At 42.3% G+C, this 56,023-nt stretch carries 71 protein-coding genes and 1 pseudogene (1 of these 72 cut by a window edge); 9 read left to right on the top strand and 63 right to left on the bottom strand.

The window, feature by feature from the left end; translation table 11 throughout:
* From K2P83_RS02750 to K2P83_RS02740, 3 genes are all read right to left on the bottom strand, one after another.
* On the bottom strand, positions 1-1,606 hold the 5' portion of the coding sequence (locus K2P83_RS02750) for an acetolactate synthase 3 catalytic subunit (protein ID WP_292926345.1). 98 nt of this gene lie to the left of the window's left edge; the window shows 1,606 of its 1,704 coding nt (coding positions 1-1,606); the start codon lies at positions 1,604-1,606; its stop codon lies off the left edge, out of view.
* Positions 1,607-1,679: 73 nt separating this feature from the next.
* A complete protein-coding gene (gene tldD, locus K2P83_RS02745) occupies positions 1,680-3,152 on the bottom strand; it encodes a metalloprotease TldD (RefSeq protein WP_292926366.1) in 1,473 nt (490 codons plus the stop codon).
* Positions 3,153-3,383: 231 nt separating this feature from the next.
* Positions 3,384-4,244 carry a carbon-nitrogen hydrolase family protein gene (locus K2P83_RS02740; protein ID WP_292926344.1) on the bottom strand — a complete coding sequence of 287 codons (861 nt, stop codon included), beginning with the start codon at positions 4,242-4,244 and terminating at the stop codon, positions 3,384-3,386.
* 242 nt (positions 4,245-4,486) lie between these two features.
* On the opposite strand from K2P83_RS02740, the gene glnE reads away from it, so the two are divergent.
* Together glnE and K2P83_RS02730 are read left to right on the top strand one after the other, a co-directional pair.
* Positions 4,487-7,276, top strand: coding sequence for a bifunctional [glutamate--ammonia ligase]-adenylyl-L-tyrosine phosphorylase/[glutamate--ammonia-ligase] adenylyltransferase (gene glnE / locus K2P83_RS02735; RefSeq protein WP_292926343.1), 2,790 nt, complete (start codon positions 4,487-4,489; stop codon positions 7,274-7,276).
* A gap of 210 nt (positions 7,277-7,486) precedes the next feature.
* The gene (locus K2P83_RS02730; protein ID WP_292926342.1) at positions 7,487-7,972 is read left to right on the top strand and encodes a prepilin-type N-terminal cleavage/methylation domain-containing protein; all 486 of its coding nucleotides are present in this window, start codon (positions 7,487-7,489) and stop codon (positions 7,970-7,972) included.
* Between the two features lie 417 nt (positions 7,973-8,389).
* On the opposite strand, the gene K2P83_RS02725 is transcribed toward K2P83_RS02730, so the two are convergent.
* From K2P83_RS02725 to K2P83_RS02700, 6 genes are read right to left on the bottom strand one after another with little or no spacing between them, the layout of a single operon-like run.
* Positions 8,390-10,774, bottom strand: a complete 2,385-nt coding sequence (locus K2P83_RS02725; RefSeq protein ID WP_292926341.1) for an ATPase, T2SS/T4P/T4SS family — start codon at positions 10,772-10,774, stop codon at positions 8,390-8,392.
* 22 nt (positions 10,775-10,796) lie between these two features.
* Positions 10,797-11,561 (bottom strand): 3',5'-cyclic-nucleotide phosphodiesterase, encoded by a 765-nt coding sequence (locus tag K2P83_RS02720; protein WP_292926340.1) that lies wholly within the window; start codon positions 11,559-11,561, stop codon positions 10,797-10,799.
* Between the two features lie 20 nt (positions 11,562-11,581).
* Positions 11,582-12,007 carry a universal stress protein gene (locus K2P83_RS02715; RefSeq protein ID WP_292926339.1) on the bottom strand — a complete coding sequence of 142 codons (426 nt, stop codon included), beginning with the start codon at positions 12,005-12,007 and terminating at the stop codon, positions 11,582-11,584.
* A 29-nt stretch (positions 12,008-12,036) separates the two neighbouring features.
* The gene (locus K2P83_RS02710) at positions 12,037-12,759 is read right to left on the bottom strand and encodes a TerC family protein (protein WP_292926338.1); all 723 of its coding nucleotides are present in this window, start codon (positions 12,757-12,759) and stop codon (positions 12,037-12,039) included.
* 51 nt (positions 12,760-12,810) lie between these two features.
* On the bottom strand, positions 12,811-13,980 hold the full coding sequence (locus K2P83_RS02705; RefSeq protein ID WP_292926337.1) for a patatin-like phospholipase family protein: 1,170 nt from the start codon (positions 13,978-13,980) through the stop codon (positions 12,811-12,813).
* Entirely contained in the window at positions 13,973-14,230 is a 258-nt protein-coding gene (locus tag K2P83_RS02700; protein ID WP_292926336.1) for a hypothetical protein, read from the bottom strand. Before K2P83_RS02700 ends, K2P83_RS02705 begins: the two co-directional genes overlap by 8 nt.
* Before the next feature lie 150 nt (positions 14,231-14,380).
* On the opposite strand from K2P83_RS02700, the gene pip reads away from it, so the two are divergent.
* Positions 14,381-15,343 carry a prolyl aminopeptidase gene (pip, locus tag K2P83_RS02695; RefSeq protein WP_292926335.1) on the top strand — a complete coding sequence of 321 codons (963 nt, stop codon included), beginning with the start codon at positions 14,381-14,383 and terminating at the stop codon, positions 15,341-15,343.
* Positions 15,344-15,400: 57 nt separating this feature from the next.
* Here pip and K2P83_RS02690 read toward each other — a convergent pair whose 3' ends face one another.
* Together K2P83_RS02690 and K2P83_RS02685 are read right to left on the bottom strand one after the other, a co-directional pair.
* Positions 15,401-16,111 (bottom strand): phosphoadenylyl-sulfate reductase, encoded by a 711-nt coding sequence (locus tag K2P83_RS02690; RefSeq protein ID WP_292926334.1) that lies wholly within the window; start codon positions 16,109-16,111, stop codon positions 15,401-15,403.
* Between the two features lie 34 nt (positions 16,112-16,145).
* The gene (locus K2P83_RS02685) at positions 16,146-17,066 is read right to left on the bottom strand and encodes a CPBP family intramembrane glutamic endopeptidase (protein WP_292926333.1); all 921 of its coding nucleotides are present in this window, start codon (positions 17,064-17,066) and stop codon (positions 16,146-16,148) included.
* A gap of 348 nt (positions 17,067-17,414) precedes the next feature.
* Here K2P83_RS02685 and K2P83_RS02680 point away from each other — a divergent pair, with 348 nt between their 5' ends.
* A complete protein-coding gene (locus K2P83_RS02680) occupies positions 17,415-18,713 on the top strand; it encodes an HDOD domain-containing protein (protein ID WP_363279322.1) in 1,299 nt (432 codons plus the stop codon).
* Positions 18,714-18,995: 282 nt separating this feature from the next.
* Positions 18,996-19,946, top strand: a complete 951-nt coding sequence (locus tag K2P83_RS02675) for a chemotaxis protein (RefSeq protein WP_292926332.1) — start codon at positions 18,996-18,998, stop codon at positions 19,944-19,946.
* A 36-nt stretch (positions 19,947-19,982) separates the two neighbouring features.
* Here K2P83_RS02675 and K2P83_RS02670 read toward each other — a convergent pair whose 3' ends face one another.
* A complete protein-coding gene (locus K2P83_RS02670; RefSeq protein WP_292926331.1) occupies positions 19,983-20,228 on the bottom strand; it encodes a hypothetical protein in 246 nt (81 codons plus the stop codon).
* A 27-nt stretch (positions 20,229-20,255) separates the two neighbouring features.
* On the opposite strand from K2P83_RS02670, the gene K2P83_RS02665 reads away from it, so the two are divergent.
* The gene (locus tag K2P83_RS02665) at positions 20,256-20,897 is read left to right on the top strand and encodes a 2'-5' RNA ligase family protein (protein WP_292926330.1); all 642 of its coding nucleotides are present in this window, start codon (positions 20,256-20,258) and stop codon (positions 20,895-20,897) included.
* Here the strand turns inward: K2P83_RS02665 and K2P83_RS02660 are convergent.
* The 12 genes from K2P83_RS02660 to bioB form a co-directional block, all read right to left on the bottom strand.
* Positions 20,894-21,415: a hypothetical protein gene (locus K2P83_RS02660; protein WP_292926329.1), complete on the bottom strand. Its 522-nt coding sequence runs from the start codon at positions 21,413-21,415 to the stop codon at positions 20,894-20,896. The two genes, K2P83_RS02665 and K2P83_RS02660, sit on opposite strands and share 4 nt — an antisense overlap.
* Before the next feature lie 86 nt (positions 21,416-21,501).
* Entirely contained in the window at positions 21,502-21,885 is a 384-nt protein-coding gene (locus K2P83_RS02655; protein ID WP_292926328.1) for a TM2 domain-containing protein, read from the bottom strand.
* Positions 21,886-21,908: 23 nt separating this feature from the next.
* Positions 21,909-22,100: a DUF4177 domain-containing protein gene (locus K2P83_RS02650; RefSeq protein WP_292926327.1), complete on the bottom strand. Its 192-nt coding sequence runs from the start codon at positions 22,098-22,100 to the stop codon at positions 21,909-21,911.
* Positions 22,101-22,143: 43 nt separating this feature from the next.
* Positions 22,144-22,344, bottom strand: coding sequence for a hypothetical protein (locus tag K2P83_RS02645; protein ID WP_292926326.1), 201 nt, complete (start codon positions 22,342-22,344; stop codon positions 22,144-22,146).
* Positions 22,341-22,940 carry a hypothetical protein gene (locus K2P83_RS02640; RefSeq protein ID WP_292926325.1) on the bottom strand — a complete coding sequence of 200 codons (600 nt, stop codon included), beginning with the start codon at positions 22,938-22,940 and terminating at the stop codon, positions 22,341-22,343. The genes K2P83_RS02645 and K2P83_RS02640 overlap by 4 nt, the downstream gene beginning before the upstream one ends.
* Positions 22,941-23,205: 265 nt before the next feature.
* Positions 23,206-23,577: a DUF202 domain-containing protein gene (locus tag K2P83_RS02635; RefSeq protein ID WP_292926324.1), complete on the bottom strand. Its 372-nt coding sequence runs from the start codon at positions 23,575-23,577 to the stop codon at positions 23,206-23,208.
* 171 nt (positions 23,578-23,748) lie between these two features.
* Positions 23,749-24,387 carry a hypothetical protein gene (locus tag K2P83_RS02630; protein WP_292926323.1) on the bottom strand — a complete coding sequence of 213 codons (639 nt, stop codon included), beginning with the start codon at positions 24,385-24,387 and terminating at the stop codon, positions 23,749-23,751.
* 189 nt (positions 24,388-24,576) lie between these two features.
* Complete coding sequence (gene bioD / locus K2P83_RS02625; protein ID WP_292926322.1) at positions 24,577-25,278, bottom strand: dethiobiotin synthase; 702 nt, start codon at positions 25,276-25,278, stop codon at positions 24,577-24,579.
* 12 nt (positions 25,279-25,290) lie between these two features.
* A complete protein-coding gene (bioC, locus tag K2P83_RS02620) occupies positions 25,291-26,172 on the bottom strand; it encodes a malonyl-ACP O-methyltransferase BioC (protein WP_292926321.1) in 882 nt (293 codons plus the stop codon).
* A complete protein-coding gene (bioH, locus tag K2P83_RS02615; RefSeq protein ID WP_292926320.1) occupies positions 26,150-26,920 on the bottom strand; it encodes a pimeloyl-ACP methyl ester esterase BioH in 771 nt (256 codons plus the stop codon). Before bioH ends, bioC begins: the two co-directional genes overlap by 23 nt.
* Positions 26,917-28,083, bottom strand: a complete 1,167-nt coding sequence (gene bioF / locus K2P83_RS02610) for an 8-amino-7-oxononanoate synthase (protein ID WP_292926319.1) — start codon at positions 28,081-28,083, stop codon at positions 26,917-26,919. Before bioF ends, bioH begins: the two co-directional genes overlap by 4 nt.
* Positions 28,084-28,086: 3 nt before the next feature.
* Positions 28,087-29,091, bottom strand: a complete 1,005-nt coding sequence (gene bioB / locus K2P83_RS02605) for a biotin synthase BioB (protein WP_292926318.1) — start codon at positions 29,089-29,091, stop codon at positions 28,087-28,089.
* 131 nt (positions 29,092-29,222) lie between these two features.
* Between bioB and K2P83_RS02600 the strand changes: the two genes are divergently transcribed.
* Both K2P83_RS02600 and K2P83_RS02595 read left to right on the top strand, forming a co-directional pair.
* Positions 29,223-29,921: a phosphoribosyltransferase family protein gene (locus K2P83_RS02600; protein ID WP_292926317.1), complete on the top strand. Its 699-nt coding sequence runs from the start codon at positions 29,223-29,225 to the stop codon at positions 29,919-29,921.
* Between the two features lie 25 nt (positions 29,922-29,946).
* Positions 29,947-30,411: a tRNA (cytidine(34)-2'-O)-methyltransferase gene (locus K2P83_RS02595; protein ID WP_292926316.1), complete on the top strand. Its 465-nt coding sequence runs from the start codon at positions 29,947-29,949 to the stop codon at positions 30,409-30,411.
* A gap of 7 nt (positions 30,412-30,418) precedes the next feature.
* Here K2P83_RS02595 and pilQ read toward each other — a convergent pair whose 3' ends face one another.
* Genes pilQ through K2P83_RS02570 form a run of 5 tightly spaced genes read right to left on the bottom strand, consistent with a single transcriptional unit; the run spans position 30,419 to position 35,378 of the window.
* Positions 30,419-32,530, bottom strand: coding sequence for a type IV pilus secretin PilQ (gene pilQ, locus K2P83_RS02590; RefSeq protein WP_292926315.1), 2,112 nt, complete (start codon positions 32,528-32,530; stop codon positions 30,419-30,421).
* 10 nt (positions 32,531-32,540) lie between these two features.
* Positions 32,541-33,059: a pilus assembly protein PilP gene (locus K2P83_RS02585; RefSeq protein ID WP_292926314.1), complete on the bottom strand. Its 519-nt coding sequence runs from the start codon at positions 33,057-33,059 to the stop codon at positions 32,541-32,543.
* Positions 33,060-33,062: 3 nt separating this feature from the next.
* Positions 33,063-33,677, bottom strand: a complete 615-nt coding sequence (locus tag K2P83_RS02580; RefSeq protein WP_292926313.1) for a type 4a pilus biogenesis protein PilO — start codon at positions 33,675-33,677, stop codon at positions 33,063-33,065.
* A 13-nt stretch (positions 33,678-33,690) separates the two neighbouring features.
* Positions 33,691-34,278: a PilN domain-containing protein gene (locus K2P83_RS02575; protein WP_292926312.1), complete on the bottom strand. Its 588-nt coding sequence runs from the start codon at positions 34,276-34,278 to the stop codon at positions 33,691-33,693.
* Complete coding sequence (locus K2P83_RS02570; RefSeq protein ID WP_292926311.1) at positions 34,275-35,378, bottom strand: pilus assembly protein PilM; 1,104 nt, start codon at positions 35,376-35,378, stop codon at positions 34,275-34,277. The genes K2P83_RS02575 and K2P83_RS02570 overlap by 4 nt, the downstream gene beginning before the upstream one ends.
* Positions 35,379-35,601: 223 nt before the next feature.
* Here K2P83_RS02570 and K2P83_RS02565 point away from each other — a divergent pair, with 223 nt between their 5' ends.
* Positions 35,602-37,920 (top strand): penicillin-binding protein 1A, encoded by a 2,319-nt coding sequence (locus tag K2P83_RS02565; RefSeq protein WP_292926310.1) that lies wholly within the window; start codon positions 35,602-35,604, stop codon positions 37,918-37,920.
* Positions 37,921-37,943: 23 nt separating this feature from the next.
* Here K2P83_RS02565 and hemB read toward each other — a convergent pair whose 3' ends face one another.
* From hemB to K2P83_RS02395, 34 genes and pseudogenes are all read right to left on the bottom strand, one after another.
* Positions 37,944-38,951, bottom strand: coding sequence for a porphobilinogen synthase (gene hemB / locus K2P83_RS02560; RefSeq protein WP_292926309.1), 1,008 nt, complete (start codon positions 38,949-38,951; stop codon positions 37,944-37,946).
* A 226-nt stretch (positions 38,952-39,177) separates the two neighbouring features.
* The gene (gene yihA, locus K2P83_RS02555; RefSeq protein WP_292926308.1) at positions 39,178-39,783 is read right to left on the bottom strand and encodes a ribosome biogenesis GTP-binding protein YihA/YsxC; all 606 of its coding nucleotides are present in this window, start codon (positions 39,781-39,783) and stop codon (positions 39,178-39,180) included.
* 32 nt (positions 39,784-39,815) lie between these two features.
* Positions 39,816-40,553, bottom strand: coding sequence for a type III pantothenate kinase (locus K2P83_RS02550; protein WP_292926307.1), 738 nt, complete (start codon positions 40,551-40,553; stop codon positions 39,816-39,818).
* 7 nt (positions 40,554-40,560) lie between these two features.
* Positions 40,561-41,550: a biotin--[acetyl-CoA-carboxylase] ligase gene (locus K2P83_RS02545; RefSeq protein ID WP_292926306.1), complete on the bottom strand. Its 990-nt coding sequence runs from the start codon at positions 41,548-41,550 to the stop codon at positions 40,561-40,563.
* A gap of 84 nt (positions 41,551-41,634) precedes the next feature.
* Positions 41,635-42,036, bottom strand: a complete 402-nt coding sequence (gene rplQ / locus K2P83_RS02540; RefSeq protein WP_292926305.1) for a 50S ribosomal protein L17 — start codon at positions 42,034-42,036, stop codon at positions 41,635-41,637.
* A complete protein-coding gene (gene rpoA, locus K2P83_RS02535; protein ID WP_292926304.1) occupies positions 42,023-43,027 on the bottom strand; it encodes a DNA-directed RNA polymerase subunit alpha in 1,005 nt (334 codons plus the stop codon). Before rpoA ends, rplQ begins: the two co-directional genes overlap by 14 nt.
* 39 nt (positions 43,028-43,066) lie before the next feature.
* Positions 43,067-43,693, bottom strand: a complete 627-nt coding sequence (gene rpsD, locus K2P83_RS02530; RefSeq protein WP_292926303.1) for a 30S ribosomal protein S4 — start codon at positions 43,691-43,693, stop codon at positions 43,067-43,069.
* A 10-nt stretch (positions 43,694-43,703) separates the two neighbouring features.
* Entirely contained in the window at positions 43,704-44,093 is a 390-nt protein-coding gene (rpsK, locus tag K2P83_RS02525) for a 30S ribosomal protein S11 (protein WP_292926302.1), read from the bottom strand.
* Between the two features lie 49 nt (positions 44,094-44,142).
* Entirely contained in the window at positions 44,143-44,502 is a 360-nt protein-coding gene (gene rpsM, locus K2P83_RS02520) for a 30S ribosomal protein S13 (RefSeq protein WP_292926301.1), read from the bottom strand.
* A gap of 38 nt (positions 44,503-44,540) precedes the next feature.
* The gene (gene rpmJ, locus K2P83_RS02515; RefSeq protein WP_292926300.1) at positions 44,541-44,654 is read right to left on the bottom strand and encodes a 50S ribosomal protein L36; all 114 of its coding nucleotides are present in this window, start codon (positions 44,652-44,654) and stop codon (positions 44,541-44,543) included.
* A 61-nt stretch (positions 44,655-44,715) separates the two neighbouring features.
* A complete protein-coding gene (infA, locus tag K2P83_RS02510; protein WP_292926299.1) occupies positions 44,716-44,934 on the bottom strand; it encodes a translation initiation factor IF-1 in 219 nt (72 codons plus the stop codon).
* Between the two features lie 17 nt (positions 44,935-44,951).
* Positions 44,952-46,283 (bottom strand): preprotein translocase subunit SecY, encoded by a 1,332-nt coding sequence (secY, locus tag K2P83_RS02505; RefSeq protein WP_292926298.1) that lies wholly within the window; start codon positions 46,281-46,283, stop codon positions 44,952-44,954.
* A gap of 17 nt (positions 46,284-46,300) precedes the next feature.
* Positions 46,301-46,732: a 50S ribosomal protein L15 gene (gene rplO, locus K2P83_RS02500; RefSeq protein ID WP_292926297.1), complete on the bottom strand. Its 432-nt coding sequence runs from the start codon at positions 46,730-46,732 to the stop codon at positions 46,301-46,303.
* A gap of 6 nt (positions 46,733-46,738) precedes the next feature.
* The gene (gene rpmD, locus K2P83_RS02495; RefSeq protein ID WP_292926364.1) at positions 46,739-46,921 is read right to left on the bottom strand and encodes a 50S ribosomal protein L30; all 183 of its coding nucleotides are present in this window, start codon (positions 46,919-46,921) and stop codon (positions 46,739-46,741) included.
* A gap of 1 nt (position 46,922) precedes the next feature.
* The gene (gene rpsE / locus K2P83_RS02490; RefSeq protein ID WP_292926296.1) at positions 46,923-47,465 is read right to left on the bottom strand and encodes a 30S ribosomal protein S5; all 543 of its coding nucleotides are present in this window, start codon (positions 47,463-47,465) and stop codon (positions 46,923-46,925) included.
* Between the two features lie 14 nt (positions 47,466-47,479).
* Positions 47,480-47,836 (bottom strand): 50S ribosomal protein L18, encoded by a 357-nt coding sequence (rplR, locus tag K2P83_RS02485; RefSeq protein WP_292926295.1) that lies wholly within the window; start codon positions 47,834-47,836, stop codon positions 47,480-47,482.
* 11 nt (positions 47,837-47,847) lie between these two features.
* Positions 47,848-48,381, bottom strand: coding sequence for a 50S ribosomal protein L6 (gene rplF, locus K2P83_RS02480; RefSeq protein WP_292926294.1), 534 nt, complete (start codon positions 48,379-48,381; stop codon positions 47,848-47,850).
* A gap of 17 nt (positions 48,382-48,398) precedes the next feature.
* On the bottom strand, positions 48,399-48,794 hold the full coding sequence (rpsH, locus tag K2P83_RS02475; protein WP_292926293.1) for a 30S ribosomal protein S8: 396 nt from the start codon (positions 48,792-48,794) through the stop codon (positions 48,399-48,401).
* Positions 48,795-48,870: 76 nt separating this feature from the next.
* Positions 48,871-49,176 (bottom strand): 30S ribosomal protein S14, encoded by a 306-nt coding sequence (gene rpsN, locus K2P83_RS02470; protein WP_292926292.1) that lies wholly within the window; start codon positions 49,174-49,176, stop codon positions 48,871-48,873.
* Positions 49,177-49,183: 7 nt separating this feature from the next.
* Complete coding sequence (gene rplE, locus K2P83_RS02465; RefSeq protein ID WP_292926291.1) at positions 49,184-49,723, bottom strand: 50S ribosomal protein L5; 540 nt, start codon at positions 49,721-49,723, stop codon at positions 49,184-49,186.
* 16 nt (positions 49,724-49,739) lie between these two features.
* Positions 49,740-50,057, bottom strand: coding sequence for a 50S ribosomal protein L24 (gene rplX, locus K2P83_RS02460; protein WP_292926290.1), 318 nt, complete (start codon positions 50,055-50,057; stop codon positions 49,740-49,742).
* Between the two features lie 18 nt (positions 50,058-50,075).
* The gene (gene rplN, locus K2P83_RS02455) at positions 50,076-50,444 is read right to left on the bottom strand and encodes a 50S ribosomal protein L14 (protein WP_292926289.1); all 369 of its coding nucleotides are present in this window, start codon (positions 50,442-50,444) and stop codon (positions 50,076-50,078) included.
* 171 nt (positions 50,445-50,615) lie between these two features.
* Entirely contained in the window at positions 50,616-50,885 is a 270-nt protein-coding gene (rpsQ, locus tag K2P83_RS02450; protein WP_292926288.1) for a 30S ribosomal protein S17, read from the bottom strand.
* Positions 50,878-51,075: a 50S ribosomal protein L29 gene (rpmC, locus tag K2P83_RS02445; RefSeq protein ID WP_292926287.1), complete on the bottom strand. Its 198-nt coding sequence runs from the start codon at positions 51,073-51,075 to the stop codon at positions 50,878-50,880. The genes rpsQ and rpmC overlap by 8 nt, the downstream gene beginning before the upstream one ends.
* Positions 51,076-51,077: 2 nt before the next feature.
* Complete coding sequence (rplP, locus tag K2P83_RS02440; protein ID WP_292926286.1) at positions 51,078-51,494, bottom strand: 50S ribosomal protein L16; 417 nt, start codon at positions 51,492-51,494, stop codon at positions 51,078-51,080.
* Entirely contained in the window at positions 51,478-52,332 is an 855-nt protein-coding gene (gene rpsC, locus K2P83_RS02435) for a 30S ribosomal protein S3 (RefSeq protein ID WP_292926285.1), read from the bottom strand. The genes rplP and rpsC overlap by 17 nt, the downstream gene beginning before the upstream one ends.
* Before the next feature lie 14 nt (positions 52,333-52,346).
* On the bottom strand, positions 52,347-52,694 hold the full coding sequence (gene rplV / locus K2P83_RS02430) for a 50S ribosomal protein L22 (RefSeq protein WP_292926284.1): 348 nt from the start codon (positions 52,692-52,694) through the stop codon (positions 52,347-52,349).
* A gap of 8 nt (positions 52,695-52,702) precedes the next feature.
* Positions 52,703-52,984, bottom strand: a complete 282-nt coding sequence (gene rpsS, locus K2P83_RS02425; protein ID WP_292926283.1) for a 30S ribosomal protein S19 — start codon at positions 52,982-52,984, stop codon at positions 52,703-52,705.
* 7 nt (positions 52,985-52,991) lie between these two features.
* Positions 52,992-53,825 (bottom strand): 50S ribosomal protein L2, encoded by an 834-nt coding sequence (rplB, locus tag K2P83_RS02420; protein ID WP_292926282.1) that lies wholly within the window; start codon positions 53,823-53,825, stop codon positions 52,992-52,994.
* Positions 53,825-54,160 (bottom strand): 50S ribosomal protein L23, encoded by a 336-nt coding sequence (gene rplW, locus K2P83_RS02415; RefSeq protein WP_292926281.1) that lies wholly within the window; start codon positions 54,158-54,160, stop codon positions 53,825-53,827. Before rplW ends, rplB begins: the two co-directional genes overlap by 1 nt.
* Positions 54,157-54,777, bottom strand: coding sequence for a 50S ribosomal protein L4 (rplD, locus tag K2P83_RS02410; protein WP_292926280.1), 621 nt, complete (start codon positions 54,775-54,777; stop codon positions 54,157-54,159). The genes rplW and rplD overlap by 4 nt, the downstream gene beginning before the upstream one ends.
* A gap of 39 nt (positions 54,778-54,816) precedes the next feature.
* On the bottom strand, positions 54,817-55,464 hold the full coding sequence (gene rplC, locus K2P83_RS02405; protein WP_292926279.1) for a 50S ribosomal protein L3: 648 nt from the start codon (positions 55,462-55,464) through the stop codon (positions 54,817-54,819).
* Between the two features lie 97 nt (positions 55,465-55,561).
* The gene (gene rpsJ, locus K2P83_RS02400; protein WP_292926278.1) at positions 55,562-55,870 is read right to left on the bottom strand and encodes a 30S ribosomal protein S10; all 309 of its coding nucleotides are present in this window, start codon (positions 55,868-55,870) and stop codon (positions 55,562-55,564) included.
* Positions 55,871-55,950: 80 nt separating this feature from the next.
* A pseudogene (locus K2P83_RS02395) lies at positions 55,951-56,023 on the bottom strand (elongation factor Tu); the annotation flags it as partial.

Below are 56,023 nucleotides of genomic sequence, written 5' to 3'. Positions count from 1 at the left end.
CCTTCAGTTTAAATGCTTCCTTCAAGGCACCTTCCACATCTTCTGGCCGCTCAATTTTCATCCCGACATGTCCGTAGCTTTCAGCCAGCTTCACAAAATCCGGGAGTGCATTCATATAGGACTCCGCATAGCGATTACCGTGAAAAAACTCCTGCCATTGCCTTACCATACCCATGTACCGATTATTCAAGTTAATGATTTTTAGAGGAAGTTTATATTGCTTGCAGGTTGATAATTCCTGAATACACATCTGAATGCTCGCCTCACCCGTAATACAAGCCACTTTGCCTTTCGGGTTAGCCAGTTGGACACCCATTGCGGCAGGCATACCGAAACCCATCGTGCCCAATCCACCGGAATTAATCCAGCGGCGCGGTTTATCGAATTTATAAAATTGTGCGGCCCACATTTGATGTTGTCCGACATCCGAGGTGATAAATGCATCCCCTTTAGTGATATTGAACAATTTCTCAATCACCATTTGCGGTTTAATAATCTTACTTTCACGATCATATTTAAGACAATCGCGCTCACGCCATAACTCGATCTGTTTCCACCACTCTTTCAATGCAGCTTGATCGGGTTTTCCCTTTTCGGCTTTTAGTAGCTTGATGAGTTCTTTCAGCACATCCAGAACATCACCCACAATCGGCACATCTACCTTAACGCGTTTTGAAATGGAGGACGGATCTATATCAATATGAATGATCTTTCTATTTTCATTAGAAAAATGTTTAGGGTTACCGATCACACGATCATCAAAGCGCGCACCCACTGCCACCGAAACATCACAATACTGCATCGCCATGTTAGCTTCATACGTACCGTGCATGCCCAGCATACCCAAGGATTGCTTATCTGTCGCAGGATATCCGCCCAATCCCATCAGCGTATTAGTACAAGGAAAATTCAGCATTTGCACCAATTCAGTTAACTGTGGTGCAGCATCACTTAATATCACGCCACCACCTGCATAGATCACTGGGCGTTTGGCGCTAAGAATCAATTCTGCAGCTCTCTTAATTTGCCGGGAATGTCCCTTGGTCACCGGATTATAGGACCGCATGGTTATCTTGTCCGGGTAAGCAAATTTAGTTTTTTGTTGCGAAACATCTTTGGGTATATCCACCAGCACAGGACCGGGACGACCTGTCGAAGCAATATAGAAGGCTTTTTTAATAGTTTGTGCCAGCTCGGTTATATCCTTAACCAGAAAATTATGTTTAACACAAGGACGTGTAATACCCACCGTATCAACTTCCTGAAATGCATCCAGACCAATGGCACTTGTGGGCACTTGCCCGCTGATAATCACCATAGGGATTGAATCCATATAAGCTGTTGCAATACCTGTCACTGCATTTGTCACGCCTGGCCCCGAAGTAACCAGCGCTACACCCACATTATTGCTAGAGCGGGCATAACCATCTGCTGCATGTACCGCGGCCTGTTCATGACGCACCAATATATGCCGGACTTTATCCTGCTTGAATAATTCATCATAAATAAACAATACTGCCCCGCCAGGATAGCCGAAAATACAACGCACGCCCTCTTCCTGCAAACAACGTATTGTAATTTCAGCGCCGGTCAATTCCACACTCATGCTTTCTGCATCCCAATATCAATTTCAACAAGTTATAAAATATTCTAACAGTAATAGTTCCATCATAGTACCGTCAAATTCCTGTACCACCCACAGTCAATCCATCGATGCGTAATGTCGGCTGCCCAACGCCAACCGGCACACTTTGTCCTTCTTTACCACATGTTCCTACACCCGGGTCCAACAACATATCGTTCCCAATCATGGAAACCCGTGTCAATACATCGGGACCGTTACCAATCAGTGTAGCGCCTTTAACCGGATAGGTAATTTTTCCATCTTCAATCATGTAAGCTTCTGCTGCCGAGAAAACAAATTTCCCGCTGGTAATGTCGACCTGTCCGCCGCCAAAATTTGCTGCGTACAAACCATGTTTCACTGAAGCAATAATTTCCGCAGGATCCTTATCACCATTCAGCATATACGTATTGGTCATGCGTGGCATCGGTATATGCGCGAAAGATTCACGCCGGCCATTCCCGGTCACGGGTAAATCCATCAACCGGGCATTCAGGCTGTCCTGCAAGTAGCCTCTCAGTATGCCATCTTCTATCAATACAGTACATTGTGTCGGATTACCTTCGTCATCAATATTTAACGACCCGCGTCTCTGCGGAATTGTTCCATCGTCGACAACCGTAACGCCGGGAGCAGCAACGCGTTCGCCCACGCGTCCCGAAAAAGCCGAACTACCTTTCCGGTTGAAATCTCCTTCCAGTCCATGACCAATTGCTTCATGCAGCAATATCCCAGGCCAGCCACTCCCCAGAACAACCGTCATGGTGCCAGCCGGTGCAGGACGCGCATCCAGATTAACCACAGCCTGATGAACAGCTTTTTGTGCATAATCCCGCAAAATTTCATCGTTGAAATAAGCATAGCTGAAGCGCCCGCCACCGCCGGCCACACCTTGCTCACGACGGCCATTTTCTTCAGCAATCACTTGCAATGACAATCGAACCAGCGGCCGGACATCAGCCGCAAGCAACCCATCGCTGCGTGTTACCAATACCACTTCATATTCACCGGCGAGTGAGGCAATCACCTGGGTAACTCGCCGATCAAGCTGCCGGGTATAGCGTTCTAACCTTTCCAATAAGGCTACTTTATCTGCATCCTTAAGACTTGCTATTGGATCTTCCGGTAAATAAAGCTGCGTCTGCCGCCCCATTTGATTACGTTTCACCACTTGTACTGAGTGCGTCCCGCCTTGATTAGCAATCGCCCGTGTTGCTTGAGCAGCCGACACAAGCGCTGGCATACTGATGTCATCGGAATAAGCAAACCCGGTCTTTTCTCCGCTGATAGCGCGAACACCAACGCCCTGTTCGATATTGAAGCTGCCCGACTTAACAATGCCTTCTTCCAGCATCCAACCTTCCGAGCGACTGTATTGAAAGTAGAGATCAGCATAGTCAATATGATGCGTCAGTATTTGACCCAACACCTGTTGCAATCGAGCAGCATCGATATCATATGGCGACAACAAACAACGGTCGGCTATTGCATAAAAATCTTTTGTTTCTGTCATACACTCAGTCGTCATCATATGAAGATTTATTTTATTTATTTACTGCCTATCCAGAAAACTGTACCCGAATCAACGATCACTTCAGGCGCCACTCGCTCGAAAAACATTCTTCGATACAGCACAGTACTGCCAACGATGATTATACTCACCCATTTTAGTTATAAAATCCAATGAGTCGTTCAATAACTCCTGCAATAGATTACACAACAACTTAAAGAGTCTGTTAATTTCTAAATTCTTAGAAGCTTAACAGTACTGCAAGATTCGATGATCTAATGCGGGCAAGTTTGCCCGTAAACTGGTCTGATACTCTGGATCGATTGTCGCTACCACGGCTCCGGCACCACGTGGCAAACGCTCCATCACAACACCCCAGGGATCGACAATCATACTGTCCCCATTCGTTTCGCGTCCACTCACATGGTAACCGCCTTGCCCGGGTGCTATCACATAAGCCATATTCTCAACCGCACGTGCACGAACCAACACTTCCCAATGCGCTTTCCCAGTAATCGCAGTAAATGCCGCAGGTGCCAAGATGATATCAACTTTATTCATCATGCGGAACAACTCCGGAAACCGCAGATCGTAGCATATCGACAAACCAATACGGCCAAAGGGAGAGTCTACAGTCACTACTTGACTCCCTGCTTTGATGGTTTTTTCCTCGGCATAATACTCATTGCCCAATTGCAAGCCAAACAAATGAATTTTGTCGTAGCGTGCAACCTGTTCTCCATTATCTGCATAAACTAAGCAACTATTATAAACCTTATCCGTCTCAGGAGACGCTAATGGCACCGACCCACCCACCAACCATACACCCAAGCGTTTCGCCGTATCGCTGAGAAACCTCTGTATTTGCCCATCGCCAGGTTGTTCCCGGACAGTCAATTTATCCGTATCCTTCATTCCCATAATACAGAAATACTCAGGCAAAACAATCAGTTCTGCTTTTTTATATGCCGCATCTTCTATTAAGCGCGCCGCTTCTTCCAGATTTGCCGATACACTCGGACCAGAGGCCATTTGAATGGCAGCTACGCGAAAACCTTTACGTTTCTCGTTTTCAATTAATGGTTGTTGTTTAGTGATATTGTTTAACATTTTTAATTCGCTCTGATTTTCTGGATTTCATTTCAAGAAAAAACTGATCTTTGACTGAAACCTTTATGAATTCTCGTTATTATCAAGCGCTTTTTCTAATTATTCCATATAAAATCAAGGATTCGCGCTTTGCTAAACTGGATTCTAGCATTTACTCTGACAACGTTCTAATTTGATTTATGCTTTATCGGTTATAAGCAAACATAGGCTTTGTTATTCTATAAAATTTATCGCTTAATATTATGCACACTATCAAGCACTCACCGGATGCAACGCTCACCGCCGCATTGCCTTTTAGTCGTTATGCACAACGCATAATCGACAGCGAACCTGCACGAAAAATTGTATTGCTAACAACGCTTCAAACTTCTTTCAAAAGAGAGGAAATGCTGGCGTTCCTGAATTCTCATTCCGCACTGATTACCAACGAAGATATTTTACATCGCGTACTGCGCGATTTACGCAAGCAAGTTATGCTCCGATTGGCCATACGTGATATCAGCGGTCAAGCTGATTTATCCGAAGTTATGACCAGCATGACTGAGCTCGCTGAAGTCACCATCAATTTTGCGCTTAAGTACCATGAAAACTGGCTAACGCAAGCCGGTCGCTTTGGATTACCCATCGGAGAACAAAGCAATGCGCCTCAGCGTATGCTGGTCGTAGCCATGGGTAAGCTGGGCGGTGGTGAACTCAACGTATCATCCGATGTTGATTTGATCTTCGTTTACCCGGAAGATGGCGAAACCAATGGCGCCAAACCCATTTCAAACCATGAATTTTTTGCCCGCCTCGGCCGCAAACTGATTGCCAGTCTCAATGACTACACGGTAGATGGTTATGTATTCCGCGTCGACATGCGCTTGCGTCCGCATGGAGAAAACAGTCCTTTGGCAATCAGCTTTCCTATGCTGGAAGAATATTTCATCAAACAAGGACGGGAATGGGAACGGTATGCCTGGATCAAAGGCCGGGTAATTGCAGGTCACGCGGATACCGAAGCTGAATCGACCCTCACGGAGAAAATTGTAAGGCCGTTTGTATTTCGCAAGTATCTGGACTTTGGCGCTTACGAATCAATGCGTCGTTTACATGCGCAATTGCGGAAGGAGGTCGAGCGTCGTGAAATGCACGACAACATCAAACTGGGACCCGGGGGAATTCGTGAAATAGAATTTATTACGCAGGTTTTTCAATTGATCCGGGGGGGCCGCGATGTGGATTTGTGTATTCGACCCACATTAAGTGTTTTACATCGCTTGCAGAATAAACAACAGCTTCCGCAACAAGCTGTCGCGGAACTCACGAATGCTTATCACTTTCTGCGTAAACTGGAACATCGCCTCCAGTACCTGGATGATCAACAGACACAGACACTCCCACTGAATCCAACCGATGAGCATCTTATAGCAACCGCTATGGGATTCCCTGATTATGCTAGTTTTATGCAACAGTTGGATATCCACCGCAAGAATGTGACGCGTCATTTTGAGCTGATTTTTGCAACTCCGAGAAAATCATCCACTCATGACATGCTGGCTTATCTGTGGCAAGCTGAGACACAGGATATCTCGCAAACGGAAGCCGCCGCCACACAACTCAGCACCATGGGATTCACTGAGCCTGCAAAAATTTCGGAACGATTACGATTATTTTATCAAGGCACTTTCTATCATCAACTCTCCGAATCCAGTCAGCAACAAATCAACACGCTGGTTCCAATACTGATTGAGGCGGTTGCTGAGCATCCACCGGTTGAAGCCACACTGGAACGCATGCTGCAATTACTGGAAAAGATTAGCCCGCAAACATCCTATCTGGCGCTTTTACTGGAACATCCCCATACACTGCAGCGCGTAGCTGAACTTGTCAGCATCAGCCAATGGGCCAGCGATTATCTGGCACGACATCCTATTTTGCTGGATGAATTATTACGCCATGACGCGCCACACCCCGTCCCGGACTGGAATGCACTGCACAACGAACTCATTTATCAGTTGAATCATGTCAACAATCCAAAAAATGATGTTGTCGAATGGCAGATGGATGTGCTGCGGCACTTCCAGCACGCCCAGGTATTCCGGTTATTGGTTACCGATCTGGAAGGCACGTTAGTGCTCGAAACCCTGAGCGATCACTTGACCGCGTTGGCCGATCTGATTCTGGATACAGTGCTCGATCTGGCCTGGTCCGGTTTAAAAAAACGCCATCACGAAAAGCCTGTATTTGCCATTATTGGCTATGGCAAGCTGGGAGGGAAAGAACTCGGATATGCTTCTGATCTCGACTTGATTTTTCTTTATGAAGACGATCACCCCGATGCTGCGGAGATCTACACCAAGCTTGGACAAAGCATCAACGCCTGGCTCACCCGCCACACCTCAGCAGGCTTACTGTATGAGACCGATTTGCGCCTGCGTCCCAACGGCGCCACCGGCTTACTGGTCAGTTCGATGGAAGCTTTTGCGCAATACCAGCGAGAACAAGCTTGGGTCTGGGAACACCAGGCATTAACCCGGGCACGCTTTGTGGCAGGAGATTTGCAGGTGGCAGAAGCTTTCGAAAACACGCGCAAAGAAATTCTGTGCAAATTGCGCAATTTAATCGAATTGAAGCAAGATATTTTAAAAATGCGCGAAAAGATGCTGGACGTTCACCCCAATCCAACCCCATTATTTGACATCAAACACGACCGCGGCGGCATTATTGATGTCGAATTCATTGTGCAGTATCTGGTGCTGGGATATTCCTGCCAATACCCTCAATTAACCGGCAATATCGGCAATATCGCACTGTTAAAACTGGCTGGCGAACTGGGACTGATCCCCATCGACACGGCCGAGCAAGTACGCTCCGCTTACCGGGAATTCCGGCGCATCCAGCACCGCCAGCGATTAAATGGCGATGCGGATATGACAGGCGGTGTGCCCATCGATGGGCAAGCGCAGAAATTTACCCGCGTAGAAGGCAGCCATTTGAAAGACGATCGCATGGCCGTTCTGACGCTGTGGGAGAAAGTATTTGGGGATTGATGCGAATTGTACCGGGTCACTGTACAATAAAAATGAAACTTAAAATACGGATTGACACTCGAAGCACCATTAAAAAGCGCAATTCATTTGAAAAATAAGCACGTCATTACTTTACAACTTTCTTGTAATCAAAGAATCTGGCACGATTTATGCTTATTCTAAGCCGCGCACACGCGGTGTGTCCCGACTCAACCTAAAGGAGAATAACAAATGCAACAAGCACAAAAAGGTTTTACACTTATCGAATTAATGATCGTTGTGGCTATTATTGGTATTCTGGCTGCTGTAGCGGTGCCTGCTTATCAAAACTATACTCTAAAAGCTCGGTTTACTGAAGTTAGTTCAGCATCCGCACCTTATAAACTCGCAGTAGAAGTATGCGCACAGAGTGGGGATTGTGTGAATGCTGGTGCTTTTACAGCAATCGCAGTAGCTGCTGGCGTACCCAATGCTGCAGCAGTTACTGCTGGCATTCCTGGTATCGCAACTGCGGCAGCCACTTCCCCGTTTAATCCGGCCGGAGTCACACTTGCAGTCGCAGGTGCTGTAGCCACACTAACACTCGCGCCTAGAGCTGTTAATGGAATAGCAGTAGCAGACACCTTTCAGCTTGTTGGTACACTTGGAGCAGATGGCAAAGTGAATTGGGTTAGAGGTGGCGGTTGCTCAACTCGTGCTGCTGGTGCTATTTGCTAGTAAATTAAAGTTAGTTCTAAGGTTAGATAGTTAACTTGAAAGGCGCAATACCAAAATGGCATTGCGCCTTTTCCACACCCGGCTCAGAATACCGAGCGCTTCTCAATATCCAAGCAAGTCAAATATTCCTTACCGGCAATTTCTGGTTATTCATCATCGCAAGCACAACAAGCAATCGATACTGCTGATTAACAAAGATTGCTCATTCCTATTGGAATAACCAATGTACATTATTCCAAGCTTTCTTAACTGGAAATGACACCTGATTGGGAAAGGATACGGAATACATTAGGAAGATTTCGACGAAGACTTGATGGTCGTCTTCACATATGGCGTATTACGTCAGAAAGTGACAATTTTTGTCACTTTCCACACACCACAACAAAACCTATTTTAGTAACATACCAAGGAAAACAATTACTTGATACAAACCACCCGCACCTGATGCATATCGGTAACTCCCTGCAACACCTTCTCGATTCCATCTTGCTTCAGCGTTCGCATCCCATCATCCAATGCCGTCACTAGCATTTCCGCGACGCGGGCATGTTCCTGGATATTCTTTTTCAATGCGTCACTGGCAATCATCAGTTCATGCAACCCTACCCGGCCCGAATAACCAGTACCGGCACAGTCATCACAACCGGCTGGTTTACACAAGATAATCTGCCCCGCGTCATCACCGTATTGTTTGATCCATTGATCATGAACTTCTTGGTAGGCGGCTTCCGGATTCGCTTTAAACCGGTCAATATGATTCAATTCATCACAATATTCTGTTAATAAAGATTTGATTTCATGTTCGCTGGCCACATACGATTCTTTACATTGACACAGACGCTTCGCCAGCCGTTGCGCTAAAACTCCCAACAACGCATCGGCAAAATTAAACGGATCCATCCCCATATCCAACAAGCGGGTCACAGATTCCGGCGCGCTATTGGTATGCAATGTCGCCAAAACCAGATGTCCCGTTAATGAAGCCTCAATCCCGATACTGGTGGTTTCCTTGTCGCGCATCTCACCGACCATAATGATATCCGGATCGGCACGCAGAAAAGACCGCATGATGACCGGAAAGGTCAAGCCTGCCTTAACATTGATCTGCACCTGCCGCAATCCCTTTTGGGTGATCTCAACCGGATCTTCCGCTGTCCAAATTTTGGTTTCTGTACGATTGAGGTACTTCAACACCGAATGCAACGTGGTCGTTTTACCCGAGCCGGTTGGGCCACACACAAAAAATAGCCCATACGGTTTACTGATTATTTTTTTCAGCTCCTCCAAATTGTGCGCAGTAAACCCCATCTTATCCAGCGGAATCGGTTCACCGGTAGCGAGTATACGCATGACGACATCTTCCAGTCCGCCCGCTGAAGGAATAGTCGCAACGCGCAATTCAATGTCCAATGGCGCAAATTTCCTGAATTTAATCTTGCCATCCTGCGGCCTGCGCTTCTCGGAAATATCCATATCACACATAATCTTAATGCGTGTCACCAGCGGATTACGATAACTGGCCGGAACCTCGATATAAGACATTAATGAGCCATCCTTGCGAAAGCGGATTTTGGTTTTCTCTTTTCCTGTGTAAGGTTCGACATGAATATCCGACACTCCCATTTTATAGGCATCGATGATGATTTTATTGACGAGCTTGACCAGCTCATTGTCGGAAGCTTCTGCAGATTCTTCTATTTCGTTGAACCCTTCTTCAACATTCTCATCCGCAAGATTAAACAGCATCTCATTAATATCGCCTGTATCACTTTCACCCTGCTGACCACCATAGAACTGTTCAACCGTTGCATTAAACTCACGCTTGGTGGTAACCGCATAGATAATCTTATGCTTGGGGAAAATAGTGTTGGCGATGCGCTGTGACTTAACCCGCTCAGGATCCAATGTGAGAACCACCAGCCCTTCTTTAATTTCATCAATCGGCAACAAGGAATTACTCTCGACATAGTCCTTTTTTAAATTTTTAAGCAAATCCATCGGCCGAATCCGATCCTTTTTAAAAGGCTCGTACCGGACCGAAAAAAATGAAGAAAGCGCTTTGCCGATGAGCGACAAACCAATCTGGAATTCGTCGAGCAACACATCTTCCAGATCACACCCTTTTTTTCGCGCCGAACGCGTCGCCAACTCAAATTCGGCAGCAGAAATCACCGCATCGAAAATCAAATAATCGTATTTCGATTTAAGTAGCTGAACAGGCTTCTGACGCTGTTTAAATATAATTGCAAGGGTCTTACAGATCTCAATCATACCTGCAACAGCAGTTGCTACCGGGAATGGCTGGTTACTCCTGTTATTAATGGCCTGGACTACGCCCAACAATTCCTGATTATCTGCATTCAGGATCGGCACCACCACCATCTGTTTGGTTCGATACCCGGTACGCTTATCAACCTCATGCGAAAAGACAAGCGTTGGATTGATTTGTTTTAACTCGCTCTTATTGTAAACATCCTCAATATTGAGGACTTGCTTCTGCAAACCCGAAAAACCAACAATGCTGTTTTCTGCCACCGGCAATCTCAGGTCCTGGAAAGAATCAAAGCCTGTTTTAACCCGGGAAATAAAAGCAGATTTATCGTCGCTCAACGCATAAACAGTCAATCGATCCGCATTGAACAATGCACAGATATCCTTGCTAACTTCCAGCATGATTTCGTCGATATCATTGGCAGCGTTTATTTTGTTGACGACCATCTGCAAATTTTTAGCAAAATTCAATTCGTTATTGATATCAGTCGCATCCGTTTGCTTGAGTGGTGTCGTAACAGTTGTATTCATGGTATCGGTTCTCCAGAGCTTCCTAGAATTCGAATAATTGATCGTTCTCAAGCCGTTGCGGACTATATCTTCCTATGTATTGCTGTATTTCGCGCATAATCGCATCTGCTTCACTGGGCTTCAGGTGTGTAATAAATATTTCCGCAGTCTGTTCAAGTTTTTCCAATTCTTCCGCCAATAAACTGGGACACAGATGTTTAGACCTGATCGCAATATCCCTTTTCTGATTGCAGAATGCTGATTCAATGATTAAATACTTAAGGTTCTCAATTTTATTAACGGCTGTCCAGAGCGCATCATTAGTCGTTGTATCTCCGGTAAATACAAGACTCCCACGACCGGAATCCAATTGATAACCAACAGCCGGAACTACATGATTCGCAGGTAGCGGCGTGATTTTTCGTCCATTCAAATCACTGGCATGACCGAGGGATAAAGCTTCGTAACGCATGTAAGGCAAATTATGATCTGGAATTTTGGTAAAATCCGGCCAAATCTGCCAATTAAACAAATGCGCCTGCAATACATCCAATGTCGCTTGTATCGCGTGGATGATTAGAGGTTTGGTGCGCATAGAACCAACGGTATCTACTAAAAAAGGAATAAAAGCCACATGATCCAAATGCGCATGGGTGACAAAAATATGATCAATTTTGATCAGGTCTGAGAAACTCAGTCTTCCCACACCCGTTCCTGCATCAATCAAAACATCATCATCCAGCAGCATAGCGGTGGTCTGTGCGCCGCCTCCAATCCCTCCGCCACACCCCAAGACTCTGAGTTTCAATAGATTTCCTCAGCAATTCATTATTTGATCAATAACACGGGAATATTTGATAATTGCATTACTTTGTTGGTTACTGACCCAAGCAACAAGCCGCTTAGGCCTCCCTTTCCACGCGGCCCCATGATGATTTGATCGTACTGTTTTTCAGTAGCAAAGCGAACGATCATTTCAGCGGGATCGCCGACAAGAATATGATACTGGTAAGCAATCCCAGCTTGATCAAGCAAATCTCGGGTATTCTGTAGGCTTTTTAAGGCTTCTTCCTGATGGTATTGCTTAATATCCGCCTGATTAATGAACGATGAAATATTTCCATCCAGCGGATACTGCACATTCAACAAGTGGAATTCCGGTTTTTCCTTGTACCAAACCAGTAATTGAATGAAATCGGTCACTGTTTTGCTGGAGTTTTCAGAGCCATCTACGGGTAGCAGAATTTTCAACATGATCGGTCTCTCAATTTTTTATACAGAAGCTAATGTTTGGAAATTTTTTCATCGGCTAAATCTTCCAATGGTTGGGGTTTAGCTGGTTTCCGGGCAGCCAGCATTTTCCCTGTCACAACTACCAATAAAGCAGTAGCGGCCGGTGCAATCCATTGTAAATACTTCGCCTGCGTACTAATCCACTCCTTCGTGACTACATCAGTAACAACCATGTCACCAGCAATCCATCCCAACAGCCCAGCACCAATAGCAATCGTTACCGGATAACGATCCATGACCTTCATCACCACTTGGCTGCCCCATACAATGATAGGTACACTAATCACCAAACCAAAAATCACCAGCCCAATATCGTCCTTAGCCGCCCCAGCGATAGCAATCACATTATCAAGACTCATCACAGCGTCCGCCACAATAATCGTCTTGATTGCGCCTACTAAGGTCGTACTGGCATCAATTTCATGCGCCCCTTCCGGTTCAGGCTGCAGTAACTTGACACCGATCCATATCAATAAAGCCGCACCAACAATCTTTAAGTAAGGGATAGCCAGCAGGCTCAAAGCAAAAAAGATCAGCACCACACGTAAAATAATGGCACCAAAAACACCCCAGAAAATGCCAAGCTTGCGTTGTTTTTCAGGCAAGCGCCGACAGGCAAGCGCGATCACGACGGCGTTATCGCCACCCAGCACAATATCAATCGCAATGATCTGCATGACTGCAATCCAGAATTGCGGACTATCAAAATCCATTTTTTTCCCTAACAGAATTTCAATTCAATAAAAAAGTAACCATCGTATTTTCTAAACTTTGTCTTGTACGCCGATGAACTTCAAAAGTTCATCTTTCTGTTGCAAGGTATCCTTATATCCCAATGCGATTAAATCCCGGCAGAAAGGGGCTTCAAATAACACGTAACTCAATAAAGTTGAACCATTGGGTCCCATTGCACCAATAGCACGATACAGAGAACGCATGATCCACGGTAAGGTATGCGTATATTTTTGCGCAATTTCGTTAATGCCCTCGCTGGGCGATATCATCATCGCTTCAACAGGGCGCAACGATATATTTTTTGCTTTAAATACATCAGGAGGAATCAGTTTGAGTGTTTCATTAATTCGCAACAAACGTTCCAGATCTACATCCAGGCTATCAACAAATATACTATTTAGCGCATGCCCTGCAATCTGCGCGAAGGGCGGATAACTCGAAGCGCTCATGCGTTCAGGTTCGTCAGTAACAGCTTTGCGTACACCAATAATCAGCACCTTATCTGCCCCCAAATGCAGCGCTGGACTGATGGGCGCCATCTGGCGCATTGAGCCATCGCCGAAGTACTCTCGGTTCAGTTTCACGGAGGGAAAAATAAACGGTATTGACGAAGAAGCCATCAAATGCTCGACACCAATGTCAACGGGAACACCCAATCTTTGTGCTCTTTTCCACGGAATCACTTCCCTGGCTGCCTGATAAAAGGTAACCGATTGCCCCGACGTATAACCCCATGCAGTGAGTCCCAGCGCATGCAATGCTCCAGAACGGATAGAATATTGAATAGAGCGAAACGGAAAGCGATCTTTTAATAGTGCTTCTAAGGGTGCATTGTCCAGGAGGGAAATCGCATTATGTTGACTATATTCATTCGATACTAAAGAAAGCAGACAGCGTAAAGTGTTATGCATTACGCCCATAAAATCCGAGCGGTAAATCTGATTGACATGAAAATTCGACCAAACAGCTTCAAGTTGCTCCACGCCCTCAGCAAAATTGTTCGCTGAAACTGCAATGCTGGTTGCATTAATGGCACCCGCGGAAGTTCCACAAATGACAGGAAAAGGATTGCGTGTCTTATCGGGCAATAGCTCCGCAATGGCACGCAATACGCCCACTTGATATGCAGCGCGCGCCCCACCTCCGGTTAGAACAAGACCAACCTTAGGCGTGACTAAATCTGTTTTCTGTTCATGCACGAACTGCAAACTCTGATTTCACCTTCTCCAGCGCATCCCGCAAGGTCTCTTCAGGTAACTTATTTAAAGAATTTGATAAAACCTTAGCTGCTTGACAGGCCGAATCCGGCAATAAGGTACTGTCCAGATTAGCCACAAATATGGCTGCAGCGCCTGTGGTATCCAACAGGCATTGACGTTCATTCATTAATATCTCCATCTCTCCACGTAACATGAAAACTTCTTGTTCTCTCAGTATAGTATTAGGCATATGATTAATCCTTTTAACATTGACACAGTATGTGGCCTGTCAATCAATATATCAGAACTATAATTCATCTAAGTTTTGAAATCTGTGCTGTTTGCCACTCTTTTCTATCATTTTTATAACCTATTAACCAGCGATTCTTATAGCCATATCATGAATAATCATCACCCTGCTACACTTTATCCTGAGATCAAACCTTACCGGCATGGAACATTATCCCTTGATAAAATACATACGATGTACTGGGAAGAATCAGGGGATCCTTCGGGCGTACCGGTTGTATTTCTTCATGGCGGTCCCGGAGCCGGAGCAACAGCGGCGCATCGGCGTTTCTTTGATCCAGCACATTATCGTATTGTCATCTATGATCAGAGAGGTGCGGGGCGTTCAATACCACTCGGTGAAATTCAAGATAATACAACACTACATCTGATTAATGATCTGGAATTACTTAGGCAACACCTAAAAATCGACAAATGGCACATTTTTGGCGGATCCTGGGGCAGCACGTTGGCTCTCGCGTACGGTCAAGCGCATCCTGAACGCTGCTTGAGTTTTATGCTGCGCGGGATTTTTCTTTGCCGCAAAGCAGAGATTGACTGGTTTCTCTATGGATTGCGTAATTTATTCCCGGAAGCCTGGCGTGGCTTTGTTGCACCACTGTCTGCCGCAGAACAAAGTAACATACTTTCCGCTTACTACCGGCGCCTAATGGATCCTGATCCAGCGATACACATGCACGCCGCACGGACTTGGAGCACCTATGAAGGTTCCTGCTCTACTTTGCTGCCGAATCCGGCAACGGTCAGTTACTTTGCCAGTGATACCGTCGCATTAGGACTTGCACGCATGGAGGCGCACTACTTCAGCCACAATATCTTCTTACCGGAAAATTCACTACTGGATAATATCCATTTACTCCATACTATTCCCGCCACCATCGTACAAGGCCGCTACGACGCAGTCTGCCCGATCATCAGTGCCGATGACTTGCATCACGCATGGCCGCAGGCTGAATACATTATCATTGATGATGCCGGACACTCGGTTTGGGAACCTGGCATACAGGCGGCATTGATTAGCGCCACGGAGCGATTTAAATCGACCACGGCTTAATCGTAGACGATGCCACAATAATTTCCGCTGCAAACCAGCGGAAATTATTTGCAACATTTAAAGATGCAAACCACACTCGGTTTTAGGTTTTCCAGACCAGCGACCACAACGACCCTCACCTTTCACGGTACAGTGCGTACAACCAATCGAAGAGTAACCTTCCGCGACTAGCGGATGAAAAGGTAGTCTATGCTCGAGAATATACGCATCGCGCTCTTCACGAGTCACGTCAATCATTGGATTAAACTTAACAATCCCGCGGCGTTCTTCAAAAATATCCAAACCGGCACGATGATCCGTCTGCCAGTTCATTAGGCTCGACACCCAGATATCATAATTGGGCTTGATCGCTTCCAGCGGATTAATCTTGTTAATCGTGCAGCAAAAATCCGGATCGGTCTCATACAGTTTTTCTTTTTTACTGTATTGATGCTGATAGTCATCTGCTCTCACGTCCTCGACTTTCAAATGATAAAGCCCTACCAGATAATCCCGGTATAACAAAGTTTCTGGAAAATGAAATCCCGTATCAATAAAAAATATAACCTGTTGCGGCCGAATACAGGAAATGATATGCAGAAAATACGCAGAAGTTGCTGCGAAGGAAGATGTCACCATGATTCTTTCCGACTGGAAATCGGTGTAAAGCTTACGTAATCGCGCTTCAAAATTAAGCGGGCGGTAATGCTGATTTAATTCACTGATGGCTTGTGCACTTAAGCCTGCACTGTTGCTGGGGCTCTGAATTACAGGCGCTACTTTAGACATGTTATTTACTCATTCTTTAATTGCATTATAAAAATTATTTCATCACTAGATTTCCGACATAACCCCCAATTTCCATCATCCAAGCGATACCCAGATGGACAGACAAGCCACCCACGATGGAGTGTGTTTTATGGGCGATTATACCTAGTATCAATCCGCCAAAGAAAGAAGATATGCACTCAAGCAGCGGCTTACCGAAATGAATACTGCAATAGAATGTGGCCATTGGCAAAATAGCTGACGGCCCAGCATAACGGATAAATGCAAACACCAAAAATCCTCGGAAGAATAATTCTATCGTAATAAAATCTATACCATAACTTATTTCATAAAGAAATTGATACCACAGCGGATTTTCTGTGTACGGCACAATAAAAGCCACTTGCTTAAATCTAGGATAAGCGCTCAAGAAATCCGGTTGAGTACTGGCAAAGATGATCAAGGGCACCATCAAAACCAACATCAGACAGTAAGGCCGCCACTGAACATTTTTCAGTGTCATTCCCCAATAATTTTGCTCCACAGGAAGAATTTTATATAAAACGACTAATGGAACAAGTACGACTAAAAACTTAAAGGGTAGCGTTGTGATACTTATTACATAACTGCCCCATATCCCGTCCATGCTATTCTCCAACGGATTAGCGACACTCACTTTGAGCGCAAACAAAGCGGGTGCAATCAGCAGTAGCAACCAAAACATCGGCGTAGCAGTAATTAGATGTTTCCGGTATGTCATGGCAAATAAATACGGGATCACAAAAGCACTGCAATAAACCAGAAAAAGCGCTAATAATTGATCAAAACGGGAATCGAGCCCTTTAATCAATTCACTCTCAATCCCCAATGTATAGTTTAGGGTGATTAGAATGCTCATCCAGATCAAACAAAAAAGCCACAGTGCTTCATCAAGCGTCGCAGCATATCCTCGCAGATACGAAAGAATAGTTGTCATGCAAAAAGGTAAAGTGAGAATGGTTATTAAGGAGTAAGAGTGCCTTTTATAGTTTCCATAAAGCAGGCTCAATCATTACTTCAACAAATGAAACTCGACTCAAAATTGAGATAATCACTTGTCTGTAGCAACTATAGACGCTGCTTTCGTTAAAGTGGAATATACATAAAGCCGGATATTTGATCAAATTAGCTATTAAGGCCTCAAAAACCCGCTTTCTTACTTTAAAGCCATTGTCCGCTTTGTTGTATGCTCCCCCAAGTGAAGAGAATTCCTCACCTTCATTCTTATCAATTCAAACAATTGTTAAGAAATACTTCATACAGCTGGTGAGGACGGGTATTTTATGTGAGCAAATTGGTACATGCGGAGGTGCATATGGGCGGTTTTTGTCTTGGTCGGCAACCAATTCTAGATCGTAATCACAATCTAGTCGCATTTGAGTTACTTTTCAGACAAGAAGAAACTGAGGATACAGCGAATGTCACAAGCGACTTATCTGCATCAGCGAATGTTATCGTTAATGCTTACGGTAAGTTCGGCATCCACAATGTCCTGGGACACCAGCGTGGCTTCATCAACGCTGACCCTGATCTCATTATGAGTGACATTATTAGTTTGCTACCTAGTAAACACATTGTCCTAGAAGTTAAAGAATCGGCATCAATAACACCAGAATTTTTACTCCGTTGTAACGAATTAAAACAAAAAGGATATCAATTTGCACTTGATAATATCATTGCTATCAATAGCAAAGTTGAACGCTTATTGCCACTGGTTAGCGTAGTAAAAGTGGATATCCTTGCACTGAGTCAAGATGAACTTACTAAGCTGGTCAGTGAACTCAATCGTTGGCCAGTCTTGCTTTTGGCCCTAAAGGTTGAGAATCGCGAACAAGAAGCACATTGCAGATTGCTGGGCTTTCAAATGTTTCAAGGTTATTATTTTGCAAAACCTGAAGTCATGTCAGTAAAGCGTGCTGAACTAGGGAAGGTATCATTATTGAAGCTACTGGCATTGGTTATGCGCAATCACGATGACGCAGGTGACAATGATAGTGATAGCAGCATCGGTGAAATCGAAAACGAGTTTAAACGTCAACCCGGCTTAAGTTACAACTTGCTCCGCATGGTGAACTCAGGTTCGGACGGCTTGCCCCAGAAAATAAATTCCATCAAGCACGCCATCAAGTTAATGGGACACAAGCAACTGCAAAGATGGATACAACTTCTGCTTTATTCTTCAAATCAATCGGAAGACAACCTATCCAATGCTTTAAAACAGACTACCGTCGCACGTGGCAAATTGATGGAGTTAATTGCAACCATTGAACGTCCGCATGATAAGAATTATCAAGAAAGAGCATTTATGGTTGGAATTCTATCGTTACTGGACGAATTACTGGGCATTGAAATGCAGCAAATAGTCGAGAAACTAGGGGTCTCCGACGACATAAACCAAGCTTTAATGACTCGCCGTGGACGTTTAGGTCAAGCGCTGAAATTAATTGAAGCCAAAGAAAAAGACGAAATCACTTCCATTCATTCCATTTTATCCGAACTGGATTTTCTGAGTCTGGATGAATTATCAAATATAGAAACACAAGCTATAGGATGGGCTAATCGCCTTGAAGAAACAGTGAACTAACTGGAACTAGCAGATCCTCTCAAAAATGTAATCGCGGCAACCGACACAAGTCAAGAACAGGTGAAGAAGCGCAGTTTATGTATGCTCAACAAGCACTCAGAAATTCGTTTTTCCTCATTTCCCCGGACTACTATTAAAATGGCACCACACAAGGCTAGCGCACATACCTCCATTTTAAATCCGCAGAAAAGCGGCCATTTCATCTCGCTTATAGCATGCTTCAAATTCAATCAATACGATACACTGCGATTTCCTATTTAACGACAGCGGGAGGAGAACTCCATGAACACAGCATTGCACGAGATTGACGAACGCACCAATTTAACATCCAACAACAAGTTTGAATTATTACTGTTCCGTTTAGGCGAAGCACCTGGTACCGATCACCGCGAGTTATATGGCATTAACGTTTTCAAAGTACGTGAAATCCTGGTCATGCCAACCATCACTGCCGTAGCCAATGCTCCGGACAATGTGATGGGTGTCGCCAATATTCGTGGCCAAATCATTACGGTCATTAACTTGCCAAAGGTTGTGGGTTGTACACCGAAAAGGGGAACGCCTATTCTCTTGGTCACCGAATATGCACGTTCGACCCAAGCTTTCGCAGTTGAGGAAGTCAGTGAGATTGCGCGCTTGGACTGGAATCAGGTGATTGCTGCAGAAAATAATGGTGGTAATCTGGTCACCAGCATTGCACGGCTCGATGGTAATACAGAAGATTCACGGTTGGCTCAGGTGCTTGATGTTGAACAAATACTGCGTGATGTATTACCTAGCTCGACTGGAGATCTAGTACCGGAAAATGTTGGCCCACAAATAAAAATTCCCGCTGGAACGGTTGTCTTGGCTGCCGATGATTCACCGCTCGCGCGCAGCCTGATCGAAAACGGGCTTAAAGCGCTAAATGTCCCTTGTGTGATGACCAAGACTGGGCTTGAGGCCTGGACCCGCATCCAGTCTATGTCGGATGCAGCAATATCCGAAGGCAAAACAATACAGGATAAGGTAGCTCTGGTATTAACCGACCTGGAAATGCCGGAAATGGATGGATTCACACTCACCCGCAACATCAAGAATGACCAGCGATTCAAATCAATTCCTGTGGTGATTCATTCCTCGCTGACAGGTGAAGCTAACGAGAATCACGTGAAGTCGGTGGGCGCTGATGCCTACGTCGCCAAATTTGCAGCTGAGGAGTTGGCCGGAGCTATCCGCAAAGTGCTGGGATAGTTGACTGAAGAGATTAGGCAAAGGACTGTCTTTGCCTTAATCCTCAAATGATCTGTCACGAACCAGAACGCAACAAATCGCACTGATTTGTACCTCGGTTCGCTTCAACCCAGCAGCTATTTGATCAGGATAGTGAAAATGCTGCATTTTCACCTGCACCACCGCTGATAAATGATGTGCGCAAACCGAGGAATCGGCAATGCGAGACCCATTTCCGGCCCCAACCAGCATGAAAGCGCCAACAACATGCCAAACAGGAGTAAGCTCAAGGCGATAGAGCACTCATCACATTCATCCGCATACAGACCCGTGTACTACATCGATACCTGGCAATCGTTCATACAGCAGCAACACACCCATGCAACTGAGAGACGCGAATACCCAGAATGGCATAAAAACCGTCCGCGCTATTATTTATGGGCTATCGATAGTGACACCGTATTAGTCAATAAGCGCTTGCAAAAACACCATCCCCTTTTCAAGGATCTACTTTTGCGTCCCTATGAGCGACAGGCGCATATTACGCTTGCCATCAGCGGTTTTTTAAGCGAGCACATCATTCATAATGACGACATCACACAAGCTGCCATCACAAAACAGCAGGCAGCGCTTCATACCCTGAAATTGGCACCCTTTATCGTATCAATCGGCGGCATCAACAGCTTTTCGTCAGCACCCTTTCTTGAAGTAATGGACCCATCAAAATCGCTCGAAATCATCCGGCATACTTTGATTGACGACAGACAGGATTTCAGAAATACGCACTATATTCCCCATGTTACCCTTGGTATTTATAACGCCAATCATGCCGTTGCATCAATAGCAACCATGATTATAGATCTGAAAGAAGAACCTATCGAACTCACGGTGAATCACATCGGATTGTATTCTTATGATGCAAGGGATATTGGTTCACGGTTGAGGAAAGAATGCATCATCGCACTTTATTAATCTCTATCCTTTGATTCTCTGGCTGTCGGCTCAACATTGATTTCAGGTTCTGTCACTGGCGTGGCTAAGAATGTGACCGGTAGCTCACTGAAAGTCGATACCGTTGTAAACACTTCCATATAGCCCGGTGTTGCAAGAGAATCGGAAAAGAAGGTGTTGACATAGTTTCCTGATGCGGTAGAAAAACCGAATCCATGCACGGTAATCTGACCTTTCGTATCAATACGGATCAAATTATCCAACGTATGGGGCTCGTTACCTGGAATCGCGCTACCGGTCGGATGCAACTTTTTAATGGGATCACCATTGCGATGACCGGCGATGCTGGAGATTTGATAAAAACCCAGCGAATCGACGTTTTCGGACGTCGTAAAAGTCCCGCTAGCAACAATACTGCCTCCCCTGTAGGTCCAGTTCCATATCTTCTCGGCTCCTGCATTTTGCAGAAATAGCGCCCCGGCAACGAACAGTACGACATAAGCGCCCTTGGATAAAATTAAGCGTAGCAACTCTTGCATTGGAGATTTCCTAAGATGCAGTTTTTATATCAACAACCCGGTTATAAGGTACATACATGGCAATCACGAGCGGAACTCAAGTTTAATCAATCTTTGATCACTGCACGATAGATTCTTTCCATCACCGCATTGTTGTAATCCTGAACCAAGATCTGCGCGGCAAACAAAGCCTTTAGCTCAACCAGGCTGATCGCGATCAGTAACCCGATCCCAACTGTCACGTGTCCAGCAAACAAAAAAACCATCCCAGCCACAAAAATGAATAAATTAATCGAACCGCGAACCCATTGACCCAGATAAAAATGATGAAGCCCGGCGACAAACAGAGCATTTAACGCCGCGTAGGTATCCGGATCTTTCAGTTCTTTTTCTGCTTGCTGGAAAAACAACAATCTTTTCTCATCCGGCAATTCGCGCACCAGTTTTCGGATATGCTCTTCCTCTTCTTGGATTGCTTCTTTCGTTTTCACCTTGCTGCGTATCCGCTTGACTGTCAGCGGGCCAGCGTAATAATGACCGCTTCCCGTTTCCAGAAAAGCATAAACCGCTTCTGCTCGACAAACTGAAACACCAACGTCCAGCCATCTGCGGCTTCCTTGTTGAGCGTCATTTCCAGCCGTTTTATCGGGATCCCGGATGCGCCCAGAAAAATCGTTCCAATTCCGCCTTCTGTCACATGTAACACTTTGTATTCCTTATAAGCCATCCTTCAACCTCCTGTGGTTTAATCAGAATGAAGTCCATTCAGAAAATAAATTCTTCGAACCCTGCGTGTCATTAAGGAATCTCTGATTAAGTCCTTCGACAGGCTCAGGACGAACGGTAATATATTGATTACGTTCGTGGTGAGCTTGTCGAACCATGAATGTAATCAACTTAATCAGAGCTTCCTTAACTGGCACGGCACTCCAGCAACTTCTCAAAATCATACCACTCCCATTCCTTGAGTTGCGAGGACTCGCCTGCGATACGCGATCATCCCCATTAACAACAAGCACACTGCCGCAATGACAGCAGGAAATAATAGGGTTGTCACCGAGTAGTTCTCAAACGCTATCATGACCAACAGATTACGCACCGTGAACAGCCCAAAAAACAGCAACGATTCCGAGTACGGGAAGTGATAGGCCTTCCGGATTGTAGGTCCGAATCCGATTACATCCACAGTAGTCAGAAAAACGACCGCCCATAATGGATCTGACGTGAGATACCAGAGTGGCAAAGAAGACAATGCCGAAACAAAAAACAGCCAATCCGTTTTTGTGATAGTCACATCGGCACGCTTCAAGTAAGCCAGAAATGCAATAAATATCGTAATGCTACCCGAAACACCGATCGGCCACGCACCTACGCCGCCTTTGCCTTCCAACTGCGCCAGAAAAGCCAAAAAGGTGGTCGCACCCCAAATGACCCAGGAAAAAACATGTGGCTTCACTGTGCCCCTCAGGATTGCGCGGATATACGGAACAAACGCCATCAATGTGAGCCCGATCGCAACACCGCTTAAAATCTCTTTGTAAAACATAACCCCTTTGTTCTTCTTCGCTGAATAACAGTCATTGCAAGCACAGTGATAAGTCTATCCTGTTGATTATAAGATATTTATAGCCACATTCGGAATGACAAATGCGGATTAGTAAACTCGTAATCCACATTCATAAGTAGGGCATAATAGGCGATAGCCGTATTGCGCTACATGTAACTCATGCGGTGCAATACGCGGAGGATCACTATTGCACCCTACGGCCCTGATGACAAAGAAATTTGTCTGACAACAAGGTGAGAGCAAATTAGGAGCGTGCAATGTAGAGAACCACGATGAGCCCCACACCCAAGATTGCCACGACGACATTAACCAGCATGCCCCATCGCGCTTCGTATCCCTCAGGAAATTCGGCTGGACTCAGGGTTTTCAGAACGGCCGCATACTGACGGGAAGAAAACACCGCAGACAATGCACCCAAAGCGACGAAGGCCAAACCCAGCCAAAATGTCAGCACCATACTAGCAGCGTGCGCCTGGCTTGGCGCAATGGCATTCAGCAGAAGACCGGCACGCTCAACCAGAAAGCCGAAAGCAATCAGAGCAAGACTGGTACGGTTCCATGCCAGTAAAGTGCGCTCTGCCGCGAAGAGAACTCTAGGATCTTTGAGGTCTGACATACTCTCTCTTATTCGTAGGACTAGAATTAGATTCTGAAATGACGCATGATTTGCATTTCATCATAACATGTCGAATGAGATCCACTTTACGATATCGCTTGGTACGGCTTGCTATGTCCCGTACATCACGACAGGTATCTCTCAATAACTTGTCTCAAGTCCGGCAGACTTTTACTCCCAAATCACCATTTTGAAGCGTTCCTTAACGATGCCAAAGTAGTTACACTTCCAATCGCTTTGCGCAAAGAAATCCAAGTGATGCCATTGGTCTTTTTGTTTCAGGATACGGATTGCGGCATCGTCCCAATCCGTGGCTGCAAATTTCACCTCTAGCTGGCGCTTACGTTCCGCTACTTCCTCAAAATCAAAACCGTCGTATTCCCAATGCAGCACTTCAAAGACATTGCCTGCGCGATCCGCATAGTCCATGCTGAAATCCAGCCCCCACTTGGGGCGCATTTTGATGATTTTGTAGACCAGGGGATTTATTTGCGCCCAGCGTTCGAGCTGTTCAAGTGCTTTTCCGGCATACCCTTTACGTTCGAATAACAAGCTGTGGTTAAGCACTGCGCCTTCCACCCTGTCCGGTTGTGTGAACCAAGGCGCCTTTAAAGCATGCCGATGTTCTCGATGCGCGTGGACAGGCGTCAAGTTTATCGCCGCAAAACATTGCTCCAAATCGGTTAAATCGTAACCGTTTTGATCAAAAAGCGCCAAATCGCAGGCCAAGGGCGGACACAACCTGTCAAGCGGTTGATCCCAATAGCCGATGGGGTTGAGTTGATTATCTGTTAGATCTAAGTAACTCATTGGTAAATTAATGATTATTTTTTATAAAAACGAAATCGACTGAATGACTTATTCACTGTCACACTCACTAATGATTGATCAGCCATTAAAAAGATAGACAAGCATATCTATAAGACGGCATTCCCGGATATGACATTTCGCACAGTTGGATAGCCGACGTCAAAATTAATACGGACATCCAAGAAGCCATCAACCAGGATTCATTATCTGTGTAACGATATGATTATTTGTCAAAATCCTGGTATCCAATAAGCCAGCATTGTGCGCAATATTAGTTTCACTGAGAAATGGCAGAGTCCCTAGCAATTGGCAATCCAACCGCTGTTCCAATGCCGCAATATTCTCGGCAACCACGCTCATCTGCGGATCTATACAATTCGCCACCCACCCCGCCAAGGTCAAACCGGCAGCCTGTATTGCCTGAGCCGTTAACAAGGCGTGATTCAAACAACCCAAGCGCATGCCAACCACCAGAATCACCGGTAGATTCAACGTTTTCGCCAGATCCGAGCCATTCTGTTTTTCATTGACCGGCACCAGAAACCCGCCGGCGCCTTCGACGATGACAAGATCCGCTTTTGCACTGAGTTGCTGATAAGCGTAATGAATCACCAACAAATCAATTTCCACTCCCGATTGTTGTGCGGCAAGGTGCGGGGAAATGGGCGGATCGAATGCATAAGGATTGATTTGCTGACGGGTAACGTTCACGTTGCTGGCAGCGAATAACTGTTCCACATCCATCCACTGACCATTTTCGCTACCGGCCACAATCGGCTTCATACCGATTACCTTTTTTCCTTGTGCGGCAAACGCCCGCAGCAATGCGCAACTGACGGTGGTCTTACCGATTCCGGTATCGGTTCCGGTGACAAAAAAACCTCTAGCCATAGAGAAGCCGACTTACCCCATTAAACCCAGTTGCCTGCGTGTTTCCGGCGTCAACACGGATTGGCGCGATTGCGGTTTCCAGGCATGGCCGTACACCACTTCATATGTGGCGGGCAATTTACCGTCGCGGCGCAATTTTTCATATTCCGAGATGGCTTTCTGCCATTTGTTTTTCCCCATCAGCCCTTGCTGCCGTCCTTGTGTCACGTTATGCGCGCCAATGGCTTTTAAATCGCGCATCACACTGGTGACATCCGGGTAAGTCAGGGTAATATATTCCATGTCCATCACCGGCGTAGAGAAGCCATTGTGCACCAGCAGATCGCCGATGTCATGCATATCAATAAAGCGATTAACGTGACTGAACGCATCCACTTGCGCAAAAGACTGGCGTAATTCCTTTAAGGTATCCGGGCCAAAAGTGCTAAACATCACCAAACCATCAGTACGCAAAATGCGATGCATCTCGGAAAATGTGTGCTCAAGATCATTACACCATTGTAGCGCGAGGTTCGACCATATCATGCCGACACTCTCATTTTTAACCGGAATTTGCTCAACATCGGCACACACATAGTAAGAGCGCTGTTGCAACAATGGCAGCAAGCGCTGCCACCAAACCGTGTTCGGCCGCGCGTGCGATAACATCGCCCAGGCGATATCCATCGCAATCAATTGACTATTTGGATAGCGTTTAGCCAATTGCTGACTGCCGTAACCCGTTCCGCTGCCAGCATCGAGAATTACATCCGGCTGATATTTGATGTATTCCAGGCGCGATAGCATGCGGTTACTGATTTCACGTTGCAGCACAGCCGCTTGGTCGTAGCTGCTCGCTGCGCGTTCAAACGCAGTGCGCAATTGTTTTTTATCAAGCGTATGTTCGGAATTCATTGAGATAAGTCACAAATTGATCGGGGTAAGATAGAAACGGTGCATGTCCGCAATGCGGAAACATCATCCGTTGCGATTTCGCTAATTGCTGATACATCCAGTCGGCAGCGGCGGGATGCGTAATCACGTCATTTTCACCATGCAATAATAAAACCGGCTGCTTGATAGCCCCCATGCGATCGCGTAAGTCACTTTCCTGCAGGATTCTGAGTCCCTTTAGCAATGCATCCGGATCCGGTTCAGCGCGTTGAAAAAAGTGCTTGCGCAGTTGTAACAGAATCTTGCTCGCATCCCGGTCTCCGCTCATCTGCAGCGTCAGGAAGCGGTTAATCGTGGTTGCATAATTGAGTTTCAAATTTTCCAAAAACAGCTGCAACAATTTGTGTTCCATGCCCCACTTCCAATCGTCGCGTTTGGCAAAACAGGGCGTAGTCGAAATCAAAATCAGTTGCTTCACACGCTCCGGTTCACGCAGCGCCAATTCCATCGCAATCTGCCCGCCCAGTGACCAACCGCCAACTATGCAATGCTCTGGCAGAATTTTCGTGATGATCTCAACAAGGTGATTCAGTGTTCCCGGTTCACTCGCGGGGCTGAGTCCATGCCCGGGCAGATCGATCAAATGTAACCGGAACTGTTGACTCAGTTGTTCTTGAACGCCGCTCCAGATACCACTGTGCATGGCCCAACCGTGCAATAAAACGAGATCAGGACCATCCCCCATCGATTCGACATGCAGATATGTCATGAATCGAGTGCCAATTCATTCAATGCCTGCGTCAGGCGCAGAATATCGTGCGGCTGATGCGTGGTGGATAAAGAAATACGTAATCGCGCCTTACCTTGCGGCACCGTCGGCGGGCGAATCGCCGGAACTAAAATTCCGCGTTCTCGTAATGTCTGACTAACCCGCACTGCTTCATGGCTTTCACCAATCAACAAGGGTTGAATCGGCGTGCTGGAAGGCAGTAATTTCCAGGATGAAGACAGTAAGTCATTTTTTAATTGTGCAATGTTTTGTAGCAAAGCGTCACGCCGCCATTCATCTAATTCAATCAGTTTCAGACTCGTTAATAGTGCGTGCGAGAGCAATGGCGGTGCCGCTGTTGTGTAGATATAACTGCGCGCAGACTGGATCAGAGTTTCGACCACATCGGCTTGCGCGGCAACAAATGCACCAAATACACCGGCAGCTTTACCCAGCGTTGCCATATACACGATGTTCGGTGAATGCACACTAGTGTTATCCGGCAAGAATAAGCTACCTCGTCCCTGTTGCCCTAATACACCAAAACCATGGGCATCATCCAATAACAACAGCGCATGATATTTTTCACACAGTGCAATCAGCTGCTTGATCGGTGCGATATCGCCTTCCATACTGAACACGGCGTCAGAGATGACCAGCTTGCGCCGGGAATTGGAATCCGCCAAACGCTGTTCCAAAGTAGCAAGATCAAGATGCGAATAGCGGATAAATTTAGCCCGTGACAGTAAAGCCGCATCGTTCAGCGAAGCGTGGTTCAGCTTATCCGCAAAAATCGCATCTTCACGTCCCACCAAGGCTGTAACCACACCGATATTTGCCATATACCCGGTAGAAAACAGCAATGCTCTTGGAAAACCGGTAAACTGAGCCAGAGTTTCTTCCAGAATATGATGCGCGACAGAATGGCCATTGATGAGGTGCGAAGCGCCTGCACCCACACCGTAGTGCTGTGCACCTTCGCAAGCCGCATGAATCAAGTCCGGATGATTGGCCAACCCCAGATAATCATTACTGCTGAATGCCAGATAATCATGGCCATCAATGGTGATATGGCTTGCTTGCGGACTTTCCACGATTTGCCGGAAGCGCCGCAGCCCTTTCTGCTCGCGGGCGCGCAGTTGATCAGCCAAATCTGGAAACATGCGTTACAGCGCGTGTAACCCTAATTTATCCAATAACGCCCGATCACGATCTGATTCCGGATTTCCCGTAGTCAACAACTTATCGCCATAAAAAATCGAATTGGCGCCGGCCAGAAAACACAGTGCTTGCACGGCGTCGGACATTTCCTGTCTGCCTGCAGACAAACGCACCATAGCTTTCGGCATGGTAATTCGGGCTGCTGCAATCGTACGCACAAACTCCAACGGATCCAATACTGCAGTGCCATACAGTGGCGTACCCTGAACTTGCACCAGATGATTGATCGGAACGGATTCCGGATAAGGATTCAGATTGGCTAATTGCGCGATCAATCCGGCGCGCGACAGACGCGTTTCTCCCATCCCGACAATACCGCCACAACACACGTTAATTCCGGCATTGCGCACTTGCTGCAATGTATCCAAGCGATCCTCATACTGTCGCGTAGTGATGATTTCTTCATAAAATTCCGGTGCGGTATCGAGATTGTGATTGTAATAATCCAAACCGGCATCACCGAGTTGTTGCGCCTGGCCGGGTTTTAATAATCCCAACGTCGCACAGGTTTCCATCCCCAACGATTTAACCGCGCGCACCATTTCAGTCATTTTGTCCATATCACGCTGCTTTGGCCCACGCCACGCCGCACCCATACAAAACCGCGACGCGCCGTTAGCTTTTGCTGCAGCCGCTGCCGATACGACTTCCTCCAGCGACAGCATGTCCTGATTATCGACCCCGGTATGATACCGCGCTGCTTGCGGACAATAACCGCAGTCTTCCGGACAACCGCCTGTTTTGACTGAAATCAATGTGGATAATTGCACCCCATTGGCATCGTGATGCTGGCGGTGAATAGATTGTGCGCGGTAAATCAGATCGTTAAATGGCGTATCCAGTAACGACTGAACTTCTGCCACACTCCAATAGACTGAATCATCTGATTTCCCGGTTATTCTGCTTGCGTCATTTTGTGTTTCGCTGATTGTGAGAGAATCTAAATTCATACCAATTTACCTGTCGTTTTGTTTAAGTGGCGTATCATTCGCGCCAGTTGCCGATAAATTTGGATGATCAAGGATTCAATGGACATTGTCAATTTTTCCATACCCCATTTTTATACAATGGATTAATTATCGTGCAGATCTTCAGTCAGAAAAATTGTGTGTTGTGCGACACCCCCACAAAACAGGATTTATGCGAACCTTGTTATAATCACTTACCGCAATTGCCGCTTAACCATTGTCCTATTTGCCTGTGGCCAGTGCCAACAGCGGAAATCTGTGGTGCTTGTTTGACAAAACCGCCTGCATTCACACGCACCATCGCAGCACTTCGCTATACCTTTCCTGTCGATACAATGATTCATGCGTTAAAATATCAAACCGATCTCGCTATCGCACCGATTCTTGCCAACTTCTTCATCACACGATTTCAGGCAACAGAGAAGATAATACCGGATATCATCATACCGATGCCGCTACATCCGATCAGGTTGCGTGAGCGCGGATTTAATCAGGCTATGGAAATCAGTCGATATATCTCGAAGCGTATGGGGATTGTTTTACTACCCGATAGTTGTCAGCGTATCAAACATACACCGCCGCAAACCGGATTACCCTGGAAGGATCGCCAGAAAAATATCCGTAAGGCATTTAGCTGTAAAATAGAGTTGTCTGGCAAACACATCGCGCTAGTCGATGACGTGATGACAACGGGCGCTACATTAAACGAATTGGCTAAAATATTACGTAAGCAAGGTGCTGCTGAAATCAGTAACTGGGTTATCGCGAGAACTTTACCAGAGATAAATCAGATCGGCTCTCATAGGCTGTGACAAATACTTAATCCACACTATCCGCATGTTTAACATCATTCTTCACCAACCGGAAATCCCGCCCAATACGGGCAATATCATCCGCCTCTGCGCCAACACCGGCATGCATTTGCATCTGGTTAAACCTTTAGGTTTTCCACTACAAGACAAGCAGTTATTACGTGCTGGTCTGGATTATCATGAATTTGCACAAATAAAAGTGCATGAGAATTGGGCAGATTGCTGTCAGAATTTGCCAGGACATCGCATGTTTGCGATCACCACGAAGGGAAAACAGCGCTATGACAAAGTGATATACAAGACCGGAGATGCTTTTGTGTTTGGCGCAGAAAGCTGCGGATTGCCTATCCACATCATAGAATCTTTCCCGGAACCACACCGTATTCGAGTACCGATGATCGCGACCAGCCGCAGTTTGAACTTATCCAATGCCGTTGCCATTGTTGCTTATGAGGCATGGCGCCAAGCTAAGTTCCCATCAGGACAATAGAGGATTGTCACTGTAGATTAAGATTCTCGCTTAAGATACGCGGTGTCACAAAAATCAACAATTCGCGTTTATTATCTACTTTAACTGTATTACGAAAAATACTGCCCAGCACAGGAATGTCACCCAAAAGCGGTACTTTATTAACCACTTGATTCTCAGTTCGATCAAAAATACCACCAATCACCACAGTTCCGCCATTTTCTACCAGAACCTTAGTCGTTACTTGTTTGGTATTAATCGGTGGCGGCAGAAATTGATTAATAGGTGTGCCAATCTTATCTTGATTCACATTTAATTCCATATCTATCTGACCATTGTAGGTAATCAATGGTTTAACCTTTAACCTGAGTGTCGCATCCATAAAACGAATGCTTGTAGCACCGCTACTGGTTGCTTGCTGAAAGGGTACCCGATCACCTTGTTCGATAGTGGCTTCTATTCCATGTGCAGTCACAACACGGGGACTTGCGATCACTCTTCCTTTGTTATCAGTTTCTAATGCAGATAATTCGAGATTGATTAACCGACCATTATTAAACTTCATCAAACTGAGCCCCAGTGCAGCTGGCCCGCCTAGTAATCCAGTCGCAGCCGCAGCTGGCAAATTAACATTCAGATTGTTAGCGCCTGCCGCGCCACCGCCACCAGCTAGAGCACTTGAACCAGCCAGATTACCTGAGATTCCCAGCCCCTGACCACCCACACCTGTTGAATTTTGCACACCAAAACGCGCGCCCAAACTTCGACTAAATGTATCAATCGCTTCAACGATACGCGCCTCAATCATAACCTGCCTCTCAAAAACATCTAACCGCTGTATCCGCTTCTTAATCTCACTTAATCTAACGGGAATATCTGTAACCGTTACTGTATTGCTTATCTCATCCAAATTAATCGTACCTCGCTTGCTCAGCATTCCTTCAAACGATAAAGAATTAACCCTACGATGATTCAACTGAAAAATTTCTGAGCGCACAGGCTCCATTTCAGTTACCTGCAGTTGTGCTTCCAAGTCCAGTAACTCTCTGTCGGCCATTTCTTTACGCGGTGCCACAAAAATAATATTGCCTGTCTTTCGCTTATCCAAGTCATGTGCTTGTAACACAATATCAAGCGCTTGATCCCAAGGAACATCTTTTAAACGTAAGGTGAGATTTCCAGAAACGGAATCGCTGGCAATGATATTAAAATTGGTAAAATCAGCGATAACTTGTAGTACCGCTCGCACTTCCACATCCTGAAAATTAAGCGAAAGTCTCTCACCCATATATCCGCCATCAACTCGTTTTTTTCTCGCCAGTTCTTCCTCATCCAAAGTCAGAGCTCTCACTTCCAGAATAAACCGTGTACCAGTCTGACGTGCAGAGTGCTCCCAGCGGCCTCTTGATTTCACCACCATTCGAACGTTATCTCCCTTCTTGGAAGTTTCAATGGTATGCACTGGCGTGGCGAAATCCACCACATCGAATCGTCTTCTCAAGCTATCAGGCAATAGCGTGTCCACGAACTCGACAAAAATATCATCCCCCTGCTGCTGCACATCAACGACTGAGCCCGCTTTTGTCATATCAATTTCTACGCGACCTTCACCATTCGCGCCACGCCGAAAATCAATATCTTGCAGACTATTCAATTTTTTATTGGGCGTCTCTTCGGCAAAACGAACCACTGTATTGACTGTTTGATTCTCCGCCACACTAACCAAATTGATTAACAGTACATTCTCTTGCACCTGGATATCGTGCCGCATTAGTTTCGATAAATTCAGCACCAGCCGGGTTCGATCCCCGACCTGCACGATATTAATACTGCGTAAATCTCCATCGACAGCTTCTTGGATGTTCTTACCCACACCATTAGAAACTTGATAGAAGTCAAAATAAATACGGTAGGGATTGTCCAGCGCGACACCCGTTGGAAGCGTGCCTATGGGGTGATCTAAAGTGAGTTTGGCGATTACTTGGCCATTCCGGAAGGTAGAAATATCAATAGAGCGGATACTGTTCTGGGCTGTTTCTTCAGTTACAGTTGATTCAGCAAAAATTGCCGTTGTAAAACAAACTAACAGTGCTAGCATAACCACGCTTAGGCCATATCTTCTCATTATTAGTAGCTTCATGGCTTTATTCCTAATTTTTCAGCATAAGCACACTCGTCCGTTCAGTCCATTCATTCACACCATCCTGCATAATTTCCGACAGTTTAACTTCTGCTTCTGAAATCTGGTTAATTTTCCCGAAATTCTCGCCTAAGTGATTGCCAATTTTCACCCGATGTAATGTACCATCTGGAGATTTAATTAAAGCAAATATCATATTGTGTCGTTGCAACGAGCCAACCATCGATAAACTTTCCAGCGGATAAGACTCTAATACTTCCTTATGCCGGTTTAAATCAGGTTGAATACCACTTGTAATAGTTTGCGCTTGATCATTTTTACGCGGAACAAATGGACTGGATATATCAAACGCCTCATAAGTAAAATACTGCTGCGGTTTAACTTCTGGCAATGGATCAATCTGTCCATGCAGGCCATCCCCGGAACTCTGAATAAATGCTTCCAAGTCAGCATAGTCATTTTGAGTACAAGCAGTCATCATAGTTAAAGGAATCATAAACAACGCTAGCAGGAAAATGTGTCTTATCATAAATCATTTGTCCTTAGTCTGCTTTGTTATTTCTTCTTCATCCAGATAGCGGAATGTTTTTGCAACAGCATCCAATACTAATTTTCCATCAGTTCCGTGGGTTACGCTAATGTCATTTAATGTCACGATACGTGATAACTGTGCTACATCGCTGGTAAAAGCCCCAATATCATGATAGCTGCCAGTCACACGGATAGAAACCGGGAGTTCGGCATAAAACGCGTGTATCGTTTCATTCGTCGCTGGCTTAAATAATTCAAATTGTAATCCACGCCCTAAACCAGCCTGATTAATGTCTACTAATAATGCTTCCATTTCTGACTTATCTGGCAGTTGTTTCAACAAGGCACGGAGAGATTGCTCAATCTCATTTAATTGCAGACGCAAAGCAGGTAAATTAACAGCATTTCTTTTTTTTGTAAGATAGGTATCTTTTAAAGTTTCTTCTTGCGCTTTAATATTTTCCAGTGTTTCAATTTGCTCCTGCCAAACCAGGAAATGCCCCGCCACGATAATAGCAACAAATAAAATTGTCAAAGCGGCAGCCTTAAATGCTATTGGCCAGTTTCCTGCCTGGTTGATATCGAGCTGGCGTAATTCAAGAAGTAGTTTGTTCATCGCAACCGCGGTCTTAAGATTTCGCAGCAGCAGGAAGTAAATTTTGCACAGCGTCCATCGTTGCCCGCTTGGGCTTTATTTTCATGTTAAATTCATTTTGACGCACATTATTCACAGTCATCGCCTTAATTTCTATCAATAAAGGTGACTCAAGCCACTGGGATGATTCAAGGTTGCGCATCAACACTGAAACCCAGGCATTGGATTGCGCATACCCAACTAAAGTAATGTTATGATCGTCTTGTTTGACACTCTGTAAATATACGCCATCCGGAAGCAGTCTGACCAACTGATCCAGCAAAACAACGACTTCAGATCGGCTGCTTTGTAATGTCTCAACAACTTGCTTACGTGCTATTAACTCCTTAGTCTGCGCTTTTATTTCTTTTATTTCTGCAATTTCCGTATCCAAAATAGCAATCTGGTCAGTTAAGTATTGATTGCGGCCATTCTGGTAATCTATTTCCCCAGCGCCAATTGTTTGAATGCTCATAACAACAACGATCGCTAGTAAACCAACCAATCCTGCCAGAATTACAATCAGTTGTTGTCTCGCTTTACGCCTAAGTTCGCGATGCGGTAGTAGATTAATTCGAATCATGATGGATCAAAACTACGCAGTGCCAAACCACAGGCAATCAACAGAGAAGGTGCGTCCAGATTAAGTTGCCTTGGAATGATCCGACTTGACAACTCCATGGTTGAAAAAGGATTCACAACGAGGGTGCTTACTTGCGTACGTGCTGCGATGATTGCATCTAGCCCAGGAATAGCTGCGGACCCCCCGGCAATAAAAATATAATTAACTTCGGTATACTGCGTCGATGTGTAAAAAAACTGAATAGCACGCATCACTTCAATAGCTAGTGTCTCGCAAAATGGCTGCAAAACATCCGTATTATAGTTTTCGGGTAGGCCGCCATTTCTTTTAGCGGTCTCGGAATCTTCCAACGAAAGATTAAATTGATTCTGAATCTCCTGAGTCAGTTGGTTCCCCCCAAATGGCTGATCTCGCGTATATAATGACTCACCGTTAAGAAGTACATTAATTTTCATGATTGTCGCACCAATGTCAACCAGTGCCATTACCTGATCTTTTCCGCCTTCGGGTAATTGACTCAACGTTAATTCGAATGCAGCCTGCGCTGCATAGGGCTCAACATCCATAATGACTGTTTTAAGACTTGCCGCAAGTGCAACAGCCACACGGTCTTCCACCTTCTCTTTTCGCGATGCAGCAATAAGCACTTCAACTTCTTCTGGATTATTAGGTGCTGGCCTGGTTACTTGAAAGTCCAAATCAACTTCATCTAAAGGAAAAGGAATATATTGACTGGCTTCATTCTCGACTTGAAACACCAAGTCATCTTCGCGTTGCCCATCTGGAACCACAATTTTTTTGGTAATAACATCTGTAGCAGGCAGTGCAAGAACCACATTCTTCTGGCGTGTTCCCATACGTTTCCATCCACGCCTCAGGCATTCACTGACTGCCTCCATGTTTTCGATTGCACCATCCAACATTGCATCTGCTGGCATGGATTCAATCGCATAACGCTCAATCCGATAGGCTTTACTCTCTTTATCTATCAATGATAATTCGACCATTTTTACAGAAGAAGAACTAATGTCCACGCCTATTAGTGGTGGTGACTTCATCTTAAAGAAGTCTAAATTGATAGAAAAATTTCCCTTGAACATTGGCTTATTAGAAGCGATACTCGCAAATTATAAATAAACTACTTAATACTGAATATATGTAAGATACTAATTATCCGCATTAATTCAATATAGTTACTCAACAGAATAAATGATTGATGCTGATTCTGACAGAATCCAAAAAATCTTATTCAAAGAAAAACAATAGATATACCCCCTATAACTGCGTACCTTAACGACCGTATCAATTAATCAAAAAAAATTCATGTTAGCACGTTGGCTGTATTACTTTTTTGTCACATTCTCTGCGTTAGGTCTGATTGGCGTGTTGCTAGCTGGGTTTGCTGCTCTGGTCATCCATTCCAATTTACCATCATTAGAGACACTGACGGATTATCGCCCTAAAATACCATTGCGCATTTATAGTGATGAGGGTCTATTAATTGGGGAGTTTGGTGCGGAGCGTAGAAATGTTGTCAATATTTCCGAAGTACCGGCACAGCTTAAACAGTCGATCCTTGCTGCAGAAGATGATCGCTTTTATGAACATGGCGGTGTTGATTACTTGGGCGTATTACGTGCAGCTTATTCAAATTTTTCTGCAGGCAGTGCGCGCCAGGGTGCCAGTACCATAACAATGCAGGTAGCTCGGAATTTTTTTCTGACCAGAGAAAAAACACTGACGAGAAAATTCAGTGAAGCCCTTTTGGCTTTCAAGATTGAGAGCAATCTTAGCAAAGACAACATCTTAGAACTTTATGTCAACCAAATTTACCTCGGCCAGCGCAGCTATGGTTTTGCAGCAGCAGCACAAACATATTTCGGGAAATCACTGCAAGAAATTAATATTGCTGAGGCTGCCATGTTGGCAGGGTTACCCAAAGCCCCTTCGAGCTATAACCCGATCAGCAATCCTAAGCGCGCTAAAAGCCGGCAACTTTATGTACTAGGCCGATTACACAAACTTAACTACATATCAAGCGAAGAATTACGCGAATTAGAAAAACAACCTATTCTTGTCAAGAAACAGTCGACCGCATTAGCAATGCCAGCTGATTATGTTGCTGAAATGGTTCGTCAGGTGATATATGATCGATACCAAGAAGAAACCTATAGCAAAGGTATCAAAGTCTATACAACTATCCGCCAGTTAGATCAGATGGCTGCCTATCAGGCTCTACGAAAAAATATCGTCGAATATGATAAGCGTCGTGGTTATCGTGGCCCGGAAGCACAGATTAACTTACTAAAACATGGCAGTAATCAGGAAAAAACGCTTGATGATGCCTTGGAAGAAATCAATGAAAGTGGCGATATCTATGCCGCTATCGTATTAAGTGTTAAACATAATTTAGTGCAGGCTTATCGTAAAGGTGGAGAAATCATTGAAATTACCGGTGAAGGACTGAAGTTTGCACAGAAATTTCTGGCTGATAAAAAAGAAGCTGGGAAAAAATACATTACGCCTGGTACATTAATTCGTATACAAAAAGACCAAAAAAGCAGTTGGCATATCGCCCAGCTTCCCGAAATAGAAGCTGCACTTGTTTCCCTTGATCCCAATGATGGCGCTATCCGTGCTTTAATCGGCGGATTTGATTTTCATAAAAATCAATTTAATCATGTCACCCAAGCTTGGCGGCAACCTGGTTCCAGTTTCAAGCCTTTTATTTATTCTGCGGCTTTAGAAAAGGGTTTCACCACGGCCACAATCATTAATGATGCGCCGCTATCATTCAGTGCAGCTCAAACAGGTAGTCAATTATGGGAACCGAAGAATTTTGATGGAAAATTTGAAGGACCTATGCGCTTGCGAACAGCACTAGTAAAATCAAAAAATCTTGTGTCTATCCGCATATTGCAGGCTATCGGCATACGCTATGCGCAGGATTACATTACCCGATTTGGTTTTGATGCAAATCGCCACCCACCCTATTTACCCCTGGCATTAGGATCTGGCTCGGTTACACCAATGCAAATGGCCACTGGATATGCGATTTTTGCAAATGGCGGTTTCCGTGTCACACCCTACTTTATAAAGCGAATTGAAGATGAAAAAGGCAGCACGATCGAACAATTTCATCCCGTAACAGCATTAAATGGCGCCAAACGCGTCATTGATCCCCGTAATGCCTACATCATGACAAGCATGATGAAAGATGTCATCAATCACGGCACAGCCATTAAAGCTAAACAACTAGGACGTAATGATTTAGCAGGAAAAACCGGAACCACCAGTAATTTTATTGATGCCTGGTTTTGTGGTTTCCAAAAAGACTTGGTCACAATCGCCTGGGCAGGATACGATGAGCCTCGATCACTTGGAAATAATGAAACAGGGGGGCGTGTCGCACTGCCTATTTGGATGGATTATATGGGCCCAGCCCTAAAAGATATTCCCATGGCAGAATACAAAATTCCCAATGGTGTTCTTGCAACAAGAATTAATTCAGCAACGGGATTCAGAGATCCCGCCGGAGATATTACAGAATACTTCTATAATGAACAACTACCACCGGTCACTGAGATTTCTGTTGATGATGCGCCCAAAGTAACAAGAGATTTAAAAGACCAGTTATTCTAGTATCACTCCTACTCTTTATTGCATTATGAATTCTTTTTTAACCAATTCGCTGCTTCTATTGCATAGTACGTTAGAATTCCATCAGCACCTGCGCGTTTAAAAGCAAGCAAAGATTCCAACACGCAGGCTTCTTCATCTAGCCATCCATTCATTGCAGCAGCTTTAAGCATTGCATACTCGCCACTGACCTGATATACAAAAGTAGGTGCACCGTATTGATCCTTCACCCGGCGCACAATATCCAAATAGGGCATTCCAGGTTTAATCATCACCATGTCGGCGCCTTCATTTAAATCCAACCCAACTTCCCATAGAGCTTCATCTGAATTTGCTGGATCCATTTGATACGTATACTTATTGCCAGCGCCAAGGTTTGCAGACGAACCAACTGCATCACGAAATGGTCCATAAAAACTTGAGGCATATTTTGCAGAATAAGCCAGAATTCTCGTATGAATAAAATGTTGGCTATCCAAACTGTTTCGAATTGCCGCAATGCGTCCGTCCATCATATCAGAAGGTGCTACAACATCAGCACCAGCTTGTGCATGCATCAATGCTTGCTGACAAAGAGCATTTACTGTTTCATCGTTTAGAACATATCCTGATTGGTCAATCAAGCCATCTTGACCATGACTTGTATAGGGATCCAAAGCTACATCAGTAATCACCCCCAAGTCAGGGAAATTCGTCTTTAATTTCCTGATCATGCTGGGCACCAAACCATCAGGATTATATGCTTCACTCGCTGTCAGATTCTTAAGTTTAGCTTCTATTACCGGGAAAATAGCGATCGCCGGAATACCTAATTGTAAACAATCCTCCGCCTGAGTCATCAAGAGATCAGCGCTCTGTCTTACTACACCTGGCATAGACTTGACATTCTCAGTACGGTTTTTCCCATCCAAAACAAAAACTGGATAAATCAGATCATTAATCTGAAGATGAGTTTCTTGCATGAGACGACGGGAAAACATGTCGCGACGCATACGTCTCATGCGTCTTTGAGGAAATTGGCTATAAGAAAACATAATAAATAGGATAGAAAAAATAAATTAAAAAAACAATACTGTTCGGGAACTAACTCAGTTATTGCACACTCTTATACATGGATATTTTAATTGTGTCCCCCTGTCTTTCCTCTCTGAGGCAGAGTCTTAAGTGATATTAAGGCGGTTCCCCCGGTTTTTCTCCCCTTTAACCGGGGGCTTTTTTTCTTCTCCATGAACCCATAGAGCGAAGCAAAAAGTTTATCGCTTAGCTACTAATTTTAGTTTCTAACCAATCACTAATGACAGTAGTTGCATCTTCAACGCCTGTGGCTGATAAGCTGGAAAATAACTGAACACTGCATTGCGGGTAAGCACTCTTTAAATATAGAGTTACGTCCTTTAAGGTAATATTTGCCCTCTGCGTGCTCAATTTATCAGATTTTGTGAGTAAAATATGGATTGCTTTCCCAGTAGGTGCAAACCAATCAAGCATTTCGATATCAAGCGGTTTTAAAGGATGGCGAATATCCATTATTAAAACTAAGCCTTTGAGTGGCTCACGTGTTTGTAAATAGCGACTCAATAAACTTTGCCAGTGTTGTCGGATGGAATCTGGAACCTTCGCATATCCATAGCCAGGTAAATCGACAAAGAATTGGTCTGAATTTAATTGAAAATAATTAATTAATTGTGTGCGCCCAGGTGTTTTACTAACAAAAGCCAAACGACTTCGATTTGTAAGTGTATTAATAGCGCTAGATTTTCCAGCATTAGATCGCCCGGCAAAAGCAATCTCAATACCTGTATGTAGTGGTAAATCTCGAACATCATTGACTGATGTGTAGAAGGTTATATTGTTAAATCGAGACATAAACTTTTCATAAGACAACAACTCTATATGTATCAGAAAGAATCTTCAGCGATCAAAACGAGCCCTTTCAGCACCAAATTATCAATCGTTTTGATTGGAATCGTGATAAAAGGAGATAATAAAGATACTCCCCCCCCGCTGACAATACTTGTTTTTACAGGGTGATTTATCTTCAATGACAGTAAATTATACATACGTTCAATAGCACCAATGACAGAATGTATAATACCGCTTTGTATCGCACTGTTCGTGTTAATAGGAAAGTCTTCATAAGTACTCATACCAGCATTAAATAATTGAGTACCGCGTTGGAGACTATTAAGCATCAAGTGAAAACCAGGTAGAATAATTCCACCAAGAAATTCTCCAGACTCAGATAGTGCATCTATCGTCACTGCAGTACCTATATTAATGACTAAACAAGCTTGCTGTTGCATTTCCCAAGCAGCTATCAAAGAGGCCCAGCGATCACATCCTAATTGAGCAGGATTGGAATAACTATTAGTAACTCCACATTGGAAAGCGCAGGAGCGAATCCAATGAGGTTTTACCGGCCAACGTGAAATTTGCTCACAGATTTGATTTTTTGTTGCCTCACGAGAAACATGAGAAATAATTATAGATTCTGGAGCCTGCAGAACTTTGAAATCATTTTTAACATCTTGTATTTTATCGTACTGTATCTTGCCAAGTTTTAAACAACAACCATGATTGAACAAACCCCATTTTATGAATGAATTACCAGAGTCAATCGCTAGGATATACGACATCAATTACTCAAAGGGAGTTCAAACGGATAGAAATATCGCCTACGTGGTATGATTTTCGTCCCGAAGAAGTCATTAAACAAATAGAACCATCTTCCTTCACACCATCAACAGTGCCTACGATGACACTATCATTAGGCAATATCAAACTAACCTGATGACGTTCAAAAGCATGATAGCTGATCCATTCCTTCTTAAAATATGCGAAGCCATGGTTTACGAATACAGGTAAAATATTCTGAAATTCAGTGAGTAGTGCACTTAAAATTTGATTACGATCAAAATAAACATCAGAGATTGATAAAAAATCAGTAGTTTTTTGATTTATAATGGATTTAATATTATCAGAGAGCTTATAATTAAAGCCAACACCAATTACCGCATAAGATGGGCCACATATTTCACCACGAAGTTCAATTAATATGCCTGCTAACTTCTTATTACCGACCAAAATATCATTTGGCCATTTAATACTTGCACAAGTAATTGAGAAAGTTCGTAGAACACGAATTATAGCAATTCCGATTATTAAACTAATGCCCGATAGCGCAGATACGCCTTTATCAAACCGCCATCCAAAAGAAAAAGTAAGGCTATCTCCAAATCCACTATACCATAATCTTCCTGCACGGCCACGTCCGTTTGTTTGATACTCAGTAGCAACAACTGGTATACATCTATTATCTACCACTCCATTTTTTAGGTTATCTAATAGAAAAGTATTAGTTGAATCGAGGGTATCAAAAAGAGTTATATTGAAATTTCTGAGATCTATTGAGTTATAACCAAGTATTAAGTTTTTGTTCAGATAAGAAATTGGATTGATCCAGCGAAAACCTAGACCACGAGTATTAACAATTTTAATTCCATAAGAATCAATATCTTTTAGTGAATTTAAAATTTTTGCACGTTTACAAAAAAGTTTTTTCTCTAAAGATTCACCACTCCAATATTGTCCGTCATTTAAAAGCCTAAGAATAGATAATGCACTCTGATTCATACATGACAAAGGCAATAAAATAATTAAAACTAATTAAATTATTATAGTTCAAACAATTAATAACAAATTTATTGAAAAAATTAATTACAAACTCTCGATTTCACCAGGGTTATCCATTAGCTTTTCTACCGGTCTATCAACAAGCTCTACAAGCGCCATAGGGGCATTATCGCCCTTTCTATATCCGAATTTTAGAATTCTAATATATCCCCCTGGTCTTGCAATATAACGAGGGCCTAACTCAATAAAAAGTTTAGTAACATTTTCACGATCACGCAGTCTATTAAAAGCTAAACGTCGATTTGAAAGAGATGGATATTTAGCTAGGGTAATAACAGGTTCAACATATCTTCTTAGTTCTTTAGCCTTTGGAAGAGTTGTTTTAATAACTTCATGTCGCAAAAGAGAGTTAGTCATATTGCGAAACATAGCAGCCCTATGACTACTTGAACGATTTAATTTCCTTAATGCATTATTGTGGCGCATGATTTGAATCCTTAACAAGATTATCAAGATTGGACGGGGGCCAATTGTCCAGTTTCATTCCGAGGGTCAGCTCTCGAGAAGCAAGAACCTCTTTTATTTCATTTAAAGATTTTCTTCCTAAATTAGGTGTTCGTAAAAGTTCAGCTTCCGTTCGCTGTATTAGGTCCCCAATATAATAAATATTCTCAACCTTTAGGCAGTTGGCTGATCTTACAGTGAGCTCCAGGTCGTCAACAGGACGCAACAATATCGGATCAATTTGTGGAATTTGTGGCTGTTCTTTAGGAATAGGTGTGCTTTCTAGATCAGCAAAAACCGATAATTGCTGTACTAAAACACGTGATGCAAAACGTATAGCCTCTTCGGGCTCAACTACTCCATTAGTTTCCAAATCCATCACTAATTTATCAAGATCAGTTCGTTGTTCAACACGGGCACTTTCAACCGTATAACTAACGCGTCTTATCGGGCTAAATGAAGCATCAAGTAAAATCGTACCAATGCTGGTCTCACCATTATTAATTTTTCGCGCCGTAGCAGGAACATACCCTATCCCTCTTTCTATTTTTAGTTGAATATCAATCTTTCCATCAGCTGTTAGATGTGCAATTACATGATCGGGGTTGAGTATCTCTACATCATGACCAACATCAATATCACCTGCCGTTACAACACATTTTCCAGCTTTTCTTAATGAAATGATAGCTTCATCATTATTGTGAAGCTTTAATACTATTCCCTTAATATTCAACAATATATCTACCACATCTTCTTGCACACCATCTAGTGCAGAGTATTCATGGACTACACCAGCGATTTTAACCTCAGTAGGTGCAAATCCTGTCATAGAGGACAATAGTATCCGCCTTAACGCATTTCCTAAAGTATGACCATATCCTCTTTCAAAAGGCTCCATAATCACTTTAGCATGTAAAGGGGAAATATTTTGAACATCAATAATACGTGGTGTTAATAATTCATTACCGTGCATAGTAATGTCCTTTAGGTAATAGCTAGCTAATAGTTTATTTTATTTAGAATATAATTCTACAACTAAGGATTCATTAATTGTTGCAGGTAGATCAGATCGTTCAGGTTTAGATTTGAAAATTCCTTTCATCTCTGTAACATTCATTTCAATCCAAACAGGAAAATTTCGTCTATCAGCTGCAGCTATAGAAGATTTTATTCGTAATTGTTCCTTAGCATTCTTAGCAATTTCGATAGTATCGCCTGCCCTAACTAAATAACTTGGGATATTTACACGTAGCCCATTCACAAGAATACAGTTGTGTCTAACAATTTGTCTTGCTTCTGATCGAGATGAGCCAAAACCCATATGAAAAGCAACATTATCAAGACGACTTTCCAATAACTGAAGTAAATTATCTCCAGTTACACCGCGTTTCCTGTCAGCTGATTTATAAATATTACGGAATTGCTTTTCTAGAATTCCATATATTCTTCTAATTTTCTGTTTCTCACGTAACTGACCACCATAATCAGATAGTCTGCCTTTCTTCTGACCATGCTGACCTGGCGGATAACTTCTTCTCTCAATTGCACACTTATCAGTAAAACATTTTTCGCCTTTTAAGAAAAGCTTTTCGCCTTCGCGTCGACATTGTTTACATTTTGGTTCAAGATTTCTAGCCAACGTACTCTCCTCAGATACGACGTTTTTTTGGTGGACGACAACCATTATGCGGAACTGGTGTTACATCCGAAATACTTGTAATTTTAAATCCGGCTGAATTTAAAGCTCTTACTGCTGAATCACGACCAGGTCCAGGTCCCTTGACCCTGACCTCAAGATTCTTCACGCCACATTCTATTGCGATTTTACTTGCATTTTCTGCAGCAACCTGAGCAGCAAACGGTGTGCTTTTTCGTGAACCTTTAAAACCTGCTCCGCCTGAAGTTGCCCATGATAATGCATTACCTTGCCTATCAGTTATTGTAATAATTGTATTATTAAATGAAGCATGAATATGTGCTATTCCTTCAGACACATTTTTCTTTATTTTCTTACGAACTCTTGTAGCGACCTTAACCATGAAAAAAGAATTCCTTTTTAATATTACATACCTTAAATAAACTTAAAATTTATCTTGCTCGCACAGCTTTACGTGGTCCTTTCCTTGTTCTTGCATTAGTTCGAGTACGTTGACCTCGTACAGGCAAGCCTCGTCTGTGTCGCAATCCTCTATAACAACCAAGATCCATTAATCTCTTAATATTCATAGATATTTCTCGACGCAAATCACCCTCGATAATAATCTTTGAAATATGATCTCGCAATTTGTCAATCTGTTCTTCAGATAAATCTTTTATTTTTTTATCAGTTTCGATGCCAACTACACTACATATGCTTCTTGAACTGGATCTACCAATACCATAAATTGCTGTAAGAGCGATTCCGACATGTTGATGATTTGGTATATTTACGCCAGCTATACGCGCCATTTAATTTTCCTGTCTGTGTATATACAAAGTTATTACAATTATCCTTGTCTTTGCTTATGTCGAGGATCAATACAAATCACTCGAACGATCCGATTACGTCGTATTATTTTACAGTTTCTACAAAATTTCTTTACAGATGCATTTACTTTCATTATTTAATCCTATAAATCAATAATTTTGTATTTCTAAAATGGATAGAACTAATAATTGATTTTATTTAGCTCTAAATGTTATTCTTGCTCTCGTTAAGTCATATGGTGTAAGGTCTACTGTCACTTTATCACCTGGCAATATTCGTATATAGTGCATCCTCATTTTTCCAGAAATATGACCAAGCACTATATGTCCATTCTCTAATTTTACTTTAAACGTTGCGTTAGGGAGTGTTTCGATTATCTCACCTTGCATCTGTATCGTGTCTTCTTTAGCCATTAATTATCATAATTAAATTATCTAGTAGGTAGTTTTCCACTACCTGTTTTAAAATTAGCTTTCTTTAACAAGCTATCATATTGTGAAGACATCACGTGAGATTGAACTTGTGACATAAAGTCCATAGTTACTATAACAATAATTAATAAAGAAGTACCACCAAAATAGAAAGGTACATTCCATTTAAGGATTAAGAATTCAGGTAACAAACAAACGAGGGTTACATATATAGATCCAGAAAGAGTTAAGCGCAACATAATTTTCTCTATATACTTCGTAGTCTGATCACCGGGTCTAATTCCTGGTATAAAAGCTCCACTTTTCTTAAGGTTATCACCTGTTTCTTTTGGATTAAAAACAAGAGCTGTGTAAAAAAAACAAAAGAATATAATCATTACTGCATAAAGTATTACGTATATAGGTTGTCCGGGAGATAGTGCTCCACTAATGTCCTTTAACCATGCCATTGATTCTCCACTTGCAAACCATCCGGCTAAAGTAGCAGGAAATAAAATAATACTTGAAGCGAAAATTGGGGGTATGACACCTGCCATATTAAGTTTTAAAGGCAAATGTGAGCTCTGTCCACCATATATTTTTTGTCCAACCTGACGTTTAGCGTAATTAACTAAAATTCGTCTTTGACCTTTTTCAACAAAGACAACAAATGAAGTAACCAAAGCTGCTGCAAGAAAAATACCTAGCGCTACAAGAAAATGCATAGAGCCAGTGCTAACTAGGTCTAAAGTTCCACCAATTGCGCTCGGCAATCCAGCAGCAATTCCAGCAAATATTATTAACGAAATACCATTTCCGATACCACGCTCTGTAATTTGCTCACCTAACCACATTAAAAAAATTGTACCTGTAACCAATGTAATAACAGTTGTAAGTACAAACATACCATCAGGTTGAATAACTAAACCAGGTTGTGATTGAAGGGCAATAGAAATTCCATAGCTTTGCACTAACGCTAATGCTAATGTTCCATATCGAGTATATTGAGTTATTTTTCTTCGACCACTTTCCCCCTCTTTCTTCAACGCCTCAAGGTAAGGAATTGCTACTGTTCCTAATTGCATGATGATTGAAGCTGAAATATACGGCATTATACCAAGAGCAAAGATAGAAAACCTAGAAAGCGCCCCCCCAGAAAACATATTAAACATACCTAACACACTACTTTCCTGTGCATCAAATAGCTCTTTCAGAGTGACAGGGTCAATGCCAGGTACAGGGACATGCGCTCCTATTCTATAAACAATCAATGCTAGCAATAGAAACCATAAGCGACGTTTCAGATCAGCAAATTTATCAACTGGTTTAACTGATGTTCCTTTTATAGACAATTTATATCCTTATACTTCTATGTAACAGATCCACCATTTTCTTCGATTGCCAATTTAGCTTTGTCAGTAACATGTAATCCATTTATATTAAATAATTTATTACAAATTCCAGTATTTAAAATCTTAACTTTGGTTATTCGATTTGAAATTAGTTTATGTTTCTTTAATGTAGCCAGTGAGACATCATTGTCAGACAAAGAAGTTAAATCGTAAAAATTCAATTCGGAAGCTTTGCATCTATTTATTATACAAAAACCTCGTTTTGGTAGTCTTCTTTGGATTGGCATTTGTCCTCCTTCGAAGCCGATTTTATGAAAACCACCAGCTCGTGATTTCTGGCCCTTATGACCTCTACCACATGTTTTTCCAATTCCTGACCCAATACCTCTTCCAACTCTTAATCTAGTTTTTTTAGATCCCTTCGCTGCTTTAATTGAATTTAAAAACATAATAATTTATTCACACTTTACTAAGTAATTAATTTTATGAATCATGCCACGTATCTCAGGGGTATCAGGAAGCTTTGAAAAACTATTCATTTTACGTAATCCTAATCCGCGTACTGTCGCTCTGTGTGATTGTTTTGTTCCAATTGGGCTTCTCACAAGAGTAATTTTTATTGTTTTTGAATTATTGATATTATCCATTATCATGCCCTAGGATTTCTTTTACTGTTTTACCTCTTTTAGCAGCAATATTTGCTGGCGTGTTCATAGAATTTAGACCTTTAAGTGTAGCTCTGACAACATTATAAGGATTTGTGGAACCAATGCATTTAGCCAAAATATTTGTCATACCCATAACTTCAAATATCGCACGCATCGGTCCTCCGGCAATAATTCCAGTGCCCTCTGGAGCAGGTTGCATATAAACTTTTGCTGCCCCATGCGAAGCAGTTATAGGATGATAAATCGTTCCGTTCTTTATTTTAATTTTAGTAATTCTTCTTCGAGCCTCATCCATTGCTTTCTGTACAGCAACGGGAACTTCTCGTGACTTTCCCTTTCCCATGCCAACACTACCATCTCCATCACCAACCACAGTAAGTGCCGCAAATCCTAAAATGCGACCTCCCTTAACAACTTTTGTAACTCTATTAATAGCAACCATTTTCTCACGTAAATCATCACCGCTTTCTTCTGTACTTGCTGACTTACCATTGGTCTTGTTGATTTTAGCCATTATCAAACCTTAAATTAAAATTTTAAGCCATTCTCACGTGCAGCTTCAGCTAATGCTTTAACTCGCCCATGGTATCTATAACCAGATCTATCAAAAGCAATATTCGATATACCACAATGCTTACCTTTCTCAGCGATTCTTTTACCAATAAAAGTCGCTGCCGCAATATTACTTCCGGTAGCAAAATATTTACGTACATCTGGCTCTAAAGTAGATGCAAAAGTAATAACTTTATTATTTTTATCATCGATGAGCTGAGCATAAATATGAGAATTTGTACGATGCACCGTCAATCTTACTACATCTAATTCTGCTATTTTTATTCGCGTTTTTAATGATCGTCTAATTCTTTTTTCTTTTAAATTCAACATTTTAATCTCAATTATTTTTTCTTCGTTTCTTTGAGAAGAATAACCTCATCATGATATCTTACACCTTTACCTTTGTATGGTTCAGGTTTTCTATAAGCTCTAATATCTGCAGCAATTTGACCTACCTTCTGCTTGTCTATACCTTTTATAATTATTTCAGTCTGAGAAGGTGTTTCAATATTTATCCCATCCGGCACCACATAATCAATCGGATGCGAAAAACCTAAAGTTAAATTAATTTTATTTAAACCAGCTTGAGCTCTATATCCCACACCAACCAATTGCAATTTTTTTTCAAAACCTACTGATACACCACGAACCATATTCGCAACTAATGACCGTATAGTTCCTGACAGTGCGTTAGCATGCTTTGAGTCGTTAGTTGTTTGAACCTTTAAAATATTTTGATTAAGCTCTAATTTAACATCATTAGTTAATGATTGCTGCAGTGTTCCTAAAGGTCCTTTAACTGAAACTTGAAATGGCAATATTTTAATTTCGACATTAGCTGGTATTGTTATCGGGTTCTTGCTTACTCGAGACATTTAAAAAATCCTTTAAACTAAACAACAGTGCACAAAAGTTCACCACCGACACCAACTGATCGAGCCTTACGAACGGTCATTACGCCTTTTGAGGTAGAAACAATGGCTATCCCTAGTCCATTCATAATATCAGGTAGATTTTTACTAGATTTGTATATTCTAAGTCCTGGTTTACTGATACGTTTAATTTGTTCAATTACAGGATAATCAGAATAATATTTGAGAGATATTTCTAAAGTGTTTTTATCATTATCACATATCACACTGTAATCATTAATATATCCCTCATCTTTAAGAACGATCGCTATCGATAACTTAATATTCGAACTTGGCATTTTAACAGATCGTTTGTTTGCCAATTGCGCATTCCTTATTCGAGTTAACATATCTGCAATTGGATCGCTCATACTCATGTCAGTACCTACTATTTGTAAAATAAATAAATTTGTTAATATAAAGAAATTCTTTTGATTAATTTATATAATCAAGCTACCAACTTGCTTTAATAATCCCAGGAATTTTGCCACTCATAGCAATTTCCCTTAACTTATTCCTACCTAAACCAAATTTTGAGTAAACTCCACGAGGTCTACCGGTCAAAGTGCATCTATTTCTTAGGCGTACAGGACTTGCATCTCTTGGCATATTTTGCAAAATCACACGCGCATTAAAACGTTCTTCATCATTGATTTTATTATCATTTATTATTTTAAATAATGAAAGACGTTGTTGTGAGAATTTTTTTACTATCTTTATTCTTTTCAAATTTCTATTAATAATTGAAAGCTTTGCCATTCTAACCTCAATTCTTAAATGGGAAATTAAACGCAGATAATAAAGCTTTTGCTTCAATATCATTCTTTGCTGTTGTAGTAATCGATATATTCATGCCACGCAAAGCGTCAATTTTATCATAATCAATTTCTGGGAAAATAATCTGCTCTTTTATACCCATATTGTAATTACCTCTTCCGTCGAATGATTTACCAGAAATTCCCCGAAAGTCACGAATCCTCGGAATAGCAACTGTGATTAATCTATCTAAAAACTCGTACATTTTTATTCGACGGAGCGTTACCATGCATCCGATAGGATAATCCTGCCTCACCTTAAAAGTTGCTATTGACTTCTTTGCCTTTGTAATAACTGGTTGCTGTCCGCAAATCTTCTTCAAATCGGAAATTGCATGTTCAACAATTTTTTTATCAACAGTTGCTTCACCTAATCCGATATTTAGAGTTATTTTACTAATACAAGGTACCTCCATGACGGATTGGTAACTAAATTGATCGATCAACTGCTTAGTAACAGTGTTACGATAATATTCTTGCAAGCGCGCCATAAATTACGATCCCATATTAAGTTTTAATTAAATCACCAGTAGATTTAAATATACGAGTTTTATTGTTATCAATATCTACTTTAAATCCTACTCTATCCGATTTTTTAGATGAGAAATTATAAATTGCAACATTCGAAATATGGATTGACATTTCTAAATCGACAATACCACCAGCATTGCCAATTGTTGGATTAGGTTTCTGATGCTTTTTTACAGAATTAATACCTTGAACTACAATGCGATCAATTCCAGATGTTCTTAGAACAGATCCTCTTTTCCCTTTATCCTTTCCTGCAATAACTATGACGTCATCACCTTTTCTAATTTTTCGCATAATTGTTCCTTTTTACTACTACAAAACCTCAGGCGCCAGTGATACAATTTTCATGAATCGCGCATTACGCAATTCTCGAGTTACCGGTCCAAAAATACGTGTTCCTATAGGCTCAAATTTATTATTCAACAAAACTGCTGCATTTTCATCGAATTTTAATAATGAACCATCCTGCCGTCTTACCCCTTTTGCGGTTCGAACTACGACAGCATTATACACTTCACCTTTTTTTACACGTCCTCTTGGAGCTGCATCTTTAATGCTTACTTTGATTACGTCACCAATTCCGGCATATTGTCTTTTTGAGCCGCCGAGAACTTTTATGCACATAAGTGATCGTGCACCAGTATTATCCGCCACTTTTAATATTGACTGCATTTGAATCATTTTTATTCGCTTTTGATATTAATAAAAAACTGGTGTCTTTTAAAACCCTTTTACTAGCAATCGAAGCATAAAATTTTATGCCTCAATAATTATTGGACAAATTATGAACTTTGATAAGCCTGCAATTATACCTAATCAATTGCAATAAGAAAAATTAATTATAAACTACAACTAAATCTTAATACTTGATTCTTCATTCAGAATTCCAGTAACTTTCCAACTCTTAGTTCTTGATAAAGGTCTACATTCAACAATTTCAACAAGATCTCCAATTGACAATTGATTATTATCGTTATGTGCATGGTATTTCTTCGTTCGCGTTATAAATTTTCCATATAAAGGATGCTTCAATCTTCGTTCAACAAGAACTGTAACTGTTTTATCCATTTTATTGCTTGTAACACGACCATTTAATGTACGCTTTAGTTTTTCATTAATCATGATTTGATAGCTTCTGAGTTATAACAGTTTTTACTCTTGCAATATCTCTTTTAATTATTTTCAATTGTCTTGTATTTGATAGTTGCTGAGTAGCTAATTGCATCCTCAAACCAAAATGTGCTTTTAGTAAAGAAACAAGTTCTTGATTTAAATCAGTTAATTTCTTTCCTCTTAGATCGCTTGCTTTCATAACTATCCGCCAATTTGTCGTATTGTAAACATTGTCTTTATTGGCAATTTAGCAGCTGCAAGTCGGAATGCTTCTTTTGCCATTTCTTCATTAACACCATCCATTTCATACAACATTTTGCCAGGTTGTATTTCAGCCACATAATACTCTGGATTTCCTTTCCCTTTACCCATTCTTACTTCTGCTGGTTTATGTGAAATTGGCTTGTCAGGGAATATTCGTATCCAAATACGGCCACCCCTTTTAATATGCCTTGTCATTGCTCGACGGGCTGCTTCGATTTGGCGCGCTGTTATCCGACCTCTTCCAATAGCTTTAAGTCCAAACTCGCCAAAGCTTACTTTAGACCCACGTGTAGCTACTCCAGTATTTCTACCTTTTTGTTGCTTTCTATATTTTGTTCTAGCTGGCTGAAGCATTTTTCTCTCCAGAAATCATATTAACTTCTGTGTTTGCTGAATTTTCAGTATTCGTTGTACTTATTAATTCCGTTTCAGAATATCCTATGGTTTCTTTTACACCTTTAATACTCGCGGATTTTGTAAAAACAGCAGATGATTTCTTAGAAGGCTTCTTTCTTTCATTTTCTACATTCGAGTTAGGTGTCGTAAAACTAGCCTGCTCGCCCTTTCCAAGTACTTCGCCTTTAAAGATCCATACTTTTATACCAATAATTCCATATGTTGTCTTAGCTTCTGATGTTCCATAATCCAAATCAGCTCTTAGCGTATGAAGGGGTACTCTTCCTTCGCGATACCACTCTGTACGGGCGATTTCTATTCCATTTAATCTTCCAGAACTCATTATTTTAATCCCTTGTGCACCTAGTCGCATAGCATTCTGCATCGCTCGCTTCATTGCTCTACGAAACATTATTCGTTTTTCCAATTGTTGAGCTATATTATCAGCTATTAATTGCGCATCTAGTTCAGGTTTTCTTATCTCTTCAATATTCACATGAACAGGTACCCCCATTCGCTTTTGAAGTTCATTTCGCAACACTTCTATGTCTTCACCTTTTTTTCCAATCACTACACCGGGGCGTGAACTAAAAATTGTAATTCTTGCATTCTTAGAGGGCCTTTCAATTAAGACTCTACCAACCGAAGCATTCTTTAATCTATCATGAAGAAATTCGCGAACTTTAATATCTTCATTTAGCATAGTGGCAAAATTATTACTATTTGCATACCATCTAGATAACCAATTTTTTTGAACTGATAGACGAAATCCGGTTGGATGTATTTTCTGACCCATATCAATCAATGCCTTTATTTAGTCTGGCCATCACTATCGCCCACTGTAAGCAATATATGGCATGTAGGTTTTACTATTCTATTACCGCGCCCTTTCGCGCGCGCACTAGTTCTTTTCATTGATGTTCCGCGATCAATATATATTGTCGAAATTTTAAGTTCATCAATATCAGCTCCGTCATTGTGCTCTGCATTAGCAATGGCGGACTCTAAAAGCTTTCGTAATATTTCAGCCCCTTTCTTTGGACTAAACTTCAAGATATTTAATGCTTTATCTACAGAAAGTCCTCTGATTTGGTCAGCCACTAGACGTCCTTTTTGTGCTGATAAGCGGACGCCACGTAAAATTGCAGTTGTTTCCATGATTGTTCCTATCTCTTCGTAACAGCTTTTTTGTCGCCAGCATGGCCTTTAAAAGTACGAGTCAGTGAAAATTCACCAAATTTATGACCAACCATATTCTCTGTTATGTAAATTGGTATATGTTGCTTACCATTATGAACAGCAACAGTCAATCCAATAAAATCAGGCAGAATCGTCGATCTTCTAGACCATGTTTTTATAGGCCTTTTATCATTTGTACCTCGTGCTTTTTCTATTTTTGCCGATAAATGAGTATCTACAAACGGGCCTTTTTTTACTGAACGTGCCATTTAACAATCATCCTTTCTTTGAATAACGATGACGGATTATCATCACATCGGTTCTTTTATTATTTCTAGTTCTATAGCCTTTCGCTGGAGTTCCCCATGGACTTACCGGATGGCGTCCGGCTGATGTTCTACCCTCACCTCCACCATGCGGATGATCAATTGGATTCATGGCAACTCCACGAACTGTCGGACGAATTCCTCTCCAACGTACAGCACCTGCTTTACCAATAGATCTCAAGTTATGCTCGGAATTGCCAACTTCTCCAATTGTTGCACGACAATCAATATGAACCTTTCGCATCTCACCTGAGCGAAGTTTAATTTGCGCATAATTCCCCTCGCGCGCTTGTAGTTGAACCGAGGTTCCTGCAGAACGTGCCAGCTGAGCACCTTTACCTGGTAATAATTCAACGCAGTGTATTACTGTTCCCATAGGAATATTACGTAATGGTAAAGTTTCTCCTACTTTAATCTGCGCATTTCTACCACTGCTAATTCTTGCACCAACACTCAACCCTTTGGGTGCAATTATGTATCTTCTCTCACCATCCATATAACAAATTAACGCAATGTTTGCTGTTCGATTTGGATCGTACTCAATACGCTCTACGACAGCTGGGATGTCATCTTTATCACGCTTAAAATCAATCAATCTATAATGCTGCTTATGACCACCACCACGATGTCTTGTCGTAATTCGACCATGATGATTACGGCCAGCAGTTTTTGATTGTTTTTCAATCAAACTTCTATGTGGATCACCTTTATGCAAATCCTTATTAATCAGTCTAACTACAGATCTTCGTCCTGGTGAAGTTGGTTTTAATTTTACTAGCGCCATCACTTAGCCTCTGTCTTAGAAAAATTAGTAAAATTTAACTCCTGCCCTTCCTTGATACTAACAACAGCTTTTTTCCAGTCCGTTCTAGATCCCATAAAACGTCCAAATCTTTTTCGCTTTCCTTTTACATTGATAGTTCGAACATGTTTAACTTCTATTTTTTGTTCTTTCCACAATAATTCAACAGCAGCTTTTATCTCTTTTTTTGTCGCGCTTGTCGCTACGCGGAATACTGATTGATTATTTTTTTCTCCCAGGAATGTTGTTTTCTCTGAAATATGCGGAGCTAATATTATTTTCAATAAACGTTCATGGGTCATATTTACATTATTCATGAGAGAAGTTCCTCAAATTTCTTCAATCCTTCAGTTGTAATAAGAGTTTTTTCATATCTTAAAAGACTAACAGGGTCAACATTCTTCACTTCAACAACAGAAATACCTGGAATATTACGTGACGACAAATACAAATTATCATCAATCTCATGAGTTATCAGCATAACCTCACCTAATCCAAGTGCTTCCAATTTCTCTACTAGAACCCTTGTTTTATGTGTATCAATATCAAATGTATCTGTGACTAGCAATCGATTATCCCTTATTAATTGAGATACAATCACACTAACACCGGCTCTATACATCTTTCTATTTAATTTTTTTCTAAAATTTTCATCAGGACTACTTGGAAAAACCTTTCCACCACCACGCCAAATCGGACTTGAAGCCATCCCTACACGCGCACGTCCTGTACCTTTCTGTCTCCACGGCTTACGTGTAGATTTTGCTACATCTGATCGCCCTTTTTGCGCTCGTGTCGCACCACGCGCATTCGATAAATATGATGTTATGACTTGATGAACAAGTGCCTCATTGTAATCCCTATTAAAAAGCTCATCAGAAACGATAATACTATCTGTTTTCTGATTCTTTTTACCGATAAGCTTTAATTCCATTACCTGTTCACCTTATTACTGTTTATTTTAGCAACTGATTTACTTTTTTTCTTTTATACATGGACGCACAATAACATTTCCATTTCTTGCACCCGGTATTGCACCTTTTATCAGTAATAGACTTCTTTCAGTGTCAACTCTTATTACTTCAAGGTTCTGGGTAGTTCTTTTAACATTCCCTAGGTGGCCAGACATACGTTTGCCTGGAAAAATACGTCCTGGATCTTGCGCCATTCCAATAGACCCAGGCTTATTATGTGCTTTTGAATTACCGTGACTTGCTCTATTGGAAGAAAAATGATGTCGTTTAATGACGCCCGCATATCCTTTCCCAATCGTTATGCCAGATACGTCAACTTTTTGTCCCACTGAAAAAATATCATTCTTAATTACCATTCCATTTTCAAGGTGATTAAGATCTTCATCTTTAGTTAGCCGAAACTCTCTTGAAATGCTCCCAGCTTCAACACCCGCTTTTGCAAAATGACCTGCACTAGCTTTGTTCACCCTACTTGATCTTTTTTCCCCAAAAGAAAGCTGAACAGCTGAATAACCATCTTTCTCAGTTTTCTTTATCTGAGTTACGCGATTATTAGAAACATCAATTACAGTCACTGGAAGACTATCCCCATTTTCTGTGAAGATTCGTGTCATACCGATCTTCCGACCGACTAGTCCTAAGCGCATTTTTATCCTCTTATAAGGAATTATTTATTTCAGTCTATTTCGAGAATTTCTTAAACTAAAAAAATATCCTTTTTCTATTATTGATAATACAGGTTATTTATAATTTAATTTCAACATCCACACCAGCTGGCAAATCTAACTTCATAAGTGCATCGACTGTTTTATCTGTTGGATCAATAATATCCATTAATCTCAGGTGCGTTCTTATTTCAAATTGATCACGTGATGTCTTATTTACGTGGGGTGATCGCAAAACATCAAACCGCTCAATTCTGGTTGGCAATGGGATTGGGCCTTTAACAACCGCTCCTGTTCTTTTTGCCGTTTCAACAATCTCAAGTGCTGATTTATCTATTAACCGATAATCGAAGGCCTTAAGGCGGATTCTTATTTTCTGTTTTTGCATTTATTCGATCCTGATTTTGTAAATTCACTATCAATCTTCATAGATATTTAATGTTCTTTACTTTTTATAATATTTCTAAATCACTCAATAATTTTAGCAACAACACCGGCACCAACCGTTCTTCCACCTTCACGTATTGCAAAACGCAATCCA

Source organism: Nitrosomonas sp., from assembly GCF_019752415.1.
Lineage (GTDB): Bacteria > Pseudomonadota > Gammaproteobacteria > Burkholderiales > Nitrosomonadaceae > Nitrosomonas.
Note: the sequence above shows the minus strand (reverse complement) of the source record. Positions and strands in the feature narration are given on the sequence as shown.

Bases quoted from the DNA above. Each gene is read 5' to 3' on its own strand.
- rplP (WP_292926286.1), bottom strand. From the start codon at position 51,494: ATGCTTCAGCCAGCTAGAACAAAATATAGAAAGCAACAAAAAGGTAGA.
- K2P83_RS02550 (WP_292926307.1), bottom strand. From the start codon at position 40,553: ATGTCGTATATCCTAGCGATTGACTCTGGTAATTCATTCATAAAATGG.
- bioD (WP_292926322.1), bottom strand. From the start codon at position 25,278: ATGGCTAGAGGTTTTTTTGTCACCGGAACCGATACCGGAATCGGTAAG.
- yihA (WP_292926308.1), bottom strand. From the start codon at position 39,783: ATGTCTCGATTTAACAATATAACCTTCTACACATCAGTCAATGATGTT.
- K2P83_RS02730 (WP_292926342.1), top strand. From the start codon at position 7,487: ATGCAACAAGCACAAAAAGGTTTTACACTTATCGAATTAATGATCGTT.
- rplO (WP_292926297.1), bottom strand. From the start codon at position 46,732: ATGTTTTTAAATTCAATTAAAGCAGCGAAGGGATCTAAAAAAACTAGA.
- K2P83_RS02685 (WP_292926333.1), bottom strand. From the start codon at position 17,066: ATGACAACTATTCTTTCGTATCTGCGAGGATATGCTGCGACGCTTGAT.
- K2P83_RS02675 (WP_292926332.1), top strand. From the start codon at position 18,996: ATGAACACAGCATTGCACGAGATTGACGAACGCACCAATTTAACATCC.
- bioH (WP_292926320.1), bottom strand. From the start codon at position 26,920: ATGACATATCTGCATGTCGAATCGATGGGGGATGGTCCTGATCTCGTT.
- K2P83_RS02595 (WP_292926316.1), top strand. From the start codon at position 29,947: ATGTTTAACATCATTCTTCACCAACCGGAAATCCCGCCCAATACGGGC.
- K2P83_RS02630 (WP_292926323.1), bottom strand. From the start codon at position 24,387: ATGAGTTACTTAGATCTAACAGATAATCAACTCAACCCCATCGGCTAT.
- pip (WP_292926335.1), top strand. From the start codon at position 14,381: ATGAATAATCATCACCCTGCTACACTTTATCCTGAGATCAAACCTTAC.
- K2P83_RS02585 (WP_292926314.1), bottom strand. From the start codon at position 33,059: ATGATAAGACACATTTTCCTGCTAGCGTTGTTTATGATTCCTTTAACT.
- K2P83_RS02690 (WP_292926334.1), bottom strand. From the start codon at position 16,111: ATGTCTAAAGTAGCGCCTGTAATTCAGAGCCCCAGCAACAGTGCAGGC.
- rpsH (WP_292926293.1), bottom strand. From the start codon at position 48,794: ATGAGTATGAGCGATCCAATTGCAGATATGTTAACTCGAATAAGGAAT.
- rplE (WP_292926291.1), bottom strand. From the start codon at position 49,723: ATGGCGCGCTTGCAAGAATATTATCGTAACACTGTTACTAAGCAGTTG.
- K2P83_RS02710 (WP_292926338.1), bottom strand. From the start codon at position 12,759: ATGGATTTTGATAGTCCGCAATTCTGGATTGCAGTCATGCAGATCATT.
- rplQ (WP_292926305.1), bottom strand. From the start codon at position 42,036: ATGCGCCACAATAATGCATTAAGGAAATTAAATCGTTCAAGTAGTCAT.
- rpoA (WP_292926304.1), bottom strand. From the start codon at position 43,027: ATGCACGGTAATGAATTATTAACACCACGTATTATTGATGTTCAAAAT.
- K2P83_RS02645 (WP_292926326.1), bottom strand. From the start codon at position 22,344: ATGATTTTGAGAAGTTGCTGGAGTGCCGTGCCAGTTAAGGAAGCTCTG.
- hemB (WP_292926309.1), bottom strand. From the start codon at position 38,951: ATGTTTTCTTATAGCCAATTTCCTCAAAGACGCATGAGACGTATGCGT.
- rpmC (WP_292926287.1), bottom strand. From the start codon at position 51,075: ATGAAAGCAAGCGATCTAAGAGGAAAGAAATTAACTGATTTAAATCAA.
- rplV (WP_292926284.1), bottom strand. From the start codon at position 52,694: ATGGAAACAACTGCAATTTTACGTGGCGTCCGCTTATCAGCACAAAAA.
- infA (WP_292926299.1), bottom strand. From the start codon at position 44,934: ATGGCTAAAGAAGACACGATACAGATGCAAGGTGAGATAATCGAAACA.
- rpsS (WP_292926283.1), bottom strand. From the start codon at position 52,984: ATGGCACGTTCAGTAAAAAAAGGCCCGTTTGTAGATACTCATTTATCG.
- K2P83_RS02575 (WP_292926312.1), bottom strand. From the start codon at position 34,278: ATGATTCGAATTAATCTACTACCGCATCGCGAACTTAGGCGTAAAGCG.
- rplD (WP_292926280.1), bottom strand. From the start codon at position 54,777: ATGGAATTAAAGCTTATCGGTAAAAAGAATCAGAAAACAGATAGTATT.
- rpsK (WP_292926302.1), bottom strand. From the start codon at position 44,093: ATGGTTAAGGTCGCTACAAGAGTTCGTAAGAAAATAAAGAAAAATGTG.
- pilQ (WP_292926315.1), bottom strand. From the start codon at position 32,530: ATGAAGCTACTAATAATGAGAAGATATGGCCTAAGCGTGGTTATGCTA.
- K2P83_RS02700 (WP_292926336.1), bottom strand. From the start codon at position 14,230: ATGCCTAATACTATACTGAGAGAACAAGAAGTTTTCATGTTACGTGGA.
- K2P83_RS02725 (WP_292926341.1), bottom strand. From the start codon at position 10,774: ATGAATACAACTGTTACGACACCACTCAAGCAAACGGATGCGACTGAT.
- rpsJ (WP_292926278.1), bottom strand. From the start codon at position 55,870: ATGCAAAAACAGAAAATAAGAATCCGCCTTAAGGCCTTCGATTATCGG.
- K2P83_RS02570 (WP_292926311.1), bottom strand. From the start codon at position 35,378: ATGTTCAAGGGAAATTTTTCTATCAATTTAGACTTCTTTAAGATGAAG.
- rplN (WP_292926289.1), bottom strand. From the start codon at position 50,444: ATGATTCAAATGCAGTCAATATTAAAAGTGGCGGATAATACTGGTGCA.
- rpsN (WP_292926292.1), bottom strand. From the start codon at position 49,176: ATGGCAAAGCTTTCAATTATTAATAGAAATTTGAAAAGAATAAAGATA.
- K2P83_RS02580 (WP_292926313.1), bottom strand. From the start codon at position 33,677: ATGAACAAACTACTTCTTGAATTACGCCAGCTCGATATCAACCAGGCA.
- rplW (WP_292926281.1), bottom strand. From the start codon at position 54,160: ATGAATAATGTAAATATGACCCATGAACGTTTATTGAAAATAATATTA.
- rpsQ (WP_292926288.1), bottom strand. From the start codon at position 50,885: ATGATTAATGAAAAACTAAAGCGTACATTAAATGGTCGTGTTACAAGC.
- tldD (WP_292926366.1), bottom strand. From the start codon at position 3,152: ATGACGACTGAGTGTATGACAGAAACAAAAGATTTTTATGCAATAGCC.
- rplR (WP_292926295.1), bottom strand. From the start codon at position 47,836: ATGTTGAATTTAAAAGAAAAAAGAATTAGACGATCATTAAAAACGCGA.
- rplB (WP_292926282.1), bottom strand. From the start codon at position 53,825: ATGGCGCTAGTAAAATTAAAACCAACTTCACCAGGACGAAGATCTGTA.
- rpmJ (WP_292926300.1), bottom strand. From the start codon at position 44,654: ATGAAAGTAAATGCATCTGTAAAGAAATTTTGTAGAAACTGTAAAATA.
- glnE (WP_292926343.1), top strand. From the start codon at position 4,487: ATGCACACTATCAAGCACTCACCGGATGCAACGCTCACCGCCGCATTG.
- K2P83_RS02640 (WP_292926325.1), bottom strand. From the start codon at position 22,940: ATGTTTTACAAAGAGATTTTAAGCGGTGTTGCGATCGGGCTCACATTG.
- K2P83_RS02565 (WP_292926310.1), top strand. From the start codon at position 35,602: ATGTTAGCACGTTGGCTGTATTACTTTTTTGTCACATTCTCTGCGTTA.
- K2P83_RS02740 (WP_292926344.1), bottom strand. From the start codon at position 4,244: ATGTTAAACAATATCACTAAACAACAACCATTAATTGAAAACGAGAAA.
- rplF (WP_292926294.1), bottom strand. From the start codon at position 48,381: ATGTCTCGAGTAAGCAAGAACCCGATAACAATACCAGCTAATGTCGAA.
- K2P83_RS02545 (WP_292926306.1), bottom strand. From the start codon at position 41,550: ATGAATCAGAGTGCATTATCTATTCTTAGGCTTTTAAATGACGGACAA.
- K2P83_RS02715 (WP_292926339.1), bottom strand. From the start codon at position 12,007: ATGTTGAAAATTCTGCTACCCGTAGATGGCTCTGAAAACTCCAGCAAA.
- bioC (WP_292926321.1), bottom strand. From the start codon at position 26,172: ATGAATTCCGAACATACGCTTGATAAAAAACAATTGCGCACTGCGTTT.
- K2P83_RS02635 (WP_292926324.1), bottom strand. From the start codon at position 23,577: ATGTCAGACCTCAAAGATCCTAGAGTTCTCTTCGCGGCAGAGCGCACT.
- rpsE (WP_292926296.1), bottom strand. From the start codon at position 47,465: ATGGCTAAAATCAACAAGACCAATGGTAAGTCAGCAAGTACAGAAGAA.
- rpsC (WP_292926285.1), bottom strand. From the start codon at position 52,332: ATGGGTCAGAAAATACATCCAACCGGATTTCGTCTATCAGTTCAAAAA.
- bioF (WP_292926319.1), bottom strand. From the start codon at position 28,083: ATGTTTCCAGATTTGGCTGATCAACTGCGCGCCCGCGAGCAGAAAGGG.
- K2P83_RS02660 (WP_292926329.1), bottom strand. From the start codon at position 21,415: ATGCAAGAGTTGCTACGCTTAATTTTATCCAAGGGCGCTTATGTCGTA.
- bioB (WP_292926318.1), bottom strand. From the start codon at position 29,091: ATGAATTTAGATTCTCTCACAATCAGCGAAACACAAAATGACGCAAGC.
- rplX (WP_292926290.1), bottom strand. From the start codon at position 50,057: ATGCGAAAAATTAGAAAAGGTGATGACGTCATAGTTATTGCAGGAAAG.
- rplC (WP_292926279.1), bottom strand. From the start codon at position 55,464: ATGCGCTTAGGACTAGTCGGTCGGAAGATCGGTATGACACGAATCTTC.
- rpsM (WP_292926301.1), bottom strand. From the start codon at position 44,502: ATGGCGCGTATAGCTGGCGTAAATATACCAAATCATCAACATGTCGGA.